Genomic DNA, 56951 nt, shown 5'->3' with positions numbered 1-56951 from the left:
CAGTCGCCCTTGTGACCGGCGCGTCGCGCGGCCTGGGAGCCGTGATCGCGCGCAGGCTGGCCGCCGACGGCTTGGCCGTCGCCGTCAACTACAGCCGGGACGCCGACGGCGCCGCGAGGGTGGTGAACGAGATCCACGCCGCGGGCGGCGCCGCGGAGGCGTTCGACGCCGACGTCACGCACGAGCCCGACGTGGCGGCCCTGGTCGCCGGCGTCGCCGAGCGCCTGGGCCCGGTCCACGTCCTGGTGGTCAACGCGACCGGCCCGCAGCCGTCCGTCGCCCTGGAGGACCTGACCTGGCAGGCGCACCTCGACCAGCTGGAGTTCTTCGTCAAGAGCCCGACACTGCTGGTGCAGGCGGTGCTGCCGGGCATGAAGGAGCACGGCGGCGGGCGGGTCATCCAGATCGGCTCCGACATCGTGGACCGCAAGCTGCCCGGCATGTCCGCCTATATCGCGGCCAAGGGCGCACAGCACGCGATCACCCAGGTATGGGCCCGCGAGCTGGGCCCGTACGGCATCACGGCCAACGTCGTCGCCCCCGGCTGGATCCCGGTCGAGCGGCACGCGGGCCTCGACGAGAGCGACTACCTCGCGGAGGTGCCGCTGGGGCGCATGGGCACGCCCGGTGACGTCGCGGCGGCCGTCTCGTTCCTCGCCTCCGAGGGTGGCGCGTTCGTCACAGGTCAGCGCATCACCGTCAACGGGGGCCACACGTGACCTGCGGGAGCGTAATCCAGTTTGGGTACTCGGCCAGGATTCGCTAGAGTTCTCTCGTCGCCCTGGGCAAGACGGGGCGGACGCGGAAGTGGCTCAGTGGTAGAGCATCACCTTGCCAAGGTGAGGGTCGCGGGTTCGAATCCCGTCTTCCGCTCGGAGCTTTCGGCTCGGTGGCGTGGCCGAGAGGCGAGGCAGCGGCCTGCAAAGCCGTCCACACGGGTTCAAATCCCGTCGCCACCTCACAAGGACGATTAGCTCAGCGGGAGAGCGCTTCCCTGACACGGAAGAGGTCACTGGTTCAATCCCAGTATCGTCCACCATGCTCCAAAAGCCCCAGCTCACGGCATCTGCCGAGAGACTGGGGCTTTTCGCCGTCCCGGGCTGTTCAGGTGGCGTTCCGTGCCGATCAGAGCGTCGTCCGCACGTGCGGCCGCCGCACTGTCACGCCCGACCTCCTCAGACCGCCGAGCAGTGACCGCCGAGCAGTGACCGCCGAGCAGTGACCGCCGAGCAGTGACCCCCGAGCAGTGACCCCCGAGCAGTGACCGCCGAAGAGCGGCCGTCGAGCAATGGCCGCGCGGCGGCGGTGGCAGTCATCGGACCAGCGGCGGCGGTCCGCGACGGGCGGAGCCTGGTGGGCGCCCCAGCGGCCGGCCGCCCTCTCGGAGGCATCGTCACGTGGTGACGGGCGCCCAGACGGCCCTCAAGCGCCGGTGAGCGGGCACCGTACGAGAAGGAGGGGCCTCTCAGAGACGGCGCCCAGGGCGGCGTCCACAGGCGAGGCCCAGGACACGGCGGCGGCCAGGGTACGGCGGCGGCCAGGGTACGGCGGCCGGTGGTGCCCTGGCCGGGCGGGCGCCGCGAAGAAGACGGGCGGGCGCCGGCAAGAAGGGCGCCCGCCCGGGAAACGTTCGAGTCAGCGTCCGAGGGCGGTCATGTGGGCCGCGCCCCGGAGCAGCCGGTCATCGGCGATCGGCCATCGGGCCTGGGTCAGTACGACTTCTGGGTCTGGACGTTGAAGTCGTCCATCTTGACCTTCTTGGCCGGATCGGTGAGGGGATCGTTGATCTGCAGCACGTCCAGCCCCGCCATGATGTCGCTGGAGTAGATGTACCCGTTGTAGTAGTACGCCGACCAGGAGCCGGCGATGCCACCGCCCGGGAACGGGCCGCGTTCGAAGTAGCCGATCTCCTTGGGGTTGGCCGAGTCCGTGAAGTCCCAGATCGACACCCCGCCCTGGTACCACGACTGCACCATGACGTCCTTGCCCGGCACCGGGATGAGGGAGCCGTTGTGGGCCACGCAGTTCTCGTTCTCCTGCTGGTCCCGGGGGATCTTGAAGTATCCGCGCCGCTCCAGCTTGCCGTTCACGATGTCGTACACGGCGTCCGCGCCCTTCGTGCGCGGCGTGTTGCTGTCGCACGTGGCCTGGCCGCCGCCGCCCAGCTCGTCGCTGAACACGACCTTCGTGGCGTCGTTGTTGAACGTCGCCGAGTGCCAGATCTGGAAGTTCTCCGTGTCGGTGATCTGCTGGAGGACCTTCGGATTGACCGGGTCGGAGATGTCGAGGAGCACGCCGTCGCCGAAGCAGGCCGCCGCGGCCAGCTTCTTCTCGGGGTACGCGGTGATGTCGTGGCAGCCGGAGGCGAGCTCGGAGTGCTGCCGCTCAGGGAAGATATCCGGCTTCGCCACGATTTTTGCGGACTGAGGCGACTTTGTGGGGATCTCTACGATCTGGATGAGCTCGTGCGGCGGGGGGCAGGTCTCCGAGTCGGGCTCGGGGCCGGGCGAGGAGACGTACACGTACAGCGTTTCCCCGGCGGGGACCATCGTGTGCGTGTGGGAGCCGCAGTCGGTCCTGACCGCGCTGACGTACTTGGGGCTCTTCTTGTCAGTGATGTCGAAGATCCGCAGCCCCTCCCATTCGGGGCTGTCGTCGCCGGAGTCGCACTCCTCGCCGCCGCGGGGCTCGTCGATCGACAGGATGAGCAGGTTGCCGTACACCGAAACATCATTCTGCTGCGCCGGGCAGGACACCGTGCTCACCAGCTGAGGCTTGGTCGGTTCGCTGATGTCGTAGATCGCGAACCCGCCGAAGTTCCCCACGTACGCGTAGTCACCCTGGAACGCCAGGTCGGTGTTGATGTCGTCGCGGCCGTTCAGCGGGGCGGTGCGCGGCAACTGGGCGACGAGCTTGACGTTGTCGCTCGTCATCACGCCGTCGCCGGACGGCGACTTGCCGGTTGGAGCGCTGGTCTCCTGCGTGGAGGTGGCGGGTGTCGACTCCCCGGACGCTGACTGCCCCGCCGCGCAGGCGGAGGTTAACAGCAGTACCGTGCACAACAACGCTCCGCGCAACTTGGCAGAGATCAACGCGCATTCCCCTTTGTCTCGTAGTTCACTATGGAAGCTATGTCAGTGGGTACGCGGTCGTGTGCGGTGTTCATCACAGTTGTGACCACATTTGTCCTCACCGCCTGCTCACAGGAACCTGCCGAGCCTGCCGGACCTTCCCCCGTGGGCACGGGTGCGCCGGTGATCGTGCCGGGGCGTCCGGGGGCGGCGGGCCGTACCGCGACGCCGGGGGAGCGGGTCGGGCAGACGCCCGTGCCGACGGTGGCCTCGGACGTGCGCTTCGCGGAGGCCATGATCCCGCACCACCGTCAGGCCCTGGAGATGACCTCGTTGGTGAACGACCGTACGACCACGGACACCATCCGCGCGTTCGCCCGGCAGATCACCGCCGCCCAGACCCCGGAGATCAAGGCCATGACGGGCTGGCTGGCCGAGCTCGGCCGCTCGGCCCCGGACGCTCACACGCACACCCAGGCGACGCAGTACGGCATGGCGACGCCCGAGGAGCTGAACGCCCTGCGCGCCACGAAGGGGGCGGCCTTCGACCGTATGTTCCTGCAGCTGATGACCCGGCACCACGAGGGAGCGGTCAAGATGGCGGGGGAGGAACTGGCGACCGGCCGGGACCAGCGCATGCGGCTGATGGCGAAGGACGTCTACTCGGGTCAGAGCATCGAGATCGCCCGCATGCGCAAGGTCCTGGAAACGCTGCCTGGCTAGGGGGTCAGGAGGGCCAGAGCATGTTGGTCAGCTCGGCGTCGAGATCCATGTAGTCCGTCTCGCGGCCCGCGGGGACCTTCTCGTACGTACGGTGCAGGAACTCGGTGAGCGGGGCCAGCGGCACCTCGAAGAGCGCCTGCCCGAAGGGGGACGTGAGACTGATGTGCAGCGTGCGCTCGCCGTCGGCACGCGCCGGCCACACCTGCACGTCGCCGTCGCCAACACGTCTCACGATGCCCACGGTGAGCAGTTCGCGAGCAAAGATCCACTCGACCGGCTCGTCATTCCCTACGTGGAAGGCCATGCGGATGGCGTAAGGGTCGTCGGCTGTGTAACTCAGTCCGGCGAGCAGGGGGACGGTAGTACGGTCGGGGACCACAAGCCGAAGGCCAAGCTCGGCGGAGACGGTGGTGCTGTTCATCGTCAGCCAAACCTTTTCGTCGTAGGTCCCCTCTTCGGGGCTTTCACTGCTCTGACGGACTTCGTCCTGAGCTATGACGCGGAACGAAGAAACCTGTAGGAAAGATTCCGCTCCAGGGGCCTTCTGTAACGCACATCACAGCTGGACATTTAGGCATCTACCAGGCTAAACGGGATCAAATCGGGTCGTATTTACGAGGGTTTTGCGTGTTGTGGAGCCTGTCCCGCCACGCCGACCATGAACGTTTCTTACCAAAAGATCGCGATCGGTGCCTTACGGAACAGGACGATGGTATGCCACCGACCCACCCCGCCGGTGGGCAACCGCCGCGTTTCACCTGAATCCCTCCCCCGGCCCCGTCCTCGTCACCCCGGAACCTCCCCCGATCCTCCCCGGAGCAACCCCAGAGCAACCGCGCAGCCACTTGCGAACCACCACCCGGCCGCTTCGCTTCGCCAGCAGGTGCCAGAGTGCGGTATGGTTTTCCCCGTCGGCACCGCAAGGAGCAGGCAGGGCGGGCGATTAGCTCAGGGGGAGAGCGCTTCGTTCACACCGAAGAGGTCACTGGTTCGATCCCAGTATCGCCCACCAAGGTCAAGGGCCACATCCCAACACGGGACGTGGCCCTTTTGATCTTCCCCAGCCCTGGGATGACGTGCGTCTCGGCGAGGATGCGTAGCTTGGTGACGGTGTTCTCGGGCCGGCCCTTGAGGCCCTTGCTGAGCCAGTCGTTGACGGCATCGCGCACGGTGTAGGTCTCCTGTGCGGTGATGCCCGCCTCAAGGTCTTTGACGGCCTTGATCGGCTTGTCCTTGACCGGGGCGCATCGCGGCCCGCACCCGCGCCACCACGACCAGCGCACCCCCTGCTTGGCCGGGCACGCTGCGGTTGGTGCGGATGCGCACCATGAGATGCCGATGAACTTGTGAGGTTTGTGTGGCTGGCGCGTTCTTAAAGTCAGACGTATCGGAAATATCCGGTGCAATGATGTTGACGAGGGAACCATGCAGAGACTTCGTGGCAGCCTCACAGCGATCGCGTGCGGGACGGTGCTCGTGCTGGTCGGTTCGGGCGGGCCGGTGCACGCTTCCGCTTCTGCGGCCGGCGGGCCGCTCCTGCGAGTGAGCACGGCCCCTGATCGGAGCGGTTCGATCAAGCTGGATCATGCCAATATTCGCGGCAAGGTCTACATCACGTTAAGCGGCGACACTCGAAACGTGGCGTCGGTGACGTTCCGGCTCGATGATCCGCTTGGCCAGGCAAGAACCGTGGACAAGACAGCACCGTTCGACTTCGCCGGCACCGCCGCGAGCGGCGCGGCCAATCCGTTCGACGTGGCCACGATCAAGAAGGGGCCGCACGTCGTGCTGGCCGAGATGGTCATGAAGGACGGGAAAGAGACCAACATCTACAGCCGCTTCATTGCGGACACCACACCGGCTCCCGGGCCGACGACTACACCTACCCCTACTCCCACGGGCAAGCCCACACCCACACCCACTACCGGCCCGGCCCCGGGCAATAACTGCCCACCGCCACCGTCCTACCCGACGCCGGCCTGCACGGGGGTACCTGAGGGCACCAAGCTGACCACCTTTGACGGCGACTTCACCGCCTCCAAGCCCGGCCAGGTGATCGACGGTGTACGCATCACCGGCAAGCTTCTGGTCAAGGCCGATGGCGTCGAAATCCGCAATTCCTCGATCGCCGGCGGGGTGAGCAACTACCGGAGTGAGGGTGCGGACTATCGGTTCACGATCACCGACAGTTCTGTCGGCGCGACCGAGGGCTGCGACGGCTACGTGGGTGTCGGCTTCAGCAACTACACGGCCAGGCGGGTCCACATCCACAACTTCGGCGACGGCTTCCGCGACTCTGGGGACAACATCCTGATCCAGGACTCGTTCGTGAAACTCTGCTCCAATCCCGGAGATCACTCCGACGGGATCCAGGGCTACAAAGGCGGCAAGAACGTCGTCTTCCGCCACAACACCGTCGACCAGCGTCCCACCAAGTTCGTCGGCACCACCTCGCCCATCTTCTTCGCCGACGACTCGGCCGGAGCCGTGATCGCGGACAATCTCTTGGCCGGCGGCGGCTATACGGTGCGTATGCACGACCGCAAAGGCTTCGTCTTCACGGGAAACCGGATCGTCAAGGACTCCTGGCAGTACGGTCCCGTCAACAGCGACTGCGCGGGTGTCTCCTGGTCGGGCAACACCCTGGTCACGATCAGCCCGGACTATCGGATCACATCCACCACCGGGACGCTTGCCTGTAAATAACAGCAGGCGATATCCCAATTACCAGGAGATTCAAGGCTGTGACGGATCCGGGTGGAGAGACGCGGGAGCATGCCGCGACTCCTCTGTCCTTCGAGATCGTGTATCGCACACACGCCGCCCGGATCTATCGATTCTGCCTCTCACAGATGGGTAATCCCTCTGAGGCCGAAGACGTCGCTGCGGACGTGTTCGTGTCTGCCTTCGCCGCATACGAGCGGACCCGGCCGGCGCCCGAGGCAGTGGCCGCCTGGCTGACCGCCATCGCGCGGAACGCGGTGGTCGACCATAATCGACGGCGCGACCGCTGGTCACTGCTGTGGACTCGTTTCCTGTCCGTGCGGTCGGAGGCCGATGCGAACGCGGACGTGGAAGCCGCAGTGCTGCTCCGGGACGACTTGCGTCTCGTTCTCGCGGCATCGGCGCGGTTGCGCGAGCGCGACCGCCTCCTGGTGGGCCTGCGAATCGCGGCCAACCTGTCATACGCCGAAGTCGGCGGGATCATGGGCCTGTCCGAGCACGCGGCTACTGTGGCCACACGGCGGGCGCTGTCGCGGCTGCGCCAGATGTACGAAGAGGGTGGGCCGTGAGCCAGCGCGACGACGACTCGGCGTTCGAGGACTATGCCCGCTCCCTCTTCACCCAGGTGGACGCCCCCGGCAGGCTTGACCGATGGCGCCAAGGCGTGTCGGCGGCTCACCCGGGAAGTCGGGGGCGGCTGGTCGTCATGCTCGCGGCTGCGGTCCTGGTCACGGTGACCATCAGCGGGATCGCGATCAGCCGGCAGCTGCTTCACCCCCAAGAGCCACCCTCGCCGGCGGTCCCCACCACCGAGGCCCCGCGCGAGACACCCTCGGCCCGGTCCCCGAATCCCACCCCCACACCGAGCGGTCGTCCATCGGCGCGCGGGTGGCCCGACGCCGGCAACACAGGCGTTCCTCGGCACGTCTCTCTGCGAGAACACCCCGGTGACCTGCGCGTCCGCAAGCCAGGCCAGGTCGTCGACGGTCTGCGGGTGACCGGGAGCGTCTTCGTGGAGGCCGCGAACGTGACGCTGCGCAACATGAAAATCGTCCTGGGCGATGGCGCGCTCTTCGGAATCAGGCAGCAGCCGGGCGCCCGCGGACTGGTGATCGAGGACACGGAGATCGTCGGCGGTGCCGAGTACGCCGTGCGCCAGGAGGCGTCCGGACTGAGCGTGCGACGGACCCGTATCCACGGCGCCGATGTCGGGCTGGTCCTCGCAGAGCGAGCGAGCGTCACCGACTCATATATCCACGACGTCAACTCGATGGGGATCTACCACGCGGGAGGAGCCCCCCACGTGCTCATCGAGCACAACACGATCCTCAACCCCTCGGCGGCCAACGCCACGATCTCGCTCTATACCGACAGCGGTCCGCAGACCGACGTCCTCGTCCAGGACAACCTGCTCGACGGCGGCAACTACACCCTCGCCGCCGGCGCCGGGCCTGGCTCCCACCACATCAGGGTGATCCGCAACCGGTTCCGCGACCACGGGAAATACGGCCCAGCGGTGGCCTTCGACAAAGACGCCCCCGGCAACCTCTGGCAGGGCAACACTTGGGCCGGGACAAGAAAGCAGATCTCTCCCCCGTAGCCAAACCGGTCAGTGGCAGTGCGTCCGACATGCCGCCGGTGGGCACGAACCGGCCCTCGCAGGTGACCGCTGCCCGGGTCACCTGCGGGGATTTCACCTGGCCGCGGCGCCCGTCAACCAGGCTTCAATCGGCTGCGCCAACGGAACGCGACCGGTCGGTGACCTGCGGGCAGCAGATGACCTCCGAGCCGAGGCGCTTGCATCCTTACTCGTGGACGGGACCGTCGATCGCCGCGCTTACGCCGGTGATGCGCACACTCCTGTCCGGTGTCGCGGCAGCGGCGGCTGAGAACGCGAGAAAGCTGCCAAGGGCAGTGATCGCGGCCATGGTGAGTACGGTGTGGCGGCGCATGGTGTCTCCCAGTCATGGAAATCGATGAATCGGCGCTGAGCGCTTTGTCGACAAAGTTCAAAGGCTGTGAGCATGTTCTTGGACACGCCTGAAAATGAACCGTAGGGGGCGAATGCGACAGCGGCTATCCAGATGGCGTCGTACGAGATGCGCGTTGCGGATAGCCCGCTGTACGAGCAGACACGGGCCTCTTGCGTGGAGGCTGCCGCCGGCCGCCACAGGGCCAACTCCGGCGCACCCTTCAGCAGATCATCGACCCTCATACAGAGTGCGGTTGCGAGGGTGTCCAGTTCGGTCGTCACAACCCGAGAACGGACATCCTCGCCCTATCTCCGCAGCTATGCCTTGGACTCATCAATCCAGCCATTTCAGAAACGCGGTGTCAGGCGTTTCCGCAGGTCGCCTCGGTGTCTGAGTCGCCACCGATGCGCGCGAGCACCTGTTGGCTGAGCACGACGTCGTGCGGCAGTTGCCTGAGCGCGGCCGCGTCGACAATGACTCCCTGCCGCTGGACGATCTGCTGGAGCGAGGCCCAATGGTCTGCTTCCATGTCTTCCTGGGAACGGCCGCCGAACGGCTCATCGGGCCCAACCACCGCCCGCGTCGTCTCTTGTATGTCTGCTACCGACGTCGCGGCCCAGCCTTGCGATGAGCCCCAACCTCGGTCATTCAGCAGCAGCACCCGAGTTCCGTCGACGAGCTCTGCCTCGTGACGCACCGACACCGAGATGGTGTCAACCGCCTGATTATCGACGTCGACGAACGTCACCAGACGTGTGAGAGCAGTCATTTACCCCTCTTCCTGGTGCAAGTATCTACGACTGCAGCGGCGGCCATCCTCGGCAGCTGTCGTAGTCGCGCACTGTGACGTGCGGCGATGCCGCCGTTCGGGCCGTATGGCGCGATTCTTACCAGCGGGCCTTATCGGCAGCGACCTCGTAGATCTGAGGCTAGCGGTGCGGCCGGCGCAGTCCGGCGATGAGCAGCTCGACCAGCCGGCGCGCGTCGTATCGGGGATCGTTGTCCGCGCCGATGCAGAGGTTTCCGACGCCGCGCATGAGCTCGTAGGCGTCCACGTCGGAGCGGATCTCGCCGGCGGCGGCCGCGGCTTCGAGCAGCTGGGCGCACGCGGGTACGAGCCGGTCGAGGAAGTACGTGTGCAGCGTGTCGAAGCCGGCGTCGTCGGACCGCAGTACGGCGGCCAGCCCGTGCTTGGTGACCAGGAAGTCGACGAACAGGTTGATCCATCGCCCCAGCGCGGCGTGCGGGGTGACGCCGCTCGCCAGCAGGGTCGGACCGGCCTCGGCGCAGGCTTGGACCTGGTGCCGGAAGACGGCGATGATGAGATCCGACCGGGTCGGGAAGTGGCGGTAGATCGTGGCCACGCCCACTCCCGCCCTGGCCGCGATGTCGCGCACCGGCGCCTCGACGCCCGAGGTCACGAAGACCGCCGCGGCGGCGTCGAGCAGCGTCCTCTCGTTGCGCCGGGCGTCCGCCCGCTTACGCGGGGCCGCACGCCTCGCGCCGCCGTCGCTGTCGTTCACCGCGCCGTTCCCTCCACTCCTGCCGAAGCCCGCGCCTGCCGAAGCCCGCGCCTGTCAAAGCCCGCGCTTGCCAAAACGGAACGATGTTCCCTATCGTAATCGGAACGAGGTTCCTCTTGCTCATGATGTCAGAGCGGGGGCCGGCGGCCAAAGCCGCACCCCATCACCACGATCCACCCGCAGTGGAGGAGACACGCTCATGCAGTACCGCACCTTGGGCCGCACCGGTGTGCAGGTCAGCTCCCTCGTGCTCGGCGCGATGAACTTCGGCGCGATCGGACGCACCACCCAGGACGAGGCCACCGCCATCGTCGACGCCGCCCTCGAGGCCGGGATCAACCTCATCGACACCGCCGACATGTACGGCGCCGGCGAGTCGGAGGAGATGGTCGGCAAGGCCATCGCCGGCCGCCGCGACGACGTCGTGCTGGCCACGAAGGCAGGGATGCCGATGGGCGACGGGCGCAACCAGCGGGGCGGCTCGCGCCGCTGGCTGGTCACCGAGCTGGACAACAGCCTGCGCCGCCTCGGCGTCGACCACGTCGACCTCTACCAGGTCCACCGGTGGGACCCGGAGACCGCCGACGAGGAGACGCTGTCGGCGCTGACCGACCTGCAGCGCGCGGGGAAGATCCGCTACTTCGGCTCCTCGACCTTCCCCGCCTACCGCATCGTGCAGGCCCAATGGGCCGCCCGCGACCACCACCTGAGCCGTTACGTCACCGAGCAGCCCAGCTACTCGATCCTGCAGCGCGGGGTCGAGGCCCACGTCCTGCCCGTGACCGAGCAGTACGGGCTCGGCGTGCTGGTGTGGAGCCCGCTGGCGTCGGGCTGGCTGTCGGGCGCGGTCCGCGAGGGCCGGGAGATCGCCACCCACCGCTCGGCGATCAGGCCGGAGCGGTTCGACCTCTCCGTCCCGTCCAACCGCGCCCGGCTCGACGCGGTCGAGCAGCTGGCGAAGGTCGCCGACGAGGCCGGGCTGACGATGATCCAGCTCGCGCTCGGGTTCGTGACCGCGCATCCGGCCGTGACCAGCGCGATCGTCGGCCCCCGCACGCCGGACCACCTGCGCGCGCAGCTCGCCGCCGCGGACACGGTGCTCTCCGCCGACGTGCTCGACGCCGTCGACGCGATCGTCGCACCCGGCGTCGACCTGGCCCCGGAGGAGAAGTACGACACCCCGCCCGCCCTCCTCGACAGGTCGCTGCGGCGCCGCTGATCACGGAACCGTGTTCCGGTTAAACAATCCGAAAGGCTCCCAATGTTGCACACCTCCCGGCCTGTCTTCGGGATCATGACCGCGCCCGCACAGGTCGACTACCAGGACATCCTGCGGGTCTGGCGCGAGGCGGACACGATCCCGGTGATCGAACACGCGTGGCTGTTCGATCATCTCCTGCCCATCTTCGGCGACCCGAACGGAACGACCCACGAAGGCTGGACGCTCCTCTCGGCCCTCGCCGCGCAGACCCGGCGGCTGCGTCTCGGCGTGATGGTGACCAGCAACCGCTTCCGGCCGCCCGCGCTGCTGGCCAAGATCGCCGCGACCGTCGACATCGTCTCCGGCGGCCGGCTCGACTTCGGCATCGGCGCCGGCTCACGTCCGAGCTGGCCCGCGGCCCGGCGCGAGTACGACGCGCACGGCCTGCCCTTCCACGACGCCGCCCACGCCGTGGAGAGCCTCGCCGAAGCCTGCACGGTGATCCGGCGGCTGTGGACCGAGGCCGAACCGTTCGACTTCCACGGCGCCCACGTCCGGCTCACAGGCGCGTTCTGCAACCCCAAGCCCGTCCAGCGCCCCCACCCGCCCATCCTCATCGGCGGGCGCTCGGGTCCGACACTACGCGTGGCCGCCGAGCACGCCGACCTGTGGAACATCCCCGGCGGCGACATCGACGACGTCGTCCGCCGCAGCCGGCTGCTGGACGGCTACTGCGCCGAGCTCGGTCGCGACCCCGCCTCGATCATCCGCTCGATCCATCTGCCGGTCTCCTACGACCAGCCCGACATCACCCGGGACTCGATCGGCGAGGCGATCGACGCCGGCTTCCGGCACATCGTCCTCGGACTGCCGGCGCCCTACCCCGCCAACGTCGCACGGTGGGTCGCCGACGAGCTCATCACCGCGTCGGTCCGAGCCGCGTCGGTCTGAGCCGCGTGGGTCTGAGCCGCGTGGGTCTGAGCCCGCCTCCGCGGTCAGGCGCTGAGCAGGCCCCGGGCACGCAGATCGGACAGGAGGTCGGGCGGCAGGACCGGGCAGCGGCTCACGGTGACCTCCTTGAGCGACGGGAAGCCGGTGACCTCCCCCAGGTCGCTCAGCGAGCGGCAGTCGAAGAGGTGCAGGGCGTGCAGGGAGGGCAGGCGTTCGAGCCCGTCCAAGGTGGTCAGGGGGCCGGTGCAGGCGAGATGGAGCGTCTCCAGGTTCAGCAGCCCCGCGAACGGGCTGAGGTCGGAGAGGTGGTCCAGGCCCTGCAAGGTCAGGGTGCGCAGGGCGGGCATGCGCGCGAGCGCGGAGAAGTCCGTCATGAGCTCGGTGTAGGCCAGGTACACCTCGCTGATCGAAGGGTGCCCTTCGAGCCCGTCGAGCGAGGTGAGCCGGGTGAAGCTTTCGACGGTGATCCCGGTCAGGGCGGGCAGCCGCGACAGCGGGCGCAGGTCGGGCAGCGGCGCGCTGGGCAGGCCGAGGTTCGTCAGGCGGGGGTGGTGGCCGAGGCCGTCGAGGCTCTTCAGCTTCGTGCAGCCGCTGAGATAGAGCCGTTCCAGCGCGGGCATGGCGGCGATGCCGTCGAGGCCGGTCAGGCGGGCGCAGTGCATGTGCAGCTCGGCCATGGAGTCGAGGCCGTACAGACCGTCGATGCTTGTGATCTTGGTGCGGCTCACCTCCAGTTCGGTCAGGCGGCGCAGCCCGGACAGCGGCCGGATGTCCTCGATGAACCGGCAGTTGTCCAGGCTCAGGTGATCGAGGTACGGGAACGCCTCGCCGAACCCTTCGACGCTGGTCACCCCGCTGCTGCGCAGGCTGAGACGGCGCAGGTTGCGCAGGCCGAGCAGCGGGGAGACGTCGGACACCTCGGGAGAGCTGGTGACCTCCAGCACCTGCAGCGCGATGAGCCCGGCGAGCGGCCGCAGGTCGCCGACGGCCGCGCAGCCGTCCAGCTTGAGCTCGCGCAGCTCGGTCAGCGCGGCGAGCTCGGAGAGGTCGGTGAGGCCCTTGCAGTGGTCCAGGACCAGCTTCCGCAAGATCGTCAGGTGGCGCAACCCGGCGAGCGAGTCACGCCGGCGTAACTCCAGCTCGGTACGGCCCTCGTCCTCGAAGGCGGGCGCGAGCAGGTGCTCGGCGAAGGCGTCGGGGTCGAGCGCCTGGGGCCACAGCCTGAGCAGCTTCTCGGAGGACGGCTCGGCGATCTCCGCGAACTCCGCGGCCAGCGCGAGCGCGTCGCCCTGGCCGCGCAGCGCGAGTTCGCGCAGGGATTTCCAGGCGCGTTCCGGGGTCGCGGACGTCAGTTTGGCGCGGTAGTCGGAAAGGTCCAGGTTCATGCCATGCCACCCTACGCATTCGTGATCTTTCCGGGTGGCGTTCGGGAACACTCGGCGCGGGACGGTGCCACAGGCGGCGCGGCCCGCCCGCCGTATGCGGTCCCGAGGCCGGTCAGCGCCCGCGTACGATGAGCCGCAACAGCCGGCGCGGCCGTTTCGCGCGGAACGCCGCCCGCTCGTTGACCTGCGGGAACGGCACCTCGGGCACGGGCACGCCGAGGAACGCGCACAGCGGCTCCCACCCGTCCCGCACCTCGAACACCAGCAGCCGGTCCGCCGGTATCGCCGCCTTGACCTCGGCCGCGTGCCGTTCGTAGACGTCGATGACGTGGGCGCGATCGTCGATGCGGCCGCCGAAGACGCGGTCCATGACGGTCGCCCTGGCCATGCGCGGGTACAGGGCGAAGTCCGGGGCGCGGCGGGCCACCAGCCAGCGGGTGATCCGGCGGCGCAGGGGGAGCCGGCGCTCTTCCAGGGCGCTGCGGAAGATGGTCTCGCTGACGCTGTCGTACCAGCGGGCGGGGTCGCGGACGGTGAGGACGACCTTGGCCTCCGGATAGTGCTCGGCCAGCTCGCGCCAGTACGCGGAGGCGGGCCAGTCGAGCGCCGATCGGAAGCCGGCGAACAGGGTGTCCCAGGCACGGGAGCGGCCCTCGCCGACGTCGAGCCACTGCCGGACGCGGTACGGCTCCGCGATGATCGTCGACATGTGGTAGCAGGGGCCATATCCCAGGATCTCCAGTGCCGCCTTGAGCGACCGCGTGCCCGTGCGCCCGAAACCCGCGCCGATCACTTTCATCTCGCGCTCACCACCCGCACGTCTCTGATGGGTCTCTGATCTGTGCCGTCTAATGTCGCGGTGAATCCGGAAATATGAAAGCACAGAGGAGGCGTACATGCTCTTCCCGCAGCCTCTGCTCGACGCGTTGCTCGACGCGCCGGACAGCCCCGCCTTCGAGCACGGCGACAGGACGGTCTCCCGGGGCGAGCTGCTGGAGCTGATCCGGCGGCTGGCGGGCGCGATGCGCGCCGCGGGCCTGGGCCCCGGGCGGGCCGTCGCGGTGCGTACGGCCGTCACCCCCGAGGCGTTCGCCGCCCACATGGCCGCGCACACGCTGGGCTGCCGGGTCGTCGGCATCCGGCCCGGCTACCCGGAGGGGCAGCTCGCCCATGTGCTGGGCATGGGGATCGACGCCCTGCTCGTGGACCCGACGACCGCCACGCCCGACCTGCGCCGCGCCGCCGCACGTCACCTTCCCGGGCGGCCGGCGCTGTCCCTGGGCCCCTGCGCGGGCGCCGGTGACCTGCTGGCGCACCCCGACGACGGAGGGCCGCTGACCGTGTCCGCCCGGCCCGGCGACGTGGCGGCCCTGACCTTCACCAGCGGCAGCACCGGCCGTCCGAAGGGGTGCGCGATCACGTACGGGGCGCTGGGCGAGCACTGGGCGTGGCAGCCGCGCGTGTGGTCGCCGGTCGCGGCCGGGCTCGCGCGGGCCTTCGAGCGGTACCTGCTGTTCGGCACCCTGGCCAGCATGGTCGTCATGGAGTTCGTGGCGCCGTGCCTGCTCGGCGGGGGCACGGCGGTCATCCCCGAGGACGACGGGCGTCCGATGTTCCCGTACGCGATCGAGCGCCACCGGATCACCGGCTCGATCATCACCGTGCCCCGGCTGTTCCAGATGCTGAAATTTCTGGACGAGGTGGATTTGGGGAGCCTGCGGGCGCTGATGGTCTCGGGCTCGCCGATCAGCGCGCGGCGGCTGGCCGAGGCCGCCGAGAAGCTGGGCCCCGTCGTCTACCAGGGCTACGGCCAGACCGAGGCGGGCAACATCGCCATGCTCACCCCCGACCACATCGCCGCCGGCGTGCTGGAACCCGTCGGCCGCCCGCATCCCGGCGTCGAGATCAGCGTGCGCGACGAGCGCGACGACGAGCTGCCGCCGGGCGCGACGGGGGAGATCCACGTACGCAGCCCGTACCTGATGCGGGGCTACTGGGGCGAGGAGGAGGAGACCCGCGACACCCTGAAGGACGGCTGGCTGCGCACCCGCGACCTCGGCCACGTGGACGAGGACGGCTTCCTCCACCTGGCCGGCCGTTCCCGCGACGTGATCATGGTCAACGCCATGGTGGTGTACGCGGGCCCGATCGAGCGCGCGCTGACCGGCCACCCCGACGTGGACGAGGCGTACGTCGTGGGCGCCCCCGACGAGGGCACGGGCGAGGCCGTGCACGCGTTCGTCGTCCCGGCCCCGGGCCGCACCCCCGGCCGGATCGCGCTGCGGGCGCTGGTACGGGCGCAGCTCGGCGAGGACAGCGTCCCCCAGACGATCACGATCGTCCCCGCCGTCCCCCTCGCCACCAGCGGAAAGCCCGACAAGCGCGCCCTCTCTGAGCAAATTCTGAGAATTGCCCGCCAACACTGAGGTTGTCCGTTCAATCACATCGCCGTGACGGAGGCTCCCGTGCCGGACAAGACCCTGGACTACCTGGTGATCGGCGCGGGCCCCGCTGGCTTGCAACTGGGGTATTTCCTGCACGAGCAGGGGCGGGACTACCTGATCCTCGAGGCGGGCTCCGCTCCGGGCCGCTTCTTCCACACCTTCCCGCGCCATCGCACGCTGATCTCGATCAACAAGAAGCACACCGGATGGGAGGACCCCGAGCTCAAGCTCCGGATGGACTGGAACTCGCTGCTGTCCGACGACCCCGGCCTGCTGTTCACCCGCTACAGCGACCGGTATTTCCCGCACGCCGACGACATGGTCCGCTACCTGGGCGACTTCGCCCGGCAGCACGGCCTGCGCATCGCCTACGACTCCCGGGTGGTCCGCGTGGACCGGCCCGGTTCGTCGGCAGGTTCGCCGTTCCGGGTGACGGACGAGTCCGGGCGCACGTACGAGGCGAAGAGGGTCGTCGTCGCGGCCGGCGTCACCAAGCCCAACATCCCGCCCATCCCGGGCATCGAGGCGGCCGAGCTGTACGGCACCCACTCCACCGACCCGGCCGACTACGTCAACCAGCGGGTGCTCATCATCGGCAAGGGCAACTCGGCCTTCGAGACGGCCGACAACCTGATGGAGAGCGCCGCGGTCATCCACGTGGCGGGCCCGCACTCGATCCGCATGGCCTGGCGCACCCATTACGTCGGCCACCTGCGGGCGATCAACAACAGCCTGCTGGACACCTACCAGCTCAAGTCGCAGAACGCGATCCTCGACGGCGACGTCAAGCGCGTCGAGCGCAACCCGGACGGCACGTACCTGGTGACGGTCTCCTTCGCCCGGGTCAACGAGGTCACCAAGGACATCCCGTACGACAGCGTGATCCTCTGCACCGGCTTCCGCTTCGACGCCTCGATCTTCGGCGACTCCTGCCGCCCCGAGCTGGTGATCAACGACAGGTTCCCGTCGCTCACCCCGGCCTACGAGTCCGTCAACGTGCCCGACCTCCACTTCGCCGGCACGATCACGCAGTCACGCGACTTCAAGCACGGCACCAGCGGCTTCATCCACGGCTTCCGGTACGGCGTGCGCGCGCTGCACCGCGTCCTGGAGTCCCGCCACCACGGCGTGCCCTGGCCCGCCAGGGTGCTGCCCGCCGACCCGGAGGCGCTCGCCGCGGCGGTCGTCGAACGGGTCAACCGCGCCTCGGCGCTGTGGCAGCAGTTCGGGCTGCTGGCCGACGTCATCGTGCCCGACGGCGACACGGCCCGCTACCTGGAGGAGGTGCCGTACGACCTGCAGGGCCCGCCGATCGGCGACCGCGGCCACTTCGCGATCACCCTGGACTACGGCCCGAACCACGACAAGATCGACCCCTTCGACATCGAGGTGGGCCGGATCAGCCAGAGCGACTCGGCCCGCGCTCACGAGGGCCACTACCTCCACCCCATCGTCCGCCATCACGTGCCCGGGCGGCCCCCGGTCGCCCACCACATCACCGAGAACCTCGAGAACGAGTGGACCTCCAAGGAGATCCACGTCGAGCCCCTCCGGGCCTTCTTCGCCGAGCAGTTGACGTCCGCAACGCTCTGATGGAGCGGTGGAGTCTGCGCGAGTTCGAGGCCGAGGCCCGCGCCCGCCTCGACCCCGCGCACTACGACTACTTCGCCGGCGGGGCCGGTGACGAGGTCACCGTGCGGGCGAACGAGGCCGCGTTCGCCCGGATCGGCCTTCTGCCCAGGGCGCTGCGCGGCGCGGCCAAGCCGCAGACCGGCCTCACCCTGCTCGGCAGCCGCGCCGCCATGCCCGTGCTGGTGGCGCCGACCGCGTTCCATCGCCTCGCCGACCCGGAGGGCGAGCGGGCCACGGCACGCGCGGCGGCCGCCGCCGAGACGATCATGATCGTGAGCATGGCCGCCACCGTGGCGATCGAGGAGGTGGCGGCCGCCGCGCCCGACGCCGAGCTCTGGTTCCAGCTGTACGTGCAGCCGGACCTGTCCTTCACCGAGACCGTCGTGCGCCGCGCCGCGGCGGCCGGCTGCAAGGCGCTGGTCGTCACCGTGGACTCGCCCGTGCTCGGGCGGCGCGAGCGCGACCTGCGCAACGGCTTCCACGACCTGCCCGAGCACCTGTGCTGCGAGAACCTGCGCGACGGCGACCGGGTGCGCCCGATCCTCATGTCGCCCGAGCTGTCGTGGGAGCACATCGACCGCCTGCGGGAGATGACCACGCTGCCGATCGCCGTCAAAGGCGTCACGCACCCCGGCGACGCCCGGATCGCCCTCGATCACGGCGTCTCGGCGATCATGGTCTCGAACCACGGCGGGCGGCAGCTCGACACCGTTCCCGCCTCGATCGACCTGCTGCCGGAGATCGCCGCGGCCGTCGGCGGCGCCGTGCCCGTGCTGGTGGACGGCGGGATCCGGCGCGGCACGGACGTGCTGAAGGCACTGGCGCTCGGCGCCACGGCGGTCGCCGTCGGCCGTCCGGTGATCTGGGGGCTGGCGGCGGACGGCGAGCGGGGCGTGGCCCGCGTGCTCGGCCTGTTGCGCGCGGAGGTCGAGCACGCGCTCACCCTGTGCGGCTGCGCCTCCATCGGCGACCTCGACCCGGGCATGGTGCGGCGGCCATGCTGACCACCGGGCTGACCACGCTGATCATCCTGGCCCTGGCGGTCGTGGTGAGCCTGCCGTGGTGGCTGCCGGCGCGGGTCGTGGCACTGCGCGTACGCGTCTTCAACCGGATCAGCGGCGACGAGAGCATCCCCGTCCCCGGCGACCTCGTGGGCATCGAGCGCTTCAAGGAGGTCTACTCGCACCCGGCCGCGAACGGGCGCAGCAAGGGCGCCGCGCTGTCGGACCTGTTCTGGTACTGGCTGGCACCCGGTCCCGAGATGCACCAGGAGCACCTGGAGGCGGGCGAGCGCTACGACGCGGTGGCCGGGGCGACGCGCGGGCTGCTCGCCGTGCCGCGCGCCGAGGCCGAGGAGCTCACGCGCCGCTGCGCCGCCCGCACGCTGGCCGACGCCGGAGGGCTCGTACGGCTGCGCGACCTGACGATGCCGCTGTGGGCCGAGTTCTCCTACGAGCTGGTGTTCGCCGAGCCGTGCCCGCGCGAGGCCCGCGACCTGATCGTGGGCAACGCGAACGACGTGGTCACCTCGCTCAAGTGCACGGGCTTGCGGCACATGGAACGCCGCCACCGCCTGACCCGCTACCTGCTCGGCCGCCTGTCACGCGTGCGGATCCCGCTCCCCGACGGCCTGACGCCCCAGGAACAGGCGTTCTACCTCCAGGGCGCCTTCTTCAACACCGCCGTCGTCCAGATGTCGGAGGCCATGGCCCACCTGCTGATGGTCCTCGCGCAGCATCCCGGCGTACAGGAGCGGGCCCGCACGGCGGACGACCGCTACCTCGACCACGTGATCTCCGAGACACTGCGGCTCTACCCGCTCTTCGGCATCGCCCACCGCATCACCACCGGCGAGATCCCGCTCGGCGAGGGCGCCGCGATCCCGGCCGGATCGGTGCTCTGCTTCAACTATCCCGAGTTCCACCGCGCCGGGTTCGCCGATCCGGGCCGCTTCGACCCGGGCCGCTTCGACCGGCCCGCCAAGGACCTCAACCACATCCCGTTCGGCGTCGCCGCCAACCGCCCCTGCCCGGCCTGGCGGCTGGCGCCGATCGCGATGCGGGTCGCGGCCCGGGAGATCCTGCACCGGTACGCCCTGCACTCCTCGGCCGCCCACACCCGGTCCCTGCCCAACCGCGGGCCCTGCCTGCTCACCCCGCCGCACGCGCCCCGCCCGCCCCGCGCCGCGCTCGCCCTCATGAAGGCCCGCGACCGCTGGGAGGACGTCTGGCGCAGCACGGTGCAGCTCGTCCTCGGCACCTACATGGTCTGGGACGCCCGCCGGCAACGGCTCTGCGAGCGCCACTTCGATCACCCAGCGGAGAACCGAACATGACCGTACTGGCCCACGTCACGTCTCCCGACCCCAACCTCGCCCTCATACTCAAGGTCCTGCCCGCCCTCGTCGTGATCCTGATCGTCGCGGCGATCTGCGGCCGGCTGGCACAGATGGTGATGCAGCCGCGCGTGCTCGGCGAGATGGTCGCCGGCGTGCTCCTCGGGCCGACGTTCTTCGGCTGGCTCTTCCCCGACGCGCAGGCGGCCCTGTTCCCGAAGGAGGTCAGACCGGTCCTGTACGTGCTGAGCACCATCGGGCTGACGCTCTACATGTTCCTGGTGGGGGCGGGGCTCGACCACAGCGGGCGCACGGGCGAGGTCCGCAAGGCCTCCGCGCTGGCCGTCTCCGGGATCGTCCCCTCGCTGCTGCTCGGCTTCGGAGCGGGCCTCCTGCTGTACGACCTGCTCTCGCTGCCGGACGTCAGCCCCTTCCAGTTCGCCCTGTTCGTCGGCGGGGCGCTGTCGCTGACCGCGTTCCCCATGCTGGCCAGGATCCTGTACGAGCGCGGCCTGGAGAACGCCCCGGTCGGCCGGCTCACCCTCATCGCCGCCTCCATCGACGACGCCCTGGCCTGGTGCATCCTGGCCGTCCTGTCGGCCATGCACCTCGGCACCGGCGCCGGCGACGCGCTGCCCACCATCGGCCTGACCGCGCTGTTCGCCGTCGTCATGCTCAAGGTGGTCGCCCCCCTGCTGCGCCCCATGGGAGCGACCGTCGCCCGCACCGGCCGCCTCGGCGCCACCGGCATGTACGTCGTCATCATCGTGCCGCTGACGGCCGGCTGGCTGACGGACTGGATCGGCGTCTACTCGGTCTTCGGCGGCTTCCTGGCCGGCCTGGCCATGCCTCGCGACCCCAAGTTCCGCGAGGCCCTGCACGGCCGGATGATGGAGATCGTCTCGACGCTGCTGCTGCCCACGTTCTTCACCTTCTCGGGGCTGAACACCCACCTCGGGGGCATCGCGGGCGGCGCCATGCTGCTGGCGTTCGGGCTGATCCTGCTCGCCGGGTTCTGCGGCAAGTACTTCGGGTGCGCGCTGGCGATGCGGGGGATGGGGTTCGGCTGGCGGGAGTCGTACGCGGTGGGGGCGCTCATGAACGCCCGCGGGCTGATGATCCTCATCTTCATCAACATCGGCCTGGCCCAGGGCATGATCACCCAGGAGCTCTTCGCGATGCTGGTGCTCGTGGCCGTCCTGACCACGGCCGGCGCCCTGCCCCTCTACAAGCTGGCGCTGCCCGAGCGCCTGGAGAGCCGGACCAAGACCACGGAAGTTTCGGCGCTGGTCAGGTCCAATCCGTCGTGATCGCGCAGGTGGGCCGTGGTGCGCCCGGTTCCCGATCAGCGAATGCCGGAGTGGACCTGGTAATTGCGCCGACCGTGGTGTAACCGTGGTCAGGTGGCTGGAACATCGGGTACAGCCCGTCGGCTGCTGCTCATCGAGGACGACCGCGATCTTGGGCGCATGCTCGTCGACCTGTTCACCGAGCAGGGATACGCGGTCGATCTGGCTCTGGAAGGGCAGCGGGGGCTGCATCTGGGGCTGAGCCGCCCGTACGACGTGCTGATCATCGATCGCGGCCTGCCGGCGCTCGACGGCATCGACCTCCTGCGGCGGCTGCGACGGCAGGCGGTCATCACCCCCGTGCTGGTGCTGACCGCCTTCGGCTCGGTCGCCGACCGGGTCGCCGGGCTCGACGCGGGCGCGGAGGACTACCTGGTCAAGCCGTTCGAGATCGACGAGCTGCTGGCCAGGGTGCGGGCCCTGCACCGCAGGAACCTCGACCAGGCCACGCTGCTGCCGCTCGGCGCGGGCTGGCTGGACTCCGAGTCGCACATCGTCCGGCTGCCCAGCGGGGAGCAGATCGAGCTGTCGGGGCAGGAGTGCCGGCTGCTCAGCGCCCTGGCGGCGCGCCCGCGGCAGGTCCACACCCGCACGTCGCTCCGGCAGCGGGTCTTCGACGGCGCCAAGAAGGAAGCGATCGTGGACACGTACGTCTACTACCTGCGCAACAAGCTGGGATCAGGGGTCGTGTACACCGTGCGGGGCGTGGGCTACCGCCTGGGTGAGTTATGAGCCTGCCGGCGCGGGCAGGCGCGCGGCCGGAGCCGGAGCGGCGGCTGCTGAAGCGGGCCCGCCACCGCATCACCGCGCAGGTGGCCGGCGCGATCTCCGTGGTCCTGGCCCTGGCCGGCGTGCTGGTGTACTGCCTCATGGTGCACCAGCAGGCCGCCTCCGCCGAGCGCGACCTGAGCGCCGCCGTGCGGCGCGCCTCCATCGCCCACCCCCCTCCCTGCCTGTGGCTCTACGCGCTGCGGCCCGACGGCACCGTGGAGAGCTCCCCGGGCGCGCCCGTCGGGCTTCCGGTGCGCGCGGCCATGGACCAGGTCGCCACCGGCCTGCCGCCCCGGGTCGAGGAGGTCCGGGTGGACGGGCGCGCGTACCTCATCCGCACCCAGCGCCGCGGCGACGCCACCGTCCAGGCGGTGCTGGACCTGCGCTACCAGGCCGCCGAACGCCAGCGGCTGCTCCACACGCTCGGCGGCGTGGAGATCGGCGGCCTGCTGGCCGCGCTGCTGGTGGGCCAGGTCATCTCCCGCCGCGCCATCGCGCCGCTCGGCGAGGCCCTGGCGCGGCAGCGCCGCTTCTCCGCCGACGTCAGCCACGAGCTGCGCGGCCCGCTGACCCGCCTGCACACCCGCGCCCAGCTCCTGTCGCGCCGGCTGCGGGGCGGCACGGACCCGATCCTGCTCATCGACGAGGTGGACCAGCTCGTGACCGGCACCAGGCAGCTGGGCGAGGTGGTCGAGGACCTGCTCCGGTCGGCCGAGTTCCAGCAGCTGCGCCGCCCGTTCGGACCCGTCGACCTCGCGGTGCTGGCCTCCGGGCTGGCCGTGGCCGAGAGCGCCCGCGCGGACGCCAAGGGGGTGACGATCGAGGTCCGCTGCGAGGGGCCGGGCGATCACGTGGTGCGCGGCGTGGAGTCCGCGCTGCGCCGCGTGGTCTCGGCCCTCCTGGACAACGCCCTGAGCCACACCCGCGTGGGCGGCCACATCTGGGTGACCCTGTCGAGGGAGCGCGACCTGGTCCGGCTGACCGTGCGCGACGACGGGGTGGGCCTGGACCCGGCGCACACCGAACGCCTCTTCACCCGGTTCGTGGGGGCGGGCTTCGGGCTGGGGCTGGCGCTCGTACGGGAGGTGGTGGAGGGCCACCACGGCACCATCACCGCCGACGGCCGGCCGGGTGCCGGCGCCACCTTCACCGTCCGCCTGCCGGCCGACCCGGCGGTCACCCCGCCCCTGCGGGCGCCGCTGGAGCCCGGACGCCGCCTCTGATCGGCCACCTGCTAGCGTGCGGCGACATGAGCGAGCGCAGCGAGCGATCAATCAAACACAGCCGGGTCTCGCTCATGCGGCCGACGGAGGAGGTCGCATGAGCGGGCGTGGAGTTCTTGTCACAGGTGCGTCGAGGGGTATCGGGCGGGCGGTCGCGGCGGCCTTCGCCGCGCAGGGCGACCGGGTCGCGATCCATCACCGGGACTCCGAGAAAGAGGCACAGGACCTGCTGGACGAGCTGCCCGGCCAGGGGCACACGATCGTGCGGGGCGACCTGGCCGACCCGGAGGCCGTGCGCCGCATGGTGGACGCGGCGGCCGACGCCCTGGGCGGGATCGAGGTGCTGGTCAACAACGCCGCCGTCTACTTCCACCATCCCCTCGCGGAGCTGTCGTACGAGGAGTGGCAGAGCGCCTGGCGGCGCACGCTCGACGTCAATCTGGTGGGGACGGCCAACGTCGTCTGGTGCGCCGTCCAGCACATGCCCGCCGGCGGCCGGGTGATCAACGTCTCCTCGCGCGGCGCGTTCCGCGGCGAGCCGGACAGCCCCGCCTACGGGGCGAGCAAGGCCGGTCTCAACTCTCTGGGCCAGTCGCTGGCCGTCGCGCTCGCCCCGCGCGGGATCGCGGTGGCGGCCGTGGCGCCCGGCTTCGTGGAGACCGACATGACGACCGAGTACCTCGAAGGGCCCGGAGGGGACGCGATCCGGGCGCAGAGCCCGTTCGGGCGGGTGGCGCGGCCGGAGGAGATCGCGGCAGCCGTCGTCTACCTGGCCTCCCCGGCCGCCGAATGGGCCAGCGGCGCCGTGCTCGACCTCAACGGCGCCTCCCACCTCCGCTGACCCTCACCGTCGCGATCAGCGCGGCCGCCGCCTTCCGCTGACCCCCGCGATCAGCGCAGCCGCCGCTCCAGCAGGACCGCGCCGCGGCCCGGCAGGAGCGAGGCACCCCACTTGCGCAGGTCCGCCGGTTTCGGCCCGTTCACCGCGCCCCCGTCCAGCAGGTCGGCCCAGTCGAGCAGCGACTCCGCCAGCATGAGCGGCACCCCCTGCCGCTCGTGCACCTCGGCGGCGGCCTCGAAGTGCTCGGCCGCCCGCTGCGGCGAGCCCATCGCCACGCACAGGTGCGCCAGGTAGTGGTGCCCGCAGTGGTGGGCCACCGCGCCGTGGCCGAAGGTCTCCCCGTCGGCGGCCAGCGAGCCGTAGAGCTGCTCGGCCAGCTCCGCCCGCCCCAGGCGGGCGGCGGCCACGGCCAGGTTGTCCAGGGCGGGCCGAAGGGCCATGTTGCGGGGCGGCGTCGCCCCGCCGGAGGCGAGGATGCGGTCGAGCAGGGGCCCGGCCTCTTCGTCCGCCTCCTTGTCGGCCAGCTCGCACAGATACCGCAAGATCGCGTGCACCGGGTCGATGCGCGGCGCCTGGGCGGCCCGGCTGAGCCGCTCGCGCTGCTCCCACAGCCGCCCCTGCAGCCGCCGGATCTCGCCGATCTGCTCCGCGTAGATGGCCACGGCCTCCAGGCGGCGGCCGATCTCCGAGCCCAGCCGCAGGGCCGACTGCGCCTCGGACTCGGCCTGCGCCAGGTCGCCCTGCATGAGCGTCAGGCCGGCCCTGGAGTAGCCGATCAGCCAGGTGAGGTGCGGCTGGGCGAGCCGGCGCGCCAGCTCGTCGGCCTGGCCGAGCAGTATCGCGGCCCTGGTCACGTCGCCGCCGTCGAGCACGGGGGGCGTGCGCTGCACGTACGCGTGGAACAGCGCCAGGTCGTCCCCCGTGCGCCGGGCCGCCTCCAGCATCTCGTCACCGTCGCGATGGCGCTGGTGCAGCGGGTCGGCGGGGATGATCGTCAGGCTGCGCTGCCCGAGCACGCCGGCGAGCGTGCGCGGATCGCCCGACTTGCGGGCCAGGGCCACGGCCTCGTCGCTCAGCGCGAAGCGCCGCTCCCCGTCGGGCGCCCAGATGAGCTCGGAGGCGAGCTGGGCCGCCAGCAGCGCCCGGGTGCTCAGGTCGGTGGAGTCGACCAGCTTGCGCGCCTCGGTCAGCAGCGCGATGCGCTGCTGGTCGGGCGCCGCCGAGATGGTGGAGAAGCCGCGGTCGCCGCCCAGCGCCGCGATCACGATCAGGTCGGAGCGCTCGCACTGCCTGGCCAGGTCGGCCGCCCGCACGAGGGTCTGCCTGGCGTCGGGGTCGCCGGCCAGCCACATGGCCCGGCCGCACTCCACCAGCAGCTCCGCACGGCGCTCCAGCGTGGCGCCGGGGAAGTCGGCCAGCAGGTCGAGCACCCGCTGGTACCAGGTGACCGCCTCGCGGTGCGCCAGCCCGGCCAGCGCGTGCTGCGCCGCGTGCACGGCCGCGTCGGCCGCCGCGCTGACCCTGGCCGGGTCGCGGCCGTGCTCGGCGGCGGCCACCAGGTGGGTGGCCACGACGTACGGCCGGGACTCCATGGCGCGCGGGTCGGTCCGGCACAGGGCGTCGGCGACCTTGCCGTGCAGCAGCCCCGCCCGCGGCGCGGACAGCTTGGCGTAGAGGGCGGTCCTGGTCAGCTCGTGGGAGAACCGGCAGGACCCGCCGTCCGACATGGTCACCAGGCCCGCGCCCATGGCCTCCTCCACCGCGGCCACGAACCTGGCCTCGTCGAGCCCCAGCCCCGCCCGCAGCTCGGCCGACTCCATGCGCTCGCCGACGGCCAGCAGGTTGACCAGGTCTCTGGCATCCGGGTGGAGCTGCGACAGCCGGGCCATGACCATCCTCGTCACCGAGTCGGGCACGGTCAGCGCGTCGAGCTCCTTGCCCGCGGCCAGCTCCCTGACCACCTCGCTGATCAGGAACGCGTTGCCGCCGGTGATCCGGTGCAGCAGCTCGGAGTCGCCGCCGCCGCGCACCTCCGCCAGCGCGTGGGTGACCTCCTCGAGCCCGAAGGAGGGGACCTCGATCGTGCGGCTGTCGGCGGTCAGCTTGTGCAGCTCCGGCAGGGCCGACTCGACCTGCAGGGGCCGCGAGGTGGCCAGGACCAGCAGCGGCAGCGCCTCGGCGTCCCACATGAGGGCGTTGAGCATCTGCAGCGACTCCAGCGTCGCCCACTGCAGGTCGTCGATCACCAGCAGCACCGGCCGCACGGTGGTCAGGCGCTCGATCAGCGTGCGGGCGGCCGCCATCAGGTGGTAGCGCTCGGACACGGGCTCGGTGGCCGGCGGCACCTCCAGCGACAGCGGGGGAGCGGCCAGCGAGGGCGCCAGGCGGACGAGCTGGCCGCACTGCTGGTCGACCCCGGCCCGCAGCAGCAGCGCGGGCGCGGTGCGGGCCAGCCGCTCCACCGCTCCGGCGATCGGCTCGTACGCCCGCCGCGCCGGATCCGTGCACCGCCCGGCCAGCACCGTGAACTGCCGCTTGAGCGCCCGCCGGGCCACCTCCGAGGCCAGCCGGGTCTTGCCGACCCCCGACTCGCCCTGGAGGATCACCAGCCCGGAGCCGAACTCGGCCGCCGCCAGCTCCCCGTCGAGCGCCCGCAACTGCTCGTCCCGGCCGACGAAGGGCAGCACGTGGCCGTCCTCCAGCCACGGGGCCAGCCCGGCGACCTGGTGGTGGTCGGCGCTCTGCCAGTGCAGCTCGTACGTGTGCAGCGGCTCCCGCAGCCCCTTGCCCGGCAGCCGCCCCAGGTCCTTGAACTCGTGGCGGCTGCGCCCCTGCGCCAGCCGCCGCACCAGGTCGGTGCAGAGCACCTGGCCGCCCTCCGCGATGGCGACCAGCCGGGCCGCCTCGACGGTCGGCAGCCCGCTGACGTCGTCGTGGCCCCAGCACACGTCGCCGGCGGCGAGCGCGGCCCTGATGGAGATCTTGTCCAGGGCGCGCTCGTTCTCGTCGGCCACCGCCTGCTGCACCGCGATGACCGCGTCGAGCCCGGCCGTGGCCGAGTCGAAGACGGCCATCAGCCCGTCGCCCAGGCTCTTGGTGAACGTGGAGCCGCTGGCCGTCACCACGGAGCGGAGCAGCTGGTAGAGGCGGCGGAAGACCACGTTCGCGCGTTCCTCGCCGAGCCGGATCCGCATGGCGGTGGAACTGACCACGTCGGTGAAGAGGATGGTCGCCGTGGTCAGCGTGCCCGGCGGGTGCGGAGTGGTCACGTGGGCGACCCTTTCAGTCCCAGCGCGGGCGCGCGCACCTTCTTGCGGACCGTACGGCGGAGCTCGCGCGTCCTGACGGCGGAGCGCGACTGCTTGATCCGCCACGCGCCGGCCAGCTCCTCGGGGATCCTGAACGCCGCCTGCCCGTCGGAGTGGCGGTCGATCAGGGCGACCACGATCTGCCGCCCGAGCCGGCGCATCAGCCAGCGGACCACGCCGTCCACCGGCCCCGCCAGCGCCGCGTGCCGGTGCGCCGCCCGGCCGGCCGCGAACAGCGCGGTGAACCACCAGGCGGGCTTGGGCACGCCCAAGAGCTCGGGCACCCGGTCGGCGCCGTACTTGGCGTCGCGGAAGACCCAGTGCACCAGGCTGCGCGGCAGCTTGCGCCACCCCAGGTGCATGAACTCCTCCATCTCCTCCAGCAGCCTGGCCATCAGCCGGCGGCCCTCGTCGCTGGACTCGTAAAGGCGGCCCATGCGCTCGCTGACCGGCTCGACGTCATCGAGCGTGAGAGGCCGGTCGCGGCAGGCCTCCACGCCCATGAGATGGCCGAACACGCTCCACGTGTAGAGATGGGCCGCACGCTGCTCCTCGGAGAGCGTCACACCCATGCTCTCCAGAGCCTCCCACGTCACCACCGAGAAGTCGAAGATGGTGGCCAGCAGGAGCTCCTGGTTGACCGGGGGGCCGAACCGCGCGGTGTCCCACTGGTCGGCGAACCGCTCGTTCACCAGGGCACGGACGAAGGAATGCAGGATCCGCAGCCCGATCGCCGTGGTGTGCCCGGGGCGGCCGGGCTCCAGGCTGTTGGTGGCCTTCAGGCCCATAACGTCGACCAGCATCTGCCCGGTCTCGGCCACCCGGCGGGTCAGGCTGTGCGTGGCGAGCCGGGAGACGCCGGCCAGCACCTTGGCGCTGGACACCTCCACGTACGCCATGGGCAGGCACTTGCAGAACAGCGCGGCCGACTGGTAGAGCCCGTAGTCGGCGAAGACGGCCTGCCCCTTGGCCAGCAGCTCGCGGTCGTCGCCCCACTCGGGCAGGTCCGCGGCGAAGTCGATGGCCTCGAAGATCTCGGAGGCGGGCGGCTCGCCCGACGGCGCCCTGGCCTCCCGCTTGGCCACCGCCAGCTCCTGGATCACCGCCTTCACCAGCTCCAGGGGGCCGCTCCCCGCGGGCCGGCCGTCCAGGTATCCGGCCACGACCTTGTCGATGTCCGGGTCGGCCTGGTGTCTGAGCTGGCGGAACCTCTCCTCCGGCCAGCGTTCGTGATCGTTCATCTACCCCGTGCTCCAGATTTCGGTCAGAGGCCGCCCCGTTTCCGCAGGGCGGCGACGTCCAGCAGCGTGATCGCCCGGCCTTTGACGGCGATGAGGTTTCTCGCGACGAGGGACTGCAGCGCCCGGTTGACCGCCGGCCGCGACGCGCCGATGAGCGCGGCGAGGTCGGACTGGGTCAACCCGGGCAGGTCCACCACCCCGTCGGCCTGGCCGTGCTTGTCGGCCAGTTGCAGCAGCAGTTTGGCCAGCCGCCCGCCCAGATCGAGGAAGGCCAGGTCGGCCGCCTGGTCGGTGAGCCTGCGCACCATGTGGCCGAGCATGCGCAGGAACTCGTCGGCCAGCCCCGGGTGCTCCCGCATCAGCTCCAGGAGCCGCGCCCTGGGCAGCGCGAACACCCACGCGGGGCGCACCGTCACGATCGACGCCGAGCGTGGCGAGCCGTCCAGCAGCGCCATCTCGCCGAAGGTGTCGCCGCGGCTCAGCATGTTGAGCACGATCTCGTCGCCGTGCTCGGTCGTGAACACCACCTTCACCAGGCCGTCGAGCAGCGCGTAGAGGGACTCTCCCGGATCCCCCTGGTGAATGATGATCTGCCCGGCCCGGTATCTCCTCGCCATCCCGGCCCGCGCCGTGCTCTCGATGCCGCCCTCTCCGAGTACGCGGAAGAGCGGGATCTCCGCCAGCACGGAGGCCACCGGCTGGACGTCGTTCGAGAACCCGCTCATGCAAGAACTTTAGGCCGCATCCCGCGCCCGAACAGCAAGTGGTCGCGGATGTCGCGATTGTGATGAGGAACACATCGGGACTGTCACGCGCGAGACAGCCCCCGACGATCACTCGGCGCACCGTTGGAGTGCCGGCCGGTAATGGTGGCCCCCCTAGTACCCGGCCCGGCAGGGAGACCGACATGTACGTGGACACCATCGAACGACCCGATACGGCGACCCTCGTATCGGCCGCCCAGGACGGCGACGCCGTGGCGTGGGAGCGGCTGATCGAGGAGTTCAGCCCCATGCTCAAGGCGCGCATCCGCCGGTTCAGGCTCAGCCACGAGGACGCCCAGGACGTGCTCCAGACGACGTGGCTGCTGGCCTGGCAGAACCTCAGGAGCGTGGAGGACGGCCAGCGCATGGCGGGCTGGCTGGCCACCATCGCCTTCCGCGAGTGCCTGAAGCTGACCAAGCGGACGAAGGAGATCTGCACTCCTGACCTCGACACGCTGGGCAGCACGGACGACGTGGACAGGGAGCTGGCCAGGATCTGGCTGGCCGGCACGCTCGACGAACTGGTCGAGGAGCTGCCGACAGCGCAGCGGGTCCTGTTCAGAGCGCTCACGGAAACCTCCGAGCCGCACTACGTGGACGTGGCGCGCAGGCTGGGCAGACCGGTCGGGAGCATCGGGCCCACCCGAGCCCGCACGTTCGCGAAGCTCCGCGGGCTCCTGCAAGCCCGCGAGATCACCAGGGACTTCCTCGACTGACTCACTTCGCCGACGGGTCGAGCTGGATCGCCTCCAGGAACGGCTCGAAGTCGAAGTGCGCCATCTCGAACGCGTCGGGGTCGCTCTGCGCCGGATACTCGTAGACCTTGCGGCCGCCCCGGGCGAGCATCATGTTGACGGCCTGGGGCACCAGCCCGCGCTCCATCTCCTGGGCGAGGCCCTCGGCGACGTCCGTGGCGAAGGGCACGTCGTAGAGGGCGCTCACGTGCTGGTAGACGCGGAAATAGCTGACGATGAAGCGCATGCGGTCGCGGTAGGACACCCAGTCGGCCACACCGGCCGTGGACGCCTCCTGGTCGGCCGTGATGAACTCCTCGGCCAGCTTGCGGACCCGCTCGTTCTGGATCGGCGCCCAGACCTGGTCCATGTCGACGCCCTCCGGCGCGGCGAGCGGCCGGCCGACCTTGATGTCGCTGAGCGGGGTCTCCACGGCGAACAGGTGGCGGGTGTAGAGCGAGGACCACTTCTCCTCCAGCCAGCGCGTCAGCCACGGCTGGTCCTCGTGCCGCGCGGCGTAGAGGCGGAACCTCGGGAAGCGCCGCCGGGTCACCAGCGAGCGCAGCGAGCGCCACGACACCCGCGTCAGCCACCGGACCGGCCGGTAGAGCACCAGCTCCAGGGCCTTCTGCGCGCGGGCCTGCTCATATGCCGACAGCGCCACGCAGGCGCCGAACATCAGCTCGGCGCGGGCCTGCGGGTCGGCGGTCTGCCTGGCCTCGACCAGGAGCTGCGCGGCGTCCTTCAGGTAGCGGGGGTCGGCCTCGGCCAGCAGGTCCGTGAGGAACGCCGGCGGGGTCGGCGTCAGATCCGACTCCGGGCTGACCCTGAGGAAACGGTCGGGCGAGTCGTTCCACAGGTTGACCGCGAGGCTGGCGGTCTCCAGGAAGATGGCCCGGTTGGCGAGCGCGAGCCCGAGTTGGTAGCTGGGCCCGAGCAGGGTGAGCAGGACCGCCCTGAACACCCTTCTGAACCGGTGGGGCACCCGCATCTTCTGGCTGAAGTCCAGGATGAACGGGGAGTCGGGGCTGAGATCGAGACTCTCCCCGACGGCCTTGGAGGTCCAGGTGGCGTAGCAGTACCAGTTGTTCGCGTCCTTGCCCAGGTGCTGGGCGAGGTCCCCGGCGACGCGGTGGTAGCTGTAGGCGATGACCATCGCTTCGAGTGCCGGGCTCCGGTCCTTGTAAGCGGCGATGCGCAGCACGTCGTCCGCGGTCATCGGAGTGTCGGACATGGGGTCTCCCGTTAGTTCGCCTCATGGAGATAAGAGGGTCTCCAGCGGCGTCAGATACGTCAGGCGACCGGTCTTTCCCCCGTGGCCGCCAGCCAGGAGCGTAGGGTGGGTGACTTACGGCGGGCTTGCAGGTCGCCGGTCGGCCGGACCGTTCCACGGCCGCCCCGGACGGACCGGGGCGGCGGCCCTCATTCCTTGACCAGAACCTTGCTGATCACCACGAAACCGCCGAGCGCCCCCGCGGTGCCGGCGGCGGTCGTGGTGGTGAGATTGACCACCAGGTCATAGGTGCCGGGGGAGAGCTGACCGCGCATCGGGACGGAAGCGGTATATCTCCCCGAGCCAGGTGTGAAGGTCAGTTCGACAGGGGGTGAGGGGTGTCTGGTCTCACCGCCGCCCAGCAGGTCGGCGATGATCTCCAAATTCCAGCGGCCCGCCAGCCAGTCGACGAGCTCGCCCGCGACCTCCCAGCTCACGTCCACGGTCCAGCCCTCGTTACGGTGCACGATGTTCGTGGGTTGCGCGCCGGGATCGACAACCTGGCCGTGGAGAACGCCGGCGAGCTGCTCGGCCGGTACTTTCATCACCTGGAATTCTCCGGTTGCCATGCCGATCTCCCCTTTCCGGTGGGAACGTCGTCCCCGTGTGAAGGAGCAGAGCGGCAACCGGGGCAGCTAAATACGCGTCCGTTCTGTCAATAAATGCCGGGCATTGGTCAGACGCCGGCGATCATGATCAGGTCGCCGGTGCCCGCCGTGACGATGCTCTCGCCGTTCAGGGACACGCGGGCCGCGACCGCGGACGACAGGTAGGCGTTGACGCCCTTCACCACCAGATCGCCCAGCCCGCCGCCGGTCAGCCGCAGCACGGCCGCGCCGCCGTCCGCGGCGGTGATCTCGACGGTCCCGTACGGGGTCCGTACGCCGACCGGGCCCCGGTTGCCGGTCTGGACGAGCACGATCAGGTAGTGGACGTCCCGGTCCGGGTGGCTGCGCAGGAAGGCGTCGGCGGCGCCGTACAGGACAAGGGGAGCGTCCCTGTCCGCGGGCGGTGCCGACGGCGTGACGAGGGCGCACGGCATGAGGTTCTCGTCCAGCGCGGGGACCGGCCCGTCCACCAGCACCCGGCCGCCGGCGGCGGCGTACCCGGCGAGCAGCAGCTGCACGCGCCGGTGCATGAAGGGCCCGCCGGGCACGGTGACGGACCGGTACGCGCCCAGCTCCGCGGCCGTCGTGTCCTCCAGATCGACCAGCGCGTAGTCCAGGCCGCGCCCGCGCATCCGCTCGTGGAAGGCCCGCAGCGCCTGCCCGCAACCCGGCGTGCCCGCATCCGAAAGTAAGCCGGAAAGGGAGCGCGAAAGCGCCGCGATCCCGGCGTACGGCAGGTAGAGGCCGAACGCGTCCCGAACCGTCCCCGCGCACTCCAGGAACTCCGCCCCGTGCGCGGCGAAGAAGTCCGCCAGCGCCCGCACCACCGGCGCCTTGCCGGTGGGCGAGCCGCCCGCGTCGATCGGCGCGCAGTCCGGGTACGGCCCCTCGTGCGCCGCGTCGAGCTCCGGCGCCCAGCCCGAGGTGGAGACCCCGGTGTAGACGTTGAACCCGGTCGCGCCCGCCGCCATGGCCAGCAGCGACTGGTGGAAGCTGGTCGCGCCGTCGATGTAAGCGGGGTCGTAGAGCCGGGAGAAGCCCCAGTTCTCCTCCAGGTTCGGGCCGGGGGCGAGCTTGGCCGCGATCACGTAGCGGGCCTGGGCGTCGCGGTCGGCCGACACCACGCCCATCCAGTTGGTGAACCCGTACGAGATGCCGCCCCACAGCCGCGGCCTGACCCTGGCCAGCCAGTCGTCCAGCTCGGGCACGGTCGGCGGGTTCAGGTTCACGAAGACGGGCAGGTCGGAGCCGACGGCGTGGGCCCAGACGCGGTAGACCTCGGCCAGGTACTCGGCGTGGAAGCGGCCCCAGTCGGCCAGGGCGAGCGGCCCGCCCGCCCGGGGCGGCGGCTGGACCTCGGCCCAGTGCGCGTGCGCCGTCGCGTGCGCCGCGTCGTACGCCTCCAGCGTCCCGTACCAGGACCGCAGCCGGTCCCGGTAGAACGCGAGCCCGGACGGGCTGTAGTCGTAGGCGGTCAGCGGCCGCGCCCCGCTGGTGTAGACGCCCTCGTTCGCGATCTGCAGCGCGACCACCGGGCCGTCGGGGGCCAGTGCTTCCTTGCCCACGGCGGAGAGCCACTGCGTGGTCCTGGCCAGGAACGCGGCGCCCAGAGGCGCGGGCAGCGGCCGGGAGACGGACCCGTCCCACCAGCTCGACGGGTTCCCCTCGGAGTCGAGCAGCGGCTCGATCGAGGCGTCGGCGTCCGGGCTGACCCAGTCGGGCAGCCCGCCGTAGCCCACCTCGGCGTGGATGAACGGGCCCGGCTTGGCGATCACCCGCAGCCCCAGCTCGGCGCAGAGCGCCAGGAAGCCGACGACGTCCCTGGCCGGATGGGTGGCGCCGGTGAAGTCGGGCGCCAGGCCCGGCTCCGGCTGGTGGTGCCGCCAGGGCAGGTAGCAGGTGATCACGTCGATGCCGAGCTCGTCCCGCACGGCCCGCAGCCGGTCGGCCCAGACGGCCGGATCGTCGCGGTAGTAGGGGTAGTCGGCGGTCACGAGCACCTGCCCGTCGATGAGCACGTTCGTTCTCCTCAGGCTTTCAATCCGGTGAACGCGATGCCCTGCAGGATGCGGCGCTGGAACACGATCAGCACCGCGATGACCGGCAGGACGGCGAGCGTGGCGCCCGCCATGATGTAGTACGCCCGCCCGCCGTCGGGGCTGGCGACGAGCTGCTGCAGGGCCAGCGGCAGCGTGTACAGCTCCGGGTCGTTGGTGACGACCAGCGGCCAGACCAGGTCGTTCCAGTGGAACAGGAAGCTGGTGATGGTCACGACCGCCAGCACCGGCTTCGACAGCGGCAGCACGATCCGCCAGAAGATCTGCATGCGGCCCGCGCCGTCGATGAGCGCGGCCTCCTCCAGCTCGGCCGGGATCGACAGGAAGAACTGCCGCAGCAGGAAGATGTCCAGCACGGAGGCGATGTTCGGGACGATGAGCCCCCATCCGGAATCGAACATGCCCAGCGCCTGCGTGACATGGATGCGCGGCACCAGCAGCGTGATCGCGGGCACCATCATGCCGCCCAGCATGATCACGAACAGCTTGTCGCGGCCCGGGAACGGGATCCGCGCGAACGCGTACGCGGCCAGCGCGTCCACCAGCAGCTTGGCCGGGACCAGGATCGCGCACACCCAGACGCTGTTGACGAACGCGGTCCCGAGGCCGCCGACGTCCAGCACATAGCCGTAGTTGTCCAGCGTCGCCGCCCACTCGCCGGTCTTCCTGTCGAGCGGCAGCAGGCTGGGCACCTTGCTGTAGATGTCCTGCCCGTGCTTGACCGAGGTGGCCAGCATCCACAGGAACGGCACCACCGACACGGCCGCCAGCAGCACCAGGGCCACGTAAAAGGGGGCCTTCCTCATGCCGCCTCCTGCTTGACGAACCTGAACTGCAGCGCGGTCACGATCATGATGAAGACGAGCAGGATGAACGACATCGCGCAGGCCGCTCCCATGGCGTCGTAGCGGAACGCGAACAGGTAGAGGTGGAGGACGTACGTCAGGCCCGACTGCTCGGGGCCGCCGGTGACGCTGCGCCCGTTGCCGGAGAAGATCACGTACACCAGGCCGAACACCTGCAGCGCCGCGATCACGCCTGTCACCAGCAGGTAGAACGTGGTGGGCCGGAGCATCGGGAAGGTCACCCGCCAGAACCGCTGCCAGGGGCCGGCCCCGTCGATGATCGCCGCCTCCGTGATCGCGCCGGGGATGCCCTTCAGGCCGGCCAGATAGATGATCATCGAGATGCCGCACTGCCAGGCGGCGATGAACGCGAGCGCGGGGATGACCAGCTCGGGGGTGTTGAGCCAGTTCTGCCCCGGGATGCCGAACAGGCCGAGCACCGCGTTGATCAGGCCGTACTGGGGGTCGTAGAGCCAGCGCCAGATCGCGCCGACCGCCGCCTCGGCCGTGACGACCGGCAGGAACAGCAGCAGTCTGAACAGGTTCGCCCCGCGCCTGATCGCGTTCAGCAGCAGCGCCTGGGCCAGCGCGGAGACCATGGTCAGCGGGACCGCGACGAGCGTGTACTGCAGCGTGACGCCGACCGACTTCCAGAAATGCGGATATTTCACGTCATCGAAGAACAGGTCGGCGTAGTTCGCCAGGCCCACCCAGGCGGCGTCGGAGCGCAGGTTCCAGTCCGTGAAGCTGTAGTAGAGCGCCGACAGTGCCGGATACAGCAGGAAGATCAGGAAATAGGCGAGCGCGGGGGCGACCAGGAGTCGGCCGATGAGCCGGTCCCGGCGGCGGGCCGAGGGCGGCCGCCGCGACCTGGTCGCCACCTGCGCTTCCGCCAGTGCGGGTGCCGCCACGTCAGCCGTTCCAGCCGATCAGGGAGCGCGTCCTGGCCGCCGCGTCGGTCAGCGCCTGCTGGGCCGTGGCCTTGCCGGTCAGCGCCGACTCGATCGCCGGGGCGATGATCTCGTCGTTGACCTGGATCCACTGCGGCACCGCCGGCCGGGCGTGCGCCACCTTGAGCTGTTCGAGGAAGGCCGCCTGCTCGGGACCGCTCGCGACCACCTGCGCCTTGAGGTTGACGGGGAAGCCGCCGAACGCGTCCGCGACCGCGCCGTTGTTGGTCTCGTTCGCCAGGAAGGCCAGCCACTTCCACGCCAGGTCGGCGTTCTTGCCGGAGGAGAAGACGACGGAGTCCTCGCCGCCGATGTTCCCGGCCGGCTCGGTCTTGTACGGCAGCGGCGCCACGCCGAAATCGAGGTCGGGGAACTGCTCGTGGATCGTCGGCACGTCCCAGGGGCCGGAGATCGTCATGGCGGCCAGGCCGTTCTCGAAGGGTTTGTCCGAGTCGGTGATCTGCCGCGGCGACGACTTCAGCAGGTCGACCCAGAGTTGCAGGGCCTCCACCGCGGGCGGCTGGTCGAACAGCACCTTCTTGCCCGCGTCGTCCACCATCTGGCCGCCCGCGCCGTGCACCACGCCGGGGAACATCCAGGCGCCGTACCCGTCGCCCTTGGGGACGTTCATGCCGGCCACCTTGGCGTCGGCGGCGTGCACCCGGGCGGCGGCCTGCTTCAGCTCGTCCCAGGTCCTGGGCGGGGTCGGGACCAGCTTCTTGTTGTAGAAGAGCGCGACCGTGGTCTGGTCCTGCGGCAGGCCGTAGAGCTTGCCGTTGGCCCGGTTGGTGTCGAGCGCGCCCTTGTAGAAGCCGGCCTCGTCGATCAGGCCGGCGGGGACCTCCTTGATCGTGCCGTCCAGGGCGTACTTGGAGACCAGGGGCTGGTCGAGTATGCCCGCGTCCGGCGCGCTCTTGCTGGCCACGGCGCTGCCGAGCTTGGTGTTGTAGTCGTCCTTGGGGATCTTGACGAGCTTCACCGTGACGCCGGGGTTGGCCTTCTCGAAGTCCTTGCGAACCTTCTCGATGACCTGTCCGGCCTGCGGGGTGCGGTCCTGGTACATCCAGAACGTCAGCGTCTTGCCGTCGCCGCCACTGCCGCCGCCGCTGCCGCAGGCGGCCAGCCCGGCCGCGAGCGCCGCCGCGACGACGCCTCGCACGAGTCCTCGGCTCATAGTCATCTCCTCATCGGGGGGATGGCCAGACCATAATCTAAGCCTTGAAAAAAGTCAGGAGTCGGCCGGAAACGCTTCGGTAACACCGGGTTCATGGCGATTTCGGCTGGTGAACTACCATGGCGTGGCGATCGCGGGAGAGGCGGGGACGAGAATGGGCACCTCAGGGCGCAGGACCGTACGGGATCTTCGCAGGGGGAACCGGGCGATGCTCCTGCGGGCGCTCTACTTCGGCGGCCCGGCCAGCCGCAACGACCTGTCGGCCGCGACCGGGCTGAGCCCCGCCACGGTCAGCACCATGACCGGCGACCTGCTCTCCGAGAACGTCGTCGTCGAGGCCGGCCAGGTCGACTCCGACGGCGGCCGGCCCCGCGTGCTGCTCAGGGTCAACCCCGCCTACGGGTACGCGGTCGGCGTCGACGTGGGGGAGACGCAGGTCAGTGTCGAGCTGTTCGACCTGCAGATGGCGAAGCTCGCCAGGGCGCACTATGCGGTCCGCTCGGCCAAACACGACCCGGAGCTGGTCGCCCGCCACATCCTGGCCGGCGTCGACGCGGTGATCGCCGAGAGCGAGGTGCCGGCCGAACGGGTGCTCGGCGTCGGCGTCGGCGTGCCCGGCATCGTCGAGCCGGGGCCGGACGCGCTGGTGCGGGCCAAGACGTTCGGCTGGGAGGCGGTGCCGTTGGGAGCGCTCCTACGGGCGGGGACGTCGCTGCCGCTGTTCGTGGACAACGGCGCCAAGACCATGGGGCAGGCCGAGCTCTGGTTCGGCTCGGGCAAGGGCACCCGCGACGCGATCATCGTGCTCATGGGCTCGGGCGTCGGCGGCACCGTCGTGACCGACGGCCACATCTACCGGGGCGCGGGCAAGGCCGCCGGCGAGGTCGGGCACCTGAAGCTGGTCGCGGGCGGGCGGGCCTGCCGATGCGGGGCGCGCGGTTGCCTGGAGGCGTACCTGGGGGCCGAGGGGATCCTCGACCGCGCGGGCGTCGTGGCCGACTCCGCCGACGAGGAGGCCGCGCTGGCCCGGCTGCTCGACGAGGGCTCCCCGGTCATCGCCGAGAGCGTCGACCTGCTGGGCGTGGGGTTGTCGAGCCTGGTCCACCTGTTCAACCCCGAGCGCATCGTCATCGGCGGCTGGGCGGGGCTCATGCTGGGCCGGCGGATGCTGGCGGAGATCAGGGCTGCGACCGCGGCCAACACGCAGGCCCAGCCGTTCCAGCCCGAGACGATCGTGCTGGGCCGCCTCGGCCCCGACGCCGTGGCGCTGGGCGCGGCGACGCTGGTGCTGGAGCCGTTCTTCCTGGGAGCGGCCTTCCGGGGAACCGTCAGCACTATCGCGTAGGACTTCAATCAAGCCCTGATGTATCCCTGAGGCGCACCATGTCGGGGGTGAGCCCGCCGATCCCGCCGGCGCCCAGCAGCTGAAGGGTGCGCACGAGCTCCCTGTGCAGCAGGTCCAGCACCCGCCGCACCCCCGCCTCGCCGCCCGCCATCAGGCCGTACAGGTAGGCGCGGCCGACGAGGCAGGCCCGCGCGCCGAGCGCGACCGCGGCGGCGACGTCGGCCCCGTTGCGGACGCCCCCGTCCAGGAAGACCTCCGTGCGATCGCCCACGGCGGCCACCACGTGGGGCAGCAGCTCCAGCGGCGTGGCGGCGCGGTCGAGCTGCCGCCCGCCGTGGTTGGACACCACCAGGCCGTCCACCCCGAGCGCGGCCAGCTCCCTGGCGTCGTCGACCCGCTGCACGCCCTTGACCAGCAGCCGCCCCTGCCACGCCGAGCGGATCCACTCCAGGTCGGCCATGGTCACGGAGGGGTCGAACATCAGGTTCGTGAGCCCGGGCAGGTCGTCGGGGGCGCCCTCGATGGTGGCGAACCGCAGCGGCTCGCTGGTCAGGAAGTCGAACCACCACGCCGGGTGCCACACCGCCTGCAGCGCGCTGCGCCAGCGCAGGGACGGCGGGACCGTCAGGCCGTGGCGCACGTCGCGCAGCCGCGCCCCCGCCACCGGCACGTCGACGGTCACGACCAGCACGTCCATCCCCGCCGCGCGGGCCAGGGCGAGCGTCTCCAGGTTGCGCGCGCGGTCGCGGACCACGTACAGCTGGAACCAGTTCCACCCGCCGGGCGCGGCGGCGGCCACGTCGGCGGCCGTCGTGGTGCCCATGGTGGACAGCGTGTAGGGAACGCCCGCGCGCTCGGCCGCCCTGGCCACGGCCCGCTCGCCTTCGCGGTGCATCATCCGGGTGAACCCGGTCGGCCCGAGCACGACCGGCATCGCGATCCGCCTGCCCAGGATCTCGACCTCGGTCGGGGCCGCCGCCACGTCGCGCAGGATCCGCGGGTGGAACTCCACCCGCCGGAACGCCTCCACCGCCCTGGCCATCGACAGCTCGCCCTCGGCCGCGCCGTCGACGTAGTCGAACACCATGCGCGGGGCCCGTCTCCTGGCGAGCAGCCGGAGATCGGCGATGTCGGCGGCGTCGGCCATTCGCCGCGCCCTGGACAGCCGCGGGCGTCCGGGCACGACGGCACGCAGCTCCCGCCAGCTGGGCAGGCGCCTGGGTTCCCGCACGTTCCCGTCGATGCTTCGCACGCTACCGGAATCGTCGGCAGTGCTCCGGCCTTCAGTTCACGTCGGGGAGCGCGTCAACAAAGGTACGGTGGGACCGTGATCGACGACGGGACTGCACCGACGGGCGATCGGGCGGCGCTGGCGGGGGACTGGACCGCGCTGGTGGGGGACTCGCCCGCCTCCCTCGCCACGGGGGCGGAGCTGCTCGCCCGCTGGTCCGAGCCGCACCGCCGCTACCACACCCTCGACCACCTCGCCGCCGTGCTCGGCGGGATCGCGCAGCTCGCGGCCCCGAGAGAGGACCTCGCGGACGACCTCCCCGCCGTGCGTCTCGCCGCCTGGTTCCACGACGCCGTCTACGACGGGCGGCCGGGCCTGGACGAGGAGCGCAGCGCCCAGCTCGCGCAGTCCAGGCTGCCCGGGTGCGGGGTGCCGGCCGGACGGGTCGCCGAGGTGGCCAGGCTGGTACGCCTCACCGCCGCCCACGACACCCTCACTGCCGGGGACCGCAACGGCGCCGTCCTGTGCGACGCCGACCTGGCCGTGCTCGGGCTGCCCGGGTACGACGACTACGCGGGCCGGATCCGGCAGGAGTACGCCCACGTGCCCGACGACCTGTTCAGGGCGGGGCGGGCCGAGGTGCTGCGCCGCCTGCTCGCCGTACCGCGCCTCTACCGGACGGAACGCGCCCGCGAGCTGTGGGAGGAACGGGCACGCGCGAACATGACCCGCGAACTGGCCACCCTCACGGCTGACCACCTCGTGTCGTAGCGGGCGGACCGGCCGGCGGCGGGACGGTGGTGCCGGCTCAGCGGGTGCCGGTGATGGGGCGTGCGGCGGCGGTTCAGCGGCGCTTGCGGCGGCGCAGGCCGGACGCGACCAGCCGCAGGAGCAGCTCACGCGAGCTGACCGCCTCGGCCCCCAGCTCCACCGCCCGGGCGTGCACGGTCTCCGGCACGTCGTAGTGATCCCGATCGAAGGCCCGCTCCGGCACCCCCAGCCGCAGGGCGAAGTCGTGCAACTCCTCCAGCGAGCGGTCGCTGACCAGATGCGACCACATCAGGCCGCGCGGCCCGGGCCAGTTGGGCGGGTCGATGAGAACGGTCACGCCGTCAAGCGTAAAGCCGCTCCCAACGACCCACGCTCACGCCGCCCGGGGCGGGACCACCCGGCTGGGTTTCATGCGGTCAAGGGCGGGACCCTGCCGCGGACCGCCAGCTCGCCCAGGTCGGACACCACGACCTCGGCGCCCGCCGCGCTCAGCTCCGCCGCCTCGGCCCCGTCCCTGGCCACCGCGACGACCAGCCCGAACCCGCCCTTCCTGCCCGCCTCCACCCCGGGCAGTGCCGCGTCCACCACCGCGGCCCTGACGGCGGGCAGCGCCAGCCGGCGCGCCGCCTCCAGGAAGAGGGCGGGGTCGGGCTTGCCTGGCAGGTTCATCAGGGCCGCGTCGTTGCCGTCCACCACCAGGTCGAACAGGTGCAGCACGCCCGCCGACGTGACCAGCTTGCGGCCGTGCAGGCTGGCGGAGACGGCCGCCGTACGGGCCCCGCGATGCCGCAGCTCGTGCAGCAGCGAGACCGTGGACGGGAACGCGGCCACCCCGTACTTCTCCACCTGGGCCATGAAGATCCGGTCCTTGGCCAGGCCGAGCCCGTGCACGGTCGCCGCGCCGGGCTCGTCGTCGGGCGAACCCTCGGGCACCGTGATGCCGCGTGCCTCCAGGAAAGTGCGGATGCCGTCGAGACGCGGGCGGCCGTCCACATGGCGCAGATAGTCGTCCCGGATGTCGAACGGTGTCGAGCGGCCGCGCAGGAACGCGTCGAAGACGTGCTTCCAGGCGGCCGCGTGCCCCCGAGCGGTGTCGGTTACCACGCCGTCGGTGTCGAACAGGACGGCGCTGATCGTGGTCAGATCGATGACAGGCTCGTTCACATTGCGAACGTAACCGCTCTACCAGGCGACGGGTAGCTCTTTGACCCCGTACACGATGGCCAGTTCCCTGAACGGCACCTCGCCCGCGACGCGCAGCCCCGGGAAGCGGCGCAGCAGCGCGGGGAAGGCGATGCGCATCTCCATCTGCGCCAGCGGCGCGCCGATGCAGCGGTGGATGCCGTGGCCGAACGCCATGTGCGAGCCCGCCGTCTCCCTGCCGGGCCGCACCCGGTCCATGTCCTCGCCCAGGGCGGGGTCGCGGTTGGCGCCGGTGAGCGAGCACAGGACCATCTCGCCCTTCTTGATCTGTACGCCGTGCAGCTCCAGATCGTCGCGGGCGAAGCGGGGGAAGGCCACCTGGACGACCGTCATGTAGCGCAGCAGCTCTTCGACGACGTCGTTGATGTACCCGTCGACCTCGCGGACCTTGGCGGCCTCCTCGGGGTTCCGCAGCAGCCACAGGGTGCCCAGGGCGAGCATGCTGGTGCTGGTGTCGTGCCCGCCGGTCAGCAGCCCGTCGGCCATGCTGGCGAGCGTACGGTCGTCCAGCTCGTCACCGTGCTCGCGCAGCAGCTGGCCGAGCAGCCCCTCCCCGGGGTTCTGCCGCTCCCGGGCGACCAGGTCGGTCAGGTAGGCCATGGCGTCGTTGATCGCCTGCAGCGACGCCTCCGGCCCGGCCGTGAAGTCGAACCGGTCCTTGCTGATCTTCACGAAGTCGGCGCGCTCCTCGTACGGGACGCCCAGCAGCTCGCACACCACCAGCGACGGGATCGGCAGCGCGAACTCCTCCACCAGGTCCACGGGGGAGCCCTTGGCCTCGATGCGGTCCAGGTGCTCCTCGACCATGGCCTCGATGCGCGGCTCCAGCCTGCGCAGGCGGCGCATGGTGAACTCCGGCGTCAGGTACTTGCGCAGCCGCGTGTGCTCGGGCGGGTCGCGGAAGCCCAGGCCGCCCGGGTCCTCCTGGTTGGAGCCCAGGCCGATCACTCCGGCGAAGTCGTTGCTGAAGCGCTCGTGGTCGCTCAGGACGCTTCGTACGTCCTCCCAGCGGGTGACGAGGTAGACGGTCTGGCTGCCGGGGATCTCCATGGGGAAGACGGGGTGCTCGGCCCGGATCCGTCCGAGCTCGCCCACAGGGTCGAACTCGTCACGCATGAACTGGACGAGGGGAAACTCATTGTCTGACATCGATATCCGTCCTGCTGGGATACATCACGCCATCTTGGGATAAATCCCTCCATAGATGGTCCCATTTGGAGCAGCGGATGTTGCCCTCCGAAAGGACGAATTTTCCCTCCCCCACGCGGCCCCCGCCGCCCCCCTCACAGACCGTCCTAGGCTTCCTGACCAGCCAGAACCCTCGTCACCTCATCCGGCGGCGGCTCGGTCCTGTCACGCGCGTGCACGGGCGGCTCGGGCAGGGGGGCCTGCGCCGACAACGCCGGTGGGGCGGGCTTGGGCTTGCGCGGCTCACGCACCCCGCCCTCGCCACCCTCCGACGGGTCGTCGAACGGGAAGTCCTTGCCGCCGGGCCAGTGCGGCTCGCCGGGCCCGAACCCGGGCATCCAGGCGGGTGCGCCGCTGGGAAGAGCGCGGCGTCTGCGTGATCGCTTGCTCACAATCCCCTCCTCGCGGCCCATTGTGCGCCCACCCCCGCCCTCCGACCACCCCCACTCCACGCCTCTATCCCCAACGCCACCCCCCGCGCACGCCGGGGGCCACGCGCCCCACTCCGGGCGTCCCGAGGTCGCGGGTCCCTCGGGTGGCAGGCCCGCTGCAGGTGTTTTCGGCCCATGCGCCGTTGAGCGTTGGTCGTGCCGCTCGGTCGATGTGCGGCTCCGATGGGCGCCCCGTAGCCCTGGGTGGACCGCGCCGGGTCACCGATGCGTTCGGGGGAGATGCCGGAACAGCAGTGAAACAGGGGCAAAATGGGGCGGCAGATGTCGTTTGGCGTACAAGATGGCGACATTCTGCGATGATCTCGTCGCATAGAGCCGGAGTTTGAGCCCCCACGGATAGTGACCAGATGCCGACATTTGAGGAAATAGCAGCCTTCGTCGCCGAGAAGCCGCTCGCCACCGCCGTCATCGCGTTGCTGAGCCTGGCCGGGCTGGCGCTGGCGTTCCTGGTGCTGAGGATCGTCTGGCGGGCCACCGCCTGGTTGTTCTCCCGCTACGTCGCCCAACGTCCCATCGAGGACGTGCTGACCATCGTCGCCGCCTCCATCGCCACCGGCGTGTCCGCGCAGGGCATGTGGCGCTTCTCCGGCGACGTGCTCGGCCTGGACGGGCCGCTGCGGCTGCTGCTGTTCGCGTTCATCGAAGTCGCGATCATCACGAGCGCGGTGCGGGCCCGCCGCAACATGCGCGAGAACTTCTCCGCCGGCATCGACGGCATCGCCGTGTGGGCGCTGACCTGCCTGACCGCCGTACTGTCCAGCATGGACGCGCGCAGCCTGCCCGAGGCGGTGTTCAGGCTCGCCGCGCCGCTGGTCGCCGCCTGGCTGTGGGAGCGCGGCATGGCCATCGAGCGGCACCGCATCCGCGGCACCGGCCGCATCAACTGGCGCCTGACGCCCGAGCGGCTGCTGGTCCGGGTCGGGCTGGCCGAGGTCAGCGACCGTACGGCGAGCGAGGTCGACGCGCACCGCCGGCTGACCAGGGTCGCGCTGGCCGCCAAGCGGGCCAAGGCGCTGCGCGACGGCGGGGCCTCCGACCGCAAGCTGCGCACCGCGCTGGCCAAGCTCGACAAGGCCATGGACCAGGCCGTCGAGCACACCGGGCTGGCCGTGAACCAGGCCCGCCAGGAGGCGCTGCTGGCCCAGATCGCCGCCCTCTACAACACCACCGCCCTCATCGACGCCGACCCCCGCGTGCCGTGGGAGCCCGAGCCCGAGCAGCACCCGGTGCCCGCCCGCCCGGCGTTGCCGCCCGCGCTGGCCGAGCTCGTCGACGAGGAGGACGAGGACATCGAGGTGCTCGACACCACCCCGCAGGTCGTCGACACCGCCCAGCGGGCGGCGCTGATGCGCCAGGCCCGCGCGTTCTGGGACCGCCAGATCGCCAAGGGCATCGTGCCGCGTACGGTGGACATCGCCCAGGAGATCGGCATCTCGCTGGCCACGGCACGCGAGTATCGTGCCCTGTGGAAGCTGGAGCCGCAGGCGCACGCCCTCATCGAGGCGCTGTTCCATCAGCACGGCATCGTCGACACGGGCGCCTTCCCCGCCATCGCGGACGACGGGCGGGTGCTGACCACCAAGTTGTAGGGGGAGCGCGGTTGCGGGAGCGCACGCTGGAGCGCGTCAGGAAACTCCTGGCCAAGGCCGAACGCACCGACAACGAGCACGAGCGGGCGACGTTCATGGCGGCCGCGTCGGCGCTGATGGCCAAGCACGGCATCGACTCGCTCCCTCCGGCGGGCACGCGGCAGACGCCCGGCGACCGGGTCGTCACCCTGCCCAACCCCTGGGCCAGGGAGAAGGCCCGGCTGGTCAGCCTGGTCGCGCAGGCCGTGCGCTGCCGTCCCCTGCTCATCGGGCGGGGCGACGGCGGGCAGCGGGTGCACGTGTTCGGGTTCGCGGCCGATCTGGAGCGGGCCGACCTGCTGGCCACGTCGCTGCTGCTGCAGATGGCGGGCGGACTGGCGCGCGTGCGGGTGCCCGACGGCGTGACCGCCGTGCGGGCGTACCGGCGGTCGTGGCTGCTGGGATTCACGGACGAGGTCTACCGGCTGCTGTGCGCGGCCGAGTCCGAGGCGGCGCGGGCCAGTACGGGCGCCGCCCTCGTCCTGGCCGACCGCCGGGCCGAGGTGGAGCGGGCGGTGGCCGCCCACTATCCGGACATCCGGGTCAGCGTGCCCAGGACGAGCGGCACGGGGTACCGGGACGGGGTCGCCGCGGGCCGCCGCGCCGACCTCGGCCGTACCGGCATGACCGCCGACACGGCGCCCGAGCTGGCCCCCGGCCGCTGACCCGCGCGGTCAGGCGAGGGCGTCGGAGACCAGGGAACGGGCCTCCTCCTGCACCTTGGCCAGGTGGTCGGGGCCGCGGAAGGACTCGGCGTAGATCTTGTAAACGTCCTCCGTGCCCGACGGCCGGGCCGCGAACCAGGCGTTCTCCGTCGAGACCTTCACCCCGCCCAGCTCGGCCCCGTTGCCGGGCGCCGTGGTCTGGACGGCGGTGATCGGCTCGCCGGCCAGCGACGACGCCTTCACCTGCGCGGCCGAGAGCCTGGCCAGCACCGCCTTCTCCGCGCGCGTGGCGGGGGCGTCGACCCGGGCGTACGCGGGCTCCCCGAACCGCTCGACCAGCTCCCGGTAGTGCGCGCCCGGCGACTTGCCGGTGACGGCCCGGATCTCGGAGGCCAGCAGCGCCAGGATGATCCCGTCCTTGTCCGTGGCCCAGACGGACCCGTCCCGCCGCAGGAAGGACGCTCCCGCGCTCTCCTCGCCCCCGAACCCCAGCGACCCGTCCAACAGCCCCGGGACGAACCACTTGAACCCGACCGGCACCTCGTACAGCCGCCGCCCCAAGGACCGCACCACCCGGTCGATGATCCCGCTGCTGACCATCGTCTTGCCGACCCCGGCGTCCGCGGGCCAGCCGTCGCGGTGCGTGTACAGGTAGGAGACGGCGACGGCGAGGTAGTGGTTGGGGTTCAGCAGGCCGCCGTCGGGGGTGACGATGCCGTGCCGGTCGGCGTCGGCATCGTTTCCGGTGGAAATGTCGTACTTATCGCGATTGGCGATGAGAGAGGCCATCGCGTACGGCGACGAGCAGTCCATCCGGATCTTGCCGTCCCAGTCGAGCGTCATGAACCGCCACGTCGGATCGACCTGCGGATTGACCACGGTCAGGTCGAGCCGGTGCCGCTCCGCGATCTCCCCCCAGTACGCCACGCTCGCCCCGCCCAGCGGGTCGGCCCCGATGCGCACCCCGGCCTCGCGGATCGCGTCCAGGTCGACCACGGACGGCAGGTCGTCCACGTACATCCCGAGGAAGTCGTAGCGCCCCGCCGCCTCCAGGGCCTTCGCGTACGAGACCCGCAGCACGCTCTCCAGCCCGCCGGCCATCAGCCGGTTGGCGCGGTCCTGGATCCACGTGGTCGCGTCGGTGTCGGCCGGACCGCCGTGCGGCGGGTTGTACTTGAACCCGCCGTCGCCCGGCGGGTTGTGCGACGGGGTGATCACGACGCCGTCGGCGAGCGCGCCGGTGCGGCCGCGGTTGTGACGCAGGATGGCGTGCGAGACGGACGGGGTCGGCGTGTAGCCGTCACGGGAGTCGATCAGCACCTGGACCCCGTTGGCGACCAGCACCTCCAGCGCGGACACCCGCGCGGGCTCCGACAGCGCGTGCGTGTCGATGCCGAGGAACAGCGGTCCGTCGGTGCCCTGCGCCCGCCGGTATTCGCAGATGGCCTGCGTGGTGGCCAGGATGTGGTCCTCGTTGAACGCCGTCCTCAGCGACGACCCCCGGTGCCCCGACGTGCCGAACGCCACCCGCTGCCCCGGGTCGCCGGGATCCGGATGCAACACGTAATAGGAGGTCACAAGCCGTGCGACGTCGACGAGGTCGGCGGGCTGGGCTGGCTGTCCTGCGCGTTCGTGCGTCATGGAGGCCACTTTACAAATCCGCCCCGGGGTAGCGGATGAGCGCGGGAGGGTGTGGGAAGGTACAGTTCGGTCGATTACTAGAACGGAGTTCGGTTCCTATGCGATTCGGTTATTTCTTGACAGAGCCCAGAGGAGACGACCCGATCGGCGGGTTGCGCGACCAGATCGCCCAGGCGGCGCAGGACGGCTTCACCTCCGCCTGGCTCTCCAACATCTTCGGCCTCGACGCCCTCACCGCCCTGGCCGCCGCCGGGAGCCAGGTGCCCGGCATCGAACTCGGCACCGCCGTCGTCCCGACCTACCCGCGCCACCCGGCCGTACTGGCCCAGCAGGCCATGACCACCAACGCCGCGCTCGGCGGGCGCCTCGCGCTCGGCGTCGGCCTGTCGCACCAGATGGTCATCGAGGGCATGTACGGCCACAGCTTCGAGCGCCCCTACCGGCACATGAAGGAGTACCTGAACATCCTGCTCCCGCTCAGCCGGGGCGAGCACGTCAAGTACGAGGGCGAGACGCTCAAGGCCGACCTCCAGCTCACCACGCCGGGCGGCGGCTTCCCGGTGCTGATCGCCGCGCTCGGCCCGCGCATGCTCAAGCTGGCCGGCACCGTGGCCGACGGCACCGTCCTGTGGATGACGGGCCCCAAGACGGTCGCCCAGCACATAGCGCCCACCATCACCGCGGCCGCCGCCGAGGCGGGCCGCGAGGCGCCCAGGATCGTCTGCGCGCTGCCGATCTGCGTCACCGACGACCCCGCCGCCGCCGTCGATCGCGCGAACGAGATCTTCGCGGTCTACGGACATCTCCCCTCCTATCGTGCGATGCTCGACAGGGAAGGCGCGGCCACTCCCGGAGACGTCGCCATCGTGGGCGACGAGGACGCGGTGCTGGCCAAGATCCAAGTGCTGCGCGAAGCCGGTGTGACCGACTTCGTCGGCTCGGTGTTCGCGAGCAGGGAACGCACGCGGGCCCTGCTGATCGGCGCCGCGAAGGGCTGACCCCACGACATCTCCATAATTCTCCGGCGGGGTGAAGATCGCTTGCTCGATGGCATTGATGTGTCCGACTGGCACAGGACCGTCGACTGGGCCGACCACGCGGAGGCCGGAGTGGCCTTCGCGTTCGCCAGAGCCACCGAGGGCGGCGACGTCACCGACAAGCTGTTCGAGCGCCACTGGAACGGTATGGGCGAGAGCCGGATCGTCCGCGGCGCGTACCACTGCGCCAGGCCCGAGGGCGACCCGATCGAGCAGGCGCGCCGCTTCCTGGCCGCGATCGACGCGGCGGGTGGGCTGCGCGCCGGCGACCTGGTCGCCCTCGCCCTGGAGACGGACGGCGGCCTGCGCCCCGAGCAGGTCGCCCGCCACGCGCGCCGCTGGTGCCACCACGTCGAGCGGCACGTCGGCGTGCGGCCGTTCGTCCACACCTTCCAGGCGTTCGCGCGTGGCGGACACTGCGCGGGTCTGGGCGAGTACCCGTTATGGATCGCCGCCCCCGAGAAGCCGCGCGGCGAGCCCGCGGTGCCGCCGCCCTGGCGGGACTGGGCCGTCCATCAGTACGTGCACAGCCCGATCGACCGCAACGTGTTCCACGGGACCCGGCAGGAGCTGACAAAGCTGGGGTTTCACCCGCGATAGCATCGGTGTTCACCAACGAAGCAGCTCCGGTGTCGAGCGCCGGGGCGCGATCCAAGGGAGTCACCGTGTCAGCCGAGCTACGCATCACCCTCGCCGGAGCCGAGCGTGTGGTCGCGGCCGGCACGACGGCCGGCGACGCACTTGAGGCCGACGGCCGTACGGTCATCGCGGCCAGGGTCAACGGCGAGCTCCGTGACCTGGCCCACCCGCTGTCCGAGGGGGACGCGGTCGAGCCGGTCGAGATCTCCAGCGAGGACGGCCGGGCCATCGTCCGCCACTCCACCGCCCACGTCATGGCGCAGGCGGTGCAGGAGCTGTTCCCCGAGGCCAAGCTGGGCATCGGGCCGCCCGTGGAAAACGGGTTCTACTACGACTTCGACGTCACTCAGGCGTTCCACCCCGACGATCTCAAGCGCATCGAGAAGCGCATGCGGGAGATCGTCAAGCAGGGGCAGCTGTTCTCCCGCCGGCCCGTCTCCGACGACGAGGCGCGTGCGGAGCTGGCGGCGGAGCCGTACAAGCTGGAGCTGATCGGGCTCAAGGGCGGCGCCGCCGACGAGGAGTCGGTCGAGGTGGGGGCCGGGCAGCTCACCATCTACGACAACCTCGACCCCAAGAGCGGCGAGCTGCAGTGGAAGGACCTGTGCCGCGGCCCGCACGTGCCGTCCACCCGGTCGATCCCGGCGTTCAAGCTCATGCGCTCGGGCGGCGCCTACTGGCGCGGCAGCGAGAAGAACCCGCAGCTCCAGCGCATCTACGGCACCGCCTGGGAGTCCCGCGAGAAGCAGGACGACTACCTCAAGCTGCTGGAGGAGGCCGAGAAGCGCGACCACCGCAAGCTGGGCGTCGAGCTCGACCTGTTCAGCTTCCCGCCGGAGCTGGGCAGCGGCCTGCCGATCTTCCATCCCAAGGGCGGCATCATCCGCAAGGAGATGGAAGACTACATGCGCCGGCGGCAGGCGGAGGCGGGCTACGAGTTCGTCAACACGCCGCACATCACCAAGTCGTCGCTGTTCGAGACCTCGGGGCACCTGCCCTGGTATGCCGACGACATGTTCCCGGCCTTCGAGCTGGAGGGCATCGAATACCGGGTCAAGCCGATGAACTGCCCGATGCACAACCTGATCTTCCGGGCGCGCGGGCGTTCCTACCGCGAGCTGCCGCTGCGGCTGTGCGAGTTCGGCTCGGTCTACCGCTACGAGAAGTCGGGCGTGGTCCACGGCCTGACCCGGGTGCGCGGCATGACGCAGGACGACGCGCACATCTACACCACCCGGGAGCAGATGGCCGATGAGATCAAGTCGCTGCTGAGGTTCGTGCTCAGCGTGCTGCGCGACTTCGGTCTGCCGGACTTCTACCTGGAGCTGTCCACCCGCGACGACTCCGACAAGTTCATCGGCGACCCGGCCGAGTGGGACGAGGCGACCGAGGCGCTGTACCAGGTGGCCACCGAGTCGGGGCTGGAGCTGGTCGACGACCCGGGCGGCGCGGCCTTCTACGGCCCCAAGATCTCCGTCCAGGCCAAGGACGCGATCGGGCGCACCTGGCAGCTGTCCACCATCCAGCTCGACCTCAACCAGCCCAAGCGCTTCGGCCTCGAATACCAGGCGGCGGACGGCAGCCGGCAGACGCCGGTCATGATCCACCGAGCGCTGTTCGGCTCCGTCGAGCGCTTCCTCGGCGTGCTCACCGAGCACTACGCGGGCGCCTTCCCGCCCTGGCTCGCGCCGGTGCAGGTGGTGGGCATCCCGATCGCCGACGCGCACGTGCCCTACCTGCAAGATGTCGCCAAGAAGCTGCGCGAGCGCGGCATCCGGATCGAGGTCGACGCCTCCGACGACCGGATGCAGAAGAAGATCCGCAACGCGCAGAAGGGCAAGGTGCCCTTCATGCTGCTGGCCGGTGACGACGACATCGCCAACGGCGCGGTGTCGTTCCGTTACCGGAACGGCGAGCAGAAGAACGGCGTCCCGATCGAGCAGGCCGTGGCCGAGATCGTCAACGCCGTGGAGCGCCGCGTCCAGGTCTGATCCGACGGCGAAACGGCGGGGCCTTCCGGCTCCGCCGTTGTCCGGACGGGCCGGGATCAACGGGTGAACAGGCGGAACGTGATGGCGGGGTGGCCGCCGAAGCGCTCGGCCGTCTCGTGGGCGAAGCCCTCGATGAGCTCGCGGGCGTACGACTCGGGGTCCTGGTCGGTGAGCGCCTCGATGTAGGCGCGGTGCTCCACGAGCGAGCGCACGCCGCGCTCCAGGCCGTCGGTGACGTCCACGGCGTGGGTGGGGGAGTCGGTGCCCGCGACGGCGACCCAGCGGACGCCGTTCCAGGGCCCCGCCTCCGTATCCGGAAATATCCACCTATTACCCGCGTCCCCGGCCGCGTCCAGAACGGCCCGGCCCACGGCGCGGTGGTCGGGGCTGTTCCAGTACGTCCCGCCCCAGGTGTCGTCCGGGTTCAGGGTGATCACGAGCTCGGGCCGGTGCCTGCGGATGGCGGCGGCGATGTCCTTCCTGAGCGCGATCCCGTACTCGATCACGCCGTCGGGGTGGTCGAGGAACTCCACGCTCGTCACCCCGACGACAGCCGCACTGGCCCGCTCCTCCCGCTCCCGCAACGGCCCGGCCTCGGCGGGAGCGAGCGTGTCGATGCCGGCCTCGCCCCTGGTGGCGATCAGGTACGCGACCTCGCGACCCTGGTCGGTCCAGGCGGCGATGGCGGCGGCGCAGCCGTACTCGAGGTCGTCGGGGTGCGCCACGATGGCCAGGGCGCGCTGCCAGTCGTCGGGCATGGGCTCCAGTTGATCGCTCATGGCCCACACCCTAAGGTCCGCCCTACGCGCCCGGAGGGCTTCGCGCACAGCTCGTCCGGAGCGTTCTGCGGATCGTCGGCTGGGGTGGAGTCGGGCGTATCGCCGCGTCGAGAGTCAGGCGTGTGCCTTGCAGGGGCGGTTGCCGCCCCGGTGAGGTGTCAGGGGGTGGCGGGGAGGGGATCGTCGTCGGGGGTGTCGCGGGGGAGGGGGCGGGGCTCGCCCGGCAGGCGGACGTCGTCGACCGTCACGTTGACCTCCGCGACCCGCATCCCGAGCATGTGGCTGACGTTCCTGGCCACGTTCGTCTTGACCTCGGAGGCGACCTCCATCACCACGTGGCCGTACTCCACCACGATGGTCACGCTCACGGACACCTGACGGTCCTGGATCTGCGCGCTCACTCCCTGGTTGGCGCGCCGGGAGCCGATGCCGATGCGGTCGCGTACGGACTCGAAGGCCCGCGCCAGGTCGCCACCGAGATCGGCGACACCGGTGACCTCGAGGGCCGCCAGGGCGGCGACCTTCTCGACCACCTCGTCGGCGACCTTGATCCGGCCCTTGACGACGGTGCCGAAGGAGGGCGTCTCCGGGGGCAGCACGCTGGTGGATGCGGGGCCGGCCTCTTCGACCGGGCCGTCGGCGGGGTCGGGGGTGTCGGCAGGTGAGAGGGAGTGGGCGGTCGGCAGGGCGTCGTGCTCGGCCAAAGCGTCGCTCATCGCGGCCTCCTGTAGACGGTGCTTGGGATTGTGCCGGAAGAGCGGGCCGTTTGTCCGTGGTCCTATGCTGCTAGGTATGCACGATCAGGCAGGGGCAGGGTCCCCCGACAACTTCGAGCGTCTGTGGACCCCGCATCGCATGGCCTACATCAAGGGCGAGAACAAACCGACGGGCAGCGGCCCCGATGACGGGTGCCCGTTCGACGCGATCCCCAAGATGAGCGACGAGGACGGCCTGATCGTCGCCCGGGGCGAGACGGTCTACGCCGTGCTCAACCTGTACCCGTACAACTCCGGCCACCTGATGGTGGTCCCCTACCGGCACGTGTCCGACTACGACGAGCTGGTGCCGGCCGAGCTGGTCGAGCTGGGGGAGTTCACGCAGAAGTCGCTGCGCGCGCTGCGCAAGGCCAGCGGCGCGCAGGGTTTCAACGTCGGCATGAACCTCGGCCACGTCGCCGGCGCCGGCATCGCCGCCCACCTGCACCAGCACGTGGTGCCCAGGTGGGGCGGCGACACGAACTTCATGCCGGTCGTGGGCCAGACCAAGGTCCTGCCGCAGCTGCTCCGCGACACCCGCCAGCTGCTCGCCGACGCCTGGGACTGACCCGCCCCCGGAGTCGGCGGAACGCCCCGCAGACCCCCTGGAACGTGGCGGTGGCTACTGCTGTGCCCGAGGGGGCGCTACCTCGTCGCGGTCGCTAAGTCCGACGAGGTACGGCCGGCGACCGGCTCGCGGTCGCGCCGCAGCACGCCGATGCCGGTGGCCAGCAGGAGGGGTACGGCCAGCGCCAGGGCCATGGACAGCACCGCCGCGCCCGAGTCGTTCACGAGCATCCCGATCACGCCGCTCACGAGCGTGCCGATCAGCCCGGCGCGCAGCGCCGGCGAGTGCTCGAACGCGGCCGGCACGACCCCGGCCGATGCCTGCTCGGGACGCAGGATCGCGTACACGAGGAAGGCGGCGGCCGCGATCACGATCGGCATCAGGTTGGGGCTGAGGAGGGTGGCGAGCATGGCGTGCAGCTTGCGCAGGATGACGTCGAACGCCTCCCCGCTCAGCACCTGCCCCACGAACCGGCCCAGGTGCGTCTGCTCGTCGGCCGGCTTCAGGTAGTTGAGCCAGGCGAACGTCATCACGATCACCCCACCGGCCACCAGGAACGCGCCCAGCTTCACCAGCGAGACCCGCTTGCCCGCCAGGAGCAGCGCGGTCACCGCGATGCCCGGCACGAACGCGATCACGCCGCCGAAGTCGCTGCCCATCCCGGACCCGCCGAGCACCATCGCGAACGTCCCCAGCACCACGATCGCGGCCAGCCCCACCCTGCCCGGCCACCGGTGCGCGATCACCGTGGTGGCCAGCAGGGTGCCGGTGGCCAGGAGCGCGAACGGGATGTTCCCCAGGCCGTAGTAGCGGGCCCCGACGTCCGCGCTGTAGCCCATGATGCTGTTGAGCTGCAACGTCGTACCGGTCAGCAGGTCGCCCGCCAGCGTGAGCGCGGTGATCCCGGCCACCACCGCCAGGGGGCCCAGCGGCCGGCGCCGCCACGGCCCCGCGAACGCCACCGCCGTGACGACCGCCGCCCACCCGAGCACCCCGGCCACCAGTTGCGGCAGGCTCGACCAGGGCAGCAGGTTGACCAGGTAGCTGGAGACGGGCAGGGCGGCCAGGGCGACGGCCGCGAAACGTACCGGCTCCAGGCCCTTGCGGCGGCGCAGCATCAGGAACGCGACCACGTAGAACAGCACCTGCAGGACGGCCACGGCCGTGAAGTAGATGCCCTTGATCGAGCGGATGGCCTGCGCGGTGGCGTCGGCCCGCTGGAGCTGCGCGAACGTCGCGCCCGGCCCGCCGACCTGCAGCGGGACGCCCACCACGGTGCCAGGGACCGGCACCCCGAGCTGGGTCAGGATGGTGGAGGTCAGGTCGGGCAGGATCGAGATGTCCTCGCGGCGGGTGGAGGCCGCGCCGAGCAGGTGGCCCTGCGCGCCGGGCTCGCGCAGCGCGGCCACCCGCAGGTGGGGCACGGAGCCGTGGTCGGACAGGCCCGCGAGCAGCACCGTCGTGTCGGCGGGCAGGACCGACAGCAGCGCGCCCGCCTTGGCGTCGGCCATCCGCAGCGCGTTACGCCGCTCGGCGGCGCTGAGCTGGTCGGGCACCTTGGGCAGCTTGCCGCCGGCCAGGTAGGGGCGGACGAGGTCGTCCACGTCCATGGCGATCATCCGGCAGCGTTCGAGGTCGGGCGTGCGGACCTGGAGCGGCGAGGAGTGGTACTGCTGGATCGCGCCCTGCCGGTCGGCCAGGCCCAGCGCGGCGCCGGGGCCGATGGCGATCGAGCACTGCCCGGCCGCCTTCAGCGACTCGCCCAGCGTGCCCGCGTTGCGCTGCCCGGCCACGTCGATGAGGTAGCGGTAGCCGGGGATGACCGCGCCCGCGCCCTGCTGCTCGGGCATGGGGGGCGCGCCGCAGCTGTATCCGGCCGCCGACCTGGTGCCCGCCGAAACAGTCAGCCAGCCGTCGTAGGGGCAGGTCACGCCGCCGACGGTACGTACGGACAGCGAGCCGATCGCGCTGGACCCGGCCAGCTCCCACAGGTTGGGGGAGTCCGCCTGGGTGATGTCGTTCCAGTGCAGGCCGGACACGCCGATCAGCGCGACCCGGCCCGCGCCGGTGTCTTTCGCTGCCTGGGCCGGACCGGTGGACAGCCCCTGGCCGAGCAGGACCTGACCGACCAGCACGGCCAGCACGACTAGCGCGCGCCTCATCCCGATGACCTTCCGTGATCGATGGTTCCGTGGCACGGTAGAGCTAGGTCATGTTCCGGCGCCACCGGACCCGACTACCCTCTCATGCGGTGCGTCTATCACGTGCGTCGTTAGGATTTGCGGGAGATGGCGCGGATGGCGTGTTTCGTGAGGCACGCGGCCCCCGGGACCGGCACCCGCCACGCTCGTCGGGCCCTTACGGGGCCGGGGTCTTCACCTTGACGGCCTTGCTCTCGTGGCCGAGGCGGTCGACGGCCGAGACCAGGTAGGTCGCGTCCGGCGTGGCCGCGAAAGACGGGCTGGTCACGACGGCGACCAGGTTGCGGGCGTCCGTGCCGTGGCAGCCCTTGCCGGACTTGGGCACCTGGTACACCGCGTACGCCCGCGCCCCCTGGGACGGCTTCCAGGACAGCTGGGAGCCGCCGGCCTTGAGGCCCGCCGGGGCGGGAGGGGCGGAGCCGCCGCGCTCCTTGATCAGGGGCAGCAGGGCGGGGCGGGAGTAGTGGTTCTTGGCGACGCGGTCCACGGACCCGATGGGGTTGGCCAGCAGGTTCTTGGCGCTGAAGTAGACCTCACCCCTCACCTGCTTGTGATCCCGGTTCACGCCCACCTCGGCGGCCAGCTCGCCGGGCTTGGTCCAGGCGCGGTCGTCCTTGGCCCCGACCCGGTAGAGCCCCTGGCCGATGTACAGCTGCACGTCCGTGCCCTTGACCTCGTCGGACCACCAGGCCGCCAGCGTGTTGTAGTCGGCCAGCTTGTGGCCGCGCGGCCAGTAGAGCTGCGGGAGCACGTAGTCGACGGTGCCCGACTTGATCCAGGCGCGCGCGTCCGCATAAATCGAGTCGTACGCGGACATGCCCGAAGTGGCGGAGCCGGTCGGGTCGTTCGACTTGTTGCGCCAGATGCCGAAGGGGCTGATCCCGAACTTGACGTACCCCTTGGTGTCGTGGACGGCCTTGTCGACCTGCGCGACGAGCGTGTTGACGTTGTCGCGCCGCCAGGCGGCGAGCTTCTTGCCGTCGCCGTACTTCGCGAACGCCGCCGCGTCGTCGAACTTCTGCCCCGCCGCCGGGTACGGGTAGAAGTAGTCGTCGAAGTGCACCCCGTCGATGTCGTAACGGGACACCACGTCCGTGATGACCTTGGTCACGTGGTCGCGGACGGCGGGCAGGCCGGGGTTGTAGTAGAGACGGCCGCCGTACTTGATCGTCCAGTCGGGGTGCTTGCGCGCCGGGTGGCCGGCGGGCAGCTTGGCGGCGCTGTCGCCGTAGGAGGCGCGGTACGGGTTGAACCAGGCGTGGAACTCCATGCCGCGCTTGTGCGCCTCGTCGATGAGGAACGGCAGCGGGTCCCAGCCGGGGTCCTTGCCGGCCGTGCCCGTCAGATATTGGGTCCAGGGCTCCAGCGACGACTTGTACAGCGCGTCGGAGGCGGGCCGGACCTGGACGAAGACCGCGTTGAGGTTGCGCTTGGCGGCGCCGTCCAGGATCTTCACGTACTCGGCCCGCTGCCGGTCGGGAGAGAGCCCCGCCTTGGCGGGCCAGTCGATGTTCTGGGTGGTGGCGATCCACACCCCGCGCAGCTCGCGCTTGGGATAGCGGGCGTCGGCCGTGCAGGCCGCGACGGGTGCGGCGGCGATGGCCGTCTTCTTCTTGCTCGCTGCTGGGCTCTCCCCGGCGCCGGGGCCGAAGACGTAGGCGGCGGAGGTGGTCACGACCGCGAGAGCAGCAGCGGCCAGGAGTGGGCGTCCAGTTCGCATAATGCCACCCAGTGTGGCAGTTGCCGCGGGATGCTCG

General features: G+C 70.8%; 50 protein-coding genes and 4 tRNA genes (1 of these 54 running past the window's edge). 28 read left to right on the top strand and 26 right to left on the bottom strand.

Features of this window, described 5'->3' with window-relative positions:
• The 4 genes from ACIBQ1_RS29905 to ACIBQ1_RS29890 all read left to right on the top strand — a co-directional run.
• Window positions 1-719, top strand: partial view of an SDR family NAD(P)-dependent oxidoreductase gene (locus ACIBQ1_RS29905; RefSeq protein ID WP_397282616.1) — the 3' portion only. Its footprint begins 7 nt before the window's first position; the window shows 719 of its 726 coding nt (coding positions 8-726); its start codon lies beyond the left edge, outside the window; it ends in the stop codon at window positions 717-719.
• 82 nt (window positions 720-801) lie between these two features.
• Window positions 802-873, top strand: a tRNA-Gly gene (locus ACIBQ1_RS29900).
• 15 nt (window positions 874-888) lie between these two features.
• Window positions 889-959: transfer RNA gene (locus tag ACIBQ1_RS29895), tRNA-Cys, on the top strand.
• 5 nt (window positions 960-964) lie between these two features.
• Window positions 965-1039, top strand: a tRNA-Val gene (locus ACIBQ1_RS29890).
• A 670-nt stretch (window positions 1040-1709) separates the two neighbouring features.
• Here the strand turns inward: ACIBQ1_RS29890 and ACIBQ1_RS29885 are convergent.
• Window positions 1710-3092, bottom strand: a complete 1383-nt coding sequence (locus tag ACIBQ1_RS29885) for an LVIVD repeat-containing protein (RefSeq protein WP_397282615.1) — start codon at window positions 3090-3092, stop codon at window positions 1710-1712.
• Between the two features lie 81 nt (window positions 3093-3173).
• Between ACIBQ1_RS29885 and ACIBQ1_RS29880 the strand changes: the two genes are divergently transcribed.
• Complete coding sequence (locus tag ACIBQ1_RS29880) at window positions 3174-3794, top strand: DUF305 domain-containing protein (RefSeq protein WP_397282614.1); 621 nt, start codon at window positions 3174-3176, stop codon at window positions 3792-3794.
• Window positions 3795-3798: 4 nt separating this feature from the next.
• Here the strand turns inward: ACIBQ1_RS29880 and ACIBQ1_RS29875 are convergent, their stop codons facing one another.
• Window positions 3799-4215 (bottom strand): SsgA family sporulation/cell division regulator, encoded by a 417-nt coding sequence (locus ACIBQ1_RS29875; RefSeq protein ID WP_103958541.1) that lies wholly within the window; start codon window positions 4213-4215, stop codon window positions 3799-3801.
• Window positions 4216-4731: 516 nt separating this feature from the next.
• Between ACIBQ1_RS29875 and ACIBQ1_RS29870 the strand changes: the two genes are divergently transcribed.
• The 4 genes from ACIBQ1_RS29870 to ACIBQ1_RS29855 all read left to right on the top strand — a co-directional run bounded on the left by ACIBQ1_RS29870 (window position 4732) and on the right by ACIBQ1_RS29855 (window position 8118).
• Window positions 4732-4806: transfer RNA gene (locus tag ACIBQ1_RS29870), tRNA-Val, on the top strand.
• Between the two features lie 458 nt (window positions 4807-5264).
• A complete protein-coding gene (locus ACIBQ1_RS29865) occupies window positions 5265-6500 on the top strand; it encodes a hypothetical protein (RefSeq protein ID WP_397282613.1) in 1236 nt (411 codons plus the stop codon).
• A 38-nt stretch (window positions 6501-6538) separates the two neighbouring features.
• Window positions 6539-7087: an RNA polymerase sigma factor gene (locus tag ACIBQ1_RS29860; RefSeq protein ID WP_397282612.1), complete on the top strand. Its 549-nt coding sequence runs from the start codon at window positions 6539-6541 to the stop codon at window positions 7085-7087.
• Window positions 7084-8118 (top strand): hypothetical protein, encoded by a 1035-nt coding sequence (locus tag ACIBQ1_RS29855; protein WP_397282611.1) that lies wholly within the window; start codon window positions 7084-7086, stop codon window positions 8116-8118. Before ACIBQ1_RS29860 ends, ACIBQ1_RS29855 begins: the two co-directional genes overlap by 4 nt.
• A gap of 205 nt (window positions 8119-8323) precedes the next feature.
• Here the strand turns inward: ACIBQ1_RS29855 and ACIBQ1_RS29850 are convergent, their stop codons facing one another.
• From ACIBQ1_RS29850 to ACIBQ1_RS29840, 3 genes are all read right to left on the bottom strand, one after another.
• Window positions 8324-8470, bottom strand: a complete 147-nt coding sequence (locus tag ACIBQ1_RS29850; RefSeq protein ID WP_397282610.1) for a hypothetical protein — start codon at window positions 8468-8470, stop codon at window positions 8324-8326.
• Window positions 8471-8852: 382 nt separating this feature from the next.
• Complete coding sequence (locus ACIBQ1_RS29845; protein ID WP_397282609.1) at window positions 8853-9239, bottom strand: hypothetical protein; 387 nt, start codon at window positions 9237-9239, stop codon at window positions 8853-8855.
• A 181-nt stretch (window positions 9240-9420) separates the two neighbouring features.
• Window positions 9421-10014 carry a TetR/AcrR family transcriptional regulator gene (locus tag ACIBQ1_RS29840; protein ID WP_397282608.1) on the bottom strand — a complete coding sequence of 198 codons (594 nt, stop codon included), beginning with the start codon at window positions 10012-10014 and terminating at the stop codon, window positions 9421-9423.
• Window positions 10015-10213: 199 nt separating this feature from the next.
• Here ACIBQ1_RS29840 and ACIBQ1_RS29835 point away from each other — a divergent pair, with 199 nt between their 5' ends.
• Window positions 10214-11233: an aldo/keto reductase gene (locus ACIBQ1_RS29835; protein WP_397282607.1), complete on the top strand. Its 1020-nt coding sequence runs from the start codon at window positions 10214-10216 to the stop codon at window positions 11231-11233.
• Between the two features lie 75 nt (window positions 11234-11308).
• Window positions 11309-12166 carry an LLM class flavin-dependent oxidoreductase gene (locus tag ACIBQ1_RS29830; protein ID WP_397282605.1) on the top strand — a complete coding sequence of 286 codons (858 nt, stop codon included), beginning with the start codon at window positions 11309-11311 and terminating at the stop codon, window positions 12164-12166.
• Between the two features lie 44 nt (window positions 12167-12210).
• Here ACIBQ1_RS29830 and ACIBQ1_RS29825 read toward each other — a convergent pair whose 3' ends face one another.
• On the bottom strand, window positions 12211-13551 hold the full coding sequence (locus ACIBQ1_RS29825; RefSeq protein WP_397282604.1) for a leucine-rich repeat domain-containing protein: 1341 nt from the start codon (window positions 13549-13551) through the stop codon (window positions 12211-12213).
• Between the two features lie 112 nt (window positions 13552-13663).
• Complete coding sequence (locus tag ACIBQ1_RS29820) at window positions 13664-14350, bottom strand: sulfotransferase family protein (RefSeq protein ID WP_397282603.1); 687 nt, start codon at window positions 14348-14350, stop codon at window positions 13664-13666.
• A gap of 97 nt (window positions 14351-14447) precedes the next feature.
• On the opposite strand from ACIBQ1_RS29820, the gene ACIBQ1_RS29815 reads away from it, so the two are divergent.
• The 8 genes from ACIBQ1_RS29815 to ACIBQ1_RS29780 all read left to right on the top strand — a co-directional run bounded on the left by ACIBQ1_RS29815 (window position 14448) and on the right by ACIBQ1_RS29780 (window position 24146).
• Window positions 14448-15977 carry a class I adenylate-forming enzyme family protein gene (locus ACIBQ1_RS29815; RefSeq protein ID WP_397282602.1) on the top strand — a complete coding sequence of 510 codons (1530 nt, stop codon included), beginning with the start codon at window positions 14448-14450 and terminating at the stop codon, window positions 15975-15977.
• A 39-nt stretch (window positions 15978-16016) separates the two neighbouring features.
• Window positions 16017-17588: an NAD(P)-binding domain-containing protein gene (locus ACIBQ1_RS29810; RefSeq protein ID WP_397282601.1), complete on the top strand. Its 1572-nt coding sequence runs from the start codon at window positions 16017-16019 to the stop codon at window positions 17586-17588.
• Entirely contained in the window at window positions 17588-18631 is a 1044-nt protein-coding gene (locus tag ACIBQ1_RS29805) for an alpha-hydroxy acid oxidase (RefSeq protein ID WP_397282599.1), read from the top strand. The genes ACIBQ1_RS29810 and ACIBQ1_RS29805 overlap by 1 nt, the downstream gene beginning before the upstream one ends.
• A complete protein-coding gene (locus tag ACIBQ1_RS29800; RefSeq protein WP_397282598.1) occupies window positions 18625-19962 on the top strand; it encodes a cytochrome P450 in 1338 nt (445 codons plus the stop codon). Before ACIBQ1_RS29805 ends, ACIBQ1_RS29800 begins: the two co-directional genes overlap by 7 nt.
• Window positions 19959-21272 (top strand): cation:proton antiporter, encoded by a 1314-nt coding sequence (locus tag ACIBQ1_RS29795; protein WP_397282597.1) that lies wholly within the window; start codon window positions 19959-19961, stop codon window positions 21270-21272. Before ACIBQ1_RS29800 ends, ACIBQ1_RS29795 begins: the two co-directional genes overlap by 4 nt.
• A gap of 93 nt (window positions 21273-21365) precedes the next feature.
• Entirely contained in the window at window positions 21366-22043 is a 678-nt protein-coding gene (locus tag ACIBQ1_RS29790; protein WP_397282596.1) for a response regulator transcription factor, read from the top strand.
• Window positions 22040-23305: a sensor histidine kinase gene (locus ACIBQ1_RS29785; protein WP_397282594.1), complete on the top strand. Its 1266-nt coding sequence runs from the start codon at window positions 22040-22042 to the stop codon at window positions 23303-23305. The genes ACIBQ1_RS29790 and ACIBQ1_RS29785 overlap by 4 nt, the downstream gene beginning before the upstream one ends.
• A 97-nt stretch (window positions 23306-23402) precedes the next feature.
• Entirely contained in the window at window positions 23403-24146 is a 744-nt protein-coding gene (locus ACIBQ1_RS29780) for an SDR family NAD(P)-dependent oxidoreductase (RefSeq protein ID WP_397282593.1), read from the top strand.
• 50 nt (window positions 24147-24196) lie between these two features.
• On the opposite strand, the gene ACIBQ1_RS29775 is transcribed toward ACIBQ1_RS29780, so the two are convergent.
• From ACIBQ1_RS29775 to ACIBQ1_RS29765, 3 genes are read right to left on the bottom strand one after another with little or no spacing between them, the layout of a single operon-like run.
• Entirely contained in the window at window positions 24197-27415 is a 3219-nt protein-coding gene (locus ACIBQ1_RS29775) for an ATP-binding protein (protein ID WP_397282592.1), read from the bottom strand.
• Window positions 27412-28695: an oxygenase MpaB family protein gene (locus tag ACIBQ1_RS29770; RefSeq protein ID WP_397282591.1), complete on the bottom strand. Its 1284-nt coding sequence runs from the start codon at window positions 28693-28695 to the stop codon at window positions 27412-27414. The genes ACIBQ1_RS29775 and ACIBQ1_RS29770 overlap by 4 nt, the downstream gene beginning before the upstream one ends.
• Before the next feature lie 23 nt (window positions 28696-28718).
• Entirely contained in the window at window positions 28719-29420 is a 702-nt protein-coding gene (locus tag ACIBQ1_RS29765) for a Crp/Fnr family transcriptional regulator (RefSeq protein WP_397282590.1), read from the bottom strand.
• A 182-nt stretch (window positions 29421-29602) separates the two neighbouring features.
• Between ACIBQ1_RS29765 and ACIBQ1_RS29760 the strand changes: the two genes are divergently transcribed.
• On the top strand, window positions 29603-30175 hold the full coding sequence (locus ACIBQ1_RS29760; RefSeq protein WP_355376633.1) for a sigma-70 family RNA polymerase sigma factor: 573 nt from the start codon (window positions 29603-29605) through the stop codon (window positions 30173-30175).
• Between the two features lies 1 nt (window position 30176).
• Here ACIBQ1_RS29760 and ACIBQ1_RS29755 read toward each other — a convergent pair whose 3' ends face one another.
• The 6 genes from ACIBQ1_RS29755 to ACIBQ1_RS29730 all read right to left on the bottom strand — a co-directional run bounded on the left by ACIBQ1_RS29755 (window position 30177) and on the right by ACIBQ1_RS29730 (window position 37100).
• The gene (locus tag ACIBQ1_RS29755; RefSeq protein WP_397282589.1) at window positions 30177-31427 is read right to left on the bottom strand and encodes a hypothetical protein; all 1251 of its coding nucleotides are present in this window, start codon (window positions 31425-31427) and stop codon (window positions 30177-30179) included.
• 188 nt (window positions 31428-31615) lie between these two features.
• On the bottom strand, window positions 31616-32035 hold the full coding sequence (locus ACIBQ1_RS29750) for a hypothetical protein (protein ID WP_397282588.1): 420 nt from the start codon (window positions 32033-32035) through the stop codon (window positions 31616-31618).
• Window positions 32036-32142: 107 nt separating this feature from the next.
• Window positions 32143-34092 carry a beta-galactosidase gene (locus ACIBQ1_RS29745; RefSeq protein ID WP_397282586.1) on the bottom strand — a complete coding sequence of 650 codons (1950 nt, stop codon included), beginning with the start codon at window positions 34090-34092 and terminating at the stop codon, window positions 32143-32145.
• A gap of 11 nt (window positions 34093-34103) precedes the next feature.
• Window positions 34104-34937 (bottom strand): carbohydrate ABC transporter permease, encoded by an 834-nt coding sequence (locus ACIBQ1_RS29740; protein WP_397282585.1) that lies wholly within the window; start codon window positions 34935-34937, stop codon window positions 34104-34106.
• Window positions 34934-35887, bottom strand: coding sequence for a carbohydrate ABC transporter permease (locus ACIBQ1_RS29735; RefSeq protein ID WP_397282584.1), 954 nt, complete (start codon window positions 35885-35887; stop codon window positions 34934-34936). Before ACIBQ1_RS29735 ends, ACIBQ1_RS29740 begins: the two co-directional genes overlap by 4 nt.
• Before the next feature lies 1 nt (window position 35888).
• Window positions 35889-37100, bottom strand: a complete 1212-nt coding sequence (locus tag ACIBQ1_RS29730) for an ABC transporter substrate-binding protein (protein WP_397282583.1) — start codon at window positions 37098-37100, stop codon at window positions 35889-35891.
• Window positions 37101-37254: 154 nt separating this feature from the next.
• On the opposite strand from ACIBQ1_RS29730, the gene ACIBQ1_RS29725 reads away from it, so the two are divergent.
• Window positions 37255-38445: an ROK family protein gene (locus ACIBQ1_RS29725; protein ID WP_397282582.1), complete on the top strand. Its 1191-nt coding sequence runs from the start codon at window positions 37255-37257 to the stop codon at window positions 38443-38445.
• Between the two features lie 4 nt (window positions 38446-38449).
• Here the strand turns inward: ACIBQ1_RS29725 and ACIBQ1_RS29720 are convergent, their stop codons facing one another.
• Entirely contained in the window at window positions 38450-39697 is a 1248-nt protein-coding gene (locus tag ACIBQ1_RS29720; protein WP_397282581.1) for an alpha-hydroxy acid oxidase, read from the bottom strand.
• A gap of 75 nt (window positions 39698-39772) precedes the next feature.
• On the opposite strand from ACIBQ1_RS29720, the gene ACIBQ1_RS29715 reads away from it, so the two are divergent.
• Window positions 39773-40447, top strand: a complete 675-nt coding sequence (locus ACIBQ1_RS29715; protein WP_397282580.1) for a metal-dependent phosphohydrolase — start codon at window positions 39773-39775, stop codon at window positions 40445-40447.
• A gap of 73 nt (window positions 40448-40520) precedes the next feature.
• On the opposite strand, the gene ACIBQ1_RS29710 is transcribed toward ACIBQ1_RS29715, so the two are convergent.
• From ACIBQ1_RS29710 to ACIBQ1_RS29695, 4 genes are all read right to left on the bottom strand, one after another.
• Window positions 40521-40784: a DUF4031 domain-containing protein gene (locus ACIBQ1_RS29710; RefSeq protein ID WP_364842992.1), complete on the bottom strand. Its 264-nt coding sequence runs from the start codon at window positions 40782-40784 to the stop codon at window positions 40521-40523.
• 71 nt (window positions 40785-40855) lie between these two features.
• Window positions 40856-41611, bottom strand: a complete 756-nt coding sequence (locus tag ACIBQ1_RS29705) for an HAD family hydrolase (RefSeq protein WP_397282579.1) — start codon at window positions 41609-41611, stop codon at window positions 40856-40858.
• Window positions 41612-41629: 18 nt separating this feature from the next.
• Window positions 41630-42799, bottom strand: coding sequence for a cytochrome P450 (locus tag ACIBQ1_RS29700; RefSeq protein ID WP_397282578.1), 1170 nt, complete (start codon window positions 42797-42799; stop codon window positions 41630-41632).
• 146 nt (window positions 42800-42945) lie between these two features.
• On the bottom strand, window positions 42946-43230 hold the full coding sequence (locus ACIBQ1_RS29695; protein ID WP_397282577.1) for a hypothetical protein: 285 nt from the start codon (window positions 43228-43230) through the stop codon (window positions 42946-42948).
• Between the two features lie 407 nt (window positions 43231-43637).
• On the opposite strand from ACIBQ1_RS29695, the gene ACIBQ1_RS29690 reads away from it, so the two are divergent.
• Together ACIBQ1_RS29690 and ACIBQ1_RS29685 are read left to right on the top strand one after the other, a co-directional pair.
• Window positions 43638-44879, top strand: coding sequence for a hypothetical protein (locus tag ACIBQ1_RS29690; RefSeq protein WP_397282576.1), 1242 nt, complete (start codon window positions 43638-43640; stop codon window positions 44877-44879).
• 11 nt (window positions 44880-44890) lie between these two features.
• The gene (locus ACIBQ1_RS29685; RefSeq protein WP_397282575.1) at window positions 44891-45583 is read left to right on the top strand and encodes a DUF2786 domain-containing protein; all 693 of its coding nucleotides are present in this window, start codon (window positions 44891-44893) and stop codon (window positions 45581-45583) included.
• Between the two features lie 9 nt (window positions 45584-45592).
• Here the strand turns inward: ACIBQ1_RS29685 and pgm are convergent, their stop codons facing one another.
• Complete coding sequence (gene pgm / locus ACIBQ1_RS29680) at window positions 45593-47224, bottom strand: phosphoglucomutase (alpha-D-glucose-1,6-bisphosphate-dependent) (protein ID WP_397282573.1); 1632 nt, start codon at window positions 47222-47224, stop codon at window positions 45593-45595.
• Window positions 47225-47322: 98 nt separating this feature from the next.
• On the opposite strand from pgm, the gene ACIBQ1_RS29675 reads away from it, so the two are divergent.
• The 3 genes from ACIBQ1_RS29675 to thrS all read left to right on the top strand — a co-directional run bounded on the left by ACIBQ1_RS29675 (window position 47323) and on the right by thrS (window position 50891).
• Window positions 47323-48222, top strand: a complete 900-nt coding sequence (locus tag ACIBQ1_RS29675; protein ID WP_397282572.1) for a TIGR03564 family F420-dependent LLM class oxidoreductase — start codon at window positions 47323-47325, stop codon at window positions 48220-48222.
• A 60-nt stretch (window positions 48223-48282) separates the two neighbouring features.
• The gene (locus ACIBQ1_RS29670; RefSeq protein ID WP_397282571.1) at window positions 48283-48861 is read left to right on the top strand and encodes a glycoside hydrolase family 25 protein; all 579 of its coding nucleotides are present in this window, start codon (window positions 48283-48285) and stop codon (window positions 48859-48861) included.
• A gap of 65 nt (window positions 48862-48926) precedes the next feature.
• Window positions 48927-50891: a threonine--tRNA ligase gene (gene thrS / locus ACIBQ1_RS29665; RefSeq protein ID WP_397282570.1), complete on the top strand. Its 1965-nt coding sequence runs from the start codon at window positions 48927-48929 to the stop codon at window positions 50889-50891.
• A gap of 56 nt (window positions 50892-50947) precedes the next feature.
• Here thrS and ACIBQ1_RS29660 read toward each other — a convergent pair whose 3' ends face one another.
• Window positions 50948-51670, bottom strand: coding sequence for a PIG-L deacetylase family protein (locus ACIBQ1_RS29660; protein WP_397282569.1), 723 nt, complete (start codon window positions 51668-51670; stop codon window positions 50948-50950).
• Between the two features lie 158 nt (window positions 51671-51828).
• Window positions 51829-52386: an Asp23/Gls24 family envelope stress response protein gene (locus ACIBQ1_RS29655; RefSeq protein WP_397282568.1), complete on the bottom strand. Its 558-nt coding sequence runs from the start codon at window positions 52384-52386 to the stop codon at window positions 51829-51831.
• A gap of 76 nt (window positions 52387-52462) precedes the next feature.
• Between ACIBQ1_RS29655 and ACIBQ1_RS29650 the strand changes: the two genes are divergently transcribed.
• Window positions 52463-52993, top strand: a complete 531-nt coding sequence (locus tag ACIBQ1_RS29650; RefSeq protein WP_350727156.1) for an HIT domain-containing protein — start codon at window positions 52463-52465, stop codon at window positions 52991-52993.
• 77 nt (window positions 52994-53070) lie between these two features.
• On the opposite strand, the gene ACIBQ1_RS29645 is transcribed toward ACIBQ1_RS29650, so the two are convergent.
• Together ACIBQ1_RS29645 and ACIBQ1_RS29640 are read right to left on the bottom strand one after the other, a co-directional pair.
• Window positions 53071-55155 (bottom strand): hypothetical protein, encoded by a 2085-nt coding sequence (locus tag ACIBQ1_RS29645; RefSeq protein ID WP_397282566.1) that lies wholly within the window; start codon window positions 55153-55155, stop codon window positions 53071-53073.
• 196 nt (window positions 55156-55351) lie between these two features.
• On the bottom strand, window positions 55352-56914 hold the full coding sequence (locus ACIBQ1_RS29640) for a glycoside hydrolase family 10 protein (RefSeq protein ID WP_397282565.1): 1563 nt from the start codon (window positions 56912-56914) through the stop codon (window positions 55352-55354).
• Window positions 56915-56951 lie beyond the last annotated feature (37 nt).

Source organism: Nonomuraea sp. NPDC050153 (genome assembly GCF_044460125.1).
In the GTDB taxonomy this organism is placed as follows: domain Bacteria; phylum Actinomycetota; class Actinomycetes; order Streptosporangiales; family Streptosporangiaceae; genus Nonomuraea.
This window is presented reverse-complemented; position numbering and strand designations above follow the sequence as displayed.

Bases quoted from the DNA above. Each gene is read 5' to 3' on its own strand.
- ACIBQ1_RS29655 (WP_397282568.1), bottom strand. From the start codon at position 52,386: ATGAGCGACGCTTTGGCCGAGCACGACGCCCTGCCGACCGCCCACTCC.
- ACIBQ1_RS29645 (WP_397282566.1), bottom strand. From the start codon at position 55,155: ATGAGGCGCGCGCTAGTCGTGCTGGCCGTGCTGGTCGGTCAGGTCCTG.
- ACIBQ1_RS29805 (WP_397282599.1), top strand. From the start codon at position 17,588: ATGGAGCGGTGGAGTCTGCGCGAGTTCGAGGCCGAGGCCCGCGCCCGC.
- ACIBQ1_RS29835 (WP_397282607.1), top strand. From the start codon at position 10,214: ATGCAGTACCGCACCTTGGGCCGCACCGGTGTGCAGGTCAGCTCCCTC.
- ACIBQ1_RS29755 (WP_397282589.1), bottom strand. From the start codon at position 31,427: ATGTCCGACACTCCGATGACCGCGGACGACGTGCTGCGCATCGCCGCT.
- ACIBQ1_RS29875 (WP_103958541.1), bottom strand. From the start codon at position 4,215: ATGAACAGCACCACCGTCTCCGCCGAGCTTGGCCTTCGGCTTGTGGTC.
- ACIBQ1_RS29800 (WP_397282598.1), top strand. From the start codon at position 18,625: ATGCTGACCACCGGGCTGACCACGCTGATCATCCTGGCCCTGGCGGTC.
- ACIBQ1_RS29760 (WP_355376633.1), top strand. From the start codon at position 29,603: ATGTACGTGGACACCATCGAACGACCCGATACGGCGACCCTCGTATCG.
- ACIBQ1_RS29850 (WP_397282610.1), bottom strand. From the start codon at position 8,470: ATGCGCCGCCACACCGTACTCACCATGGCCGCGATCACTGCCCTTGGC.
- ACIBQ1_RS29780 (WP_397282593.1), top strand. From the start codon at position 23,403: ATGAGCGGGCGTGGAGTTCTTGTCACAGGTGCGTCGAGGGGTATCGGG.
- ACIBQ1_RS29700 (WP_397282578.1), bottom strand. From the start codon at position 42,799: ATGTCAGACAATGAGTTTCCCCTCGTCCAGTTCATGCGTGACGAGTTC.
- ACIBQ1_RS29725 (WP_397282582.1), top strand. From the start codon at position 37,255: ATGGGCACCTCAGGGCGCAGGACCGTACGGGATCTTCGCAGGGGGAAC.
- ACIBQ1_RS29640 (WP_397282565.1), bottom strand. From the start codon at position 56,914: ATGCGAACTGGACGCCCACTCCTGGCCGCTGCTGCTCTCGCGGTCGTG.
- ACIBQ1_RS29690 (WP_397282576.1), top strand. From the start codon at position 43,638: ATGCCGACATTTGAGGAAATAGCAGCCTTCGTCGCCGAGAAGCCGCTC.
- ACIBQ1_RS29730 (WP_397282583.1), bottom strand. From the start codon at position 37,100: ATGAGCCGAGGACTCGTGCGAGGCGTCGTCGCGGCGGCGCTCGCGGCC.
- ACIBQ1_RS29820 (WP_397282603.1), bottom strand. From the start codon at position 14,350: ATGAAAGTGATCGGCGCGGGTTTCGGGCGCACGGGCACGCGGTCGCTC.
- ACIBQ1_RS29785 (WP_397282594.1), top strand. From the start codon at position 22,040: ATGAGCCTGCCGGCGCGGGCAGGCGCGCGGCCGGAGCCGGAGCGGCGG.
- ACIBQ1_RS29795 (WP_397282597.1), top strand. From the start codon at position 19,959: ATGACCGTACTGGCCCACGTCACGTCTCCCGACCCCAACCTCGCCCTC.
- ACIBQ1_RS29825 (WP_397282604.1), bottom strand. From the start codon at position 13,551: ATGAACCTGGACCTTTCCGACTACCGCGCCAAACTGACGTCCGCGACC.
- ACIBQ1_RS29770 (WP_397282591.1), bottom strand. From the start codon at position 28,695: ATGAACGATCACGAACGCTGGCCGGAGGAGAGGTTCCGCCAGCTCAGA.
- pgm (WP_397282573.1), bottom strand. From the start codon at position 47,224: ATGACGCACGAACGCGCAGGACAGCCAGCCCAGCCCGCCGACCTCGTC.
- ACIBQ1_RS29830 (WP_397282605.1), top strand. From the start codon at position 11,309: ATGACCGCGCCCGCACAGGTCGACTACCAGGACATCCTGCGGGTCTGG.
- ACIBQ1_RS29750 (WP_397282588.1), bottom strand. From the start codon at position 32,035: ATGGCAACCGGAGAATTCCAGGTGATGAAAGTACCGGCCGAGCAGCTC.
- ACIBQ1_RS29650 (WP_350727156.1), top strand. From the start codon at position 52,463: ATGCACGATCAGGCAGGGGCAGGGTCCCCCGACAACTTCGAGCGTCTG.
- ACIBQ1_RS29675 (WP_397282572.1), top strand. From the start codon at position 47,323: ATGCGATTCGGTTATTTCTTGACAGAGCCCAGAGGAGACGACCCGATC.
- ACIBQ1_RS29765 (WP_397282590.1), bottom strand. From the start codon at position 29,420: ATGAGCGGGTTCTCGAACGACGTCCAGCCGGTGGCCTCCGTGCTGGCG.
- ACIBQ1_RS29660 (WP_397282569.1), bottom strand. From the start codon at position 51,670: ATGAGCGATCAACTGGAGCCCATGCCCGACGACTGGCAGCGCGCCCTG.
- ACIBQ1_RS29815 (WP_397282602.1), top strand. From the start codon at position 14,448: ATGCTCTTCCCGCAGCCTCTGCTCGACGCGTTGCTCGACGCGCCGGAC.
- ACIBQ1_RS29740 (WP_397282585.1), bottom strand. From the start codon at position 34,937: ATGAGGAAGGCCCCCTTTTACGTGGCCCTGGTGCTGCTGGCGGCCGTG.